This window comes from Roseburia sp. AM51-8, assembly GCF_003478275.1.
Taxonomy (GTDB): Bacteria; Bacillota; Clostridia; order Lachnospirales; family Lachnospiraceae; genus Pararoseburia; species Pararoseburia lenta.
In genome coordinates, this window is the sequence record NZ_QUEY01000003.1 from 1 (window position 1) to 57,671 (window position 57,671).

54 protein-coding genes, 1 tRNA gene and 2 pseudogenes (1 of these 57 running past the window's edge) are annotated in these 57,671 nt (G+C 45.3%); 11 read left to right on the plus strand and 46 right to left on the minus strand.

Annotated features, from left to right (window positions below):
• Positions 1-84: 84 nt before the first annotated feature.
• Together DW996_RS06945 and DW996_RS06950 are read right to left on the minus strand one after the other, a co-directional pair.
• On the minus strand, positions 85-399 hold the full coding sequence (locus DW996_RS06945; RefSeq protein ID WP_118327425.1) for a relaxasome subunit MobC: 315 nt from the start codon (positions 397-399) through the stop codon (positions 85-87).
• Between the two features lie 146 nt (positions 400-545).
• Complete coding sequence (locus DW996_RS06950; RefSeq protein ID WP_118327424.1) at positions 546-776, minus strand: helix-turn-helix domain-containing protein; 231 nt, start codon at positions 774-776, stop codon at positions 546-548.
• A gap of 173 nt (positions 777-949) precedes the next feature.
• Here DW996_RS06950 and DW996_RS06955 point away from each other — a divergent pair, with 173 nt between their 5' ends.
• The 3 genes from DW996_RS06955 to DW996_RS12995 all read left to right on the plus strand — a co-directional run bounded on the left by DW996_RS06955 (position 950) and on the right by DW996_RS12995 (position 3,723).
• Positions 950-1,579: a helix-turn-helix domain-containing protein gene (locus DW996_RS06955; protein ID WP_118535256.1), complete on the plus strand. Its 630-nt coding sequence runs from the start codon at positions 950-952 to the stop codon at positions 1,577-1,579.
• An 86-nt stretch (positions 1,580-1,665) separates the two neighbouring features.
• A complete protein-coding gene (locus DW996_RS06960; RefSeq protein ID WP_118326635.1) occupies positions 1,666-2,961 on the plus strand; it encodes a tyrosine-type recombinase/integrase in 1,296 nt (431 codons plus the stop codon).
• Between the two features lie 585 nt (positions 2,962-3,546).
• Positions 3,547-3,723 carry a hypothetical protein gene (locus DW996_RS12995; protein WP_158575247.1) on the plus strand — a complete coding sequence of 59 codons (177 nt, stop codon included), beginning with the start codon at positions 3,547-3,549 and terminating at the stop codon, positions 3,721-3,723.
• A gap of 120 nt (positions 3,724-3,843) precedes the next feature.
• Here the strand turns inward: DW996_RS12995 and DW996_RS06965 are convergent, their stop codons facing one another.
• The 12 genes from DW996_RS06965 to thyA all read right to left on the minus strand — a co-directional run bounded on the left by DW996_RS06965 (position 3,844) and on the right by thyA (position 16,594).
• Positions 3,844-4,689 carry an Mrp/NBP35 family ATP-binding protein gene (locus DW996_RS06965; RefSeq protein ID WP_118535257.1) on the minus strand — a complete coding sequence of 282 codons (846 nt, stop codon included), beginning with the start codon at positions 4,687-4,689 and terminating at the stop codon, positions 3,844-3,846.
• Positions 4,690-4,708: 19 nt separating this feature from the next.
• Positions 4,709-5,788, minus strand: coding sequence for an S-methyl-5-thioribose-1-phosphate isomerase (gene mtnA / locus DW996_RS06970; RefSeq protein ID WP_118535258.1), 1,080 nt, complete (start codon positions 5,786-5,788; stop codon positions 4,709-4,711).
• 184 nt (positions 5,789-5,972) lie between these two features.
• Entirely contained in the window at positions 5,973-7,016 is a 1,044-nt protein-coding gene (locus tag DW996_RS06975) for an electron transfer flavoprotein subunit alpha/FixB family protein (RefSeq protein WP_118281782.1), read from the minus strand.
• A gap of 24 nt (positions 7,017-7,040) precedes the next feature.
• Positions 7,041-7,823 (minus strand): electron transfer flavoprotein subunit beta/FixA family protein, encoded by a 783-nt coding sequence (locus DW996_RS06980; protein WP_118281781.1) that lies wholly within the window; start codon positions 7,821-7,823, stop codon positions 7,041-7,043.
• A 20-nt stretch (positions 7,824-7,843) separates the two neighbouring features.
• Positions 7,844-8,998, minus strand: a complete 1,155-nt coding sequence (locus DW996_RS06985) for an acyl-CoA dehydrogenase (protein ID WP_118281887.1) — start codon at positions 8,996-8,998, stop codon at positions 7,844-7,846.
• Between the two features lie 80 nt (positions 8,999-9,078).
• A complete protein-coding gene (locus tag DW996_RS06990) occupies positions 9,079-9,951 on the minus strand; it encodes a 3-hydroxyacyl-CoA dehydrogenase family protein (protein WP_118535259.1) in 873 nt (290 codons plus the stop codon).
• Between the two features lie 35 nt (positions 9,952-9,986).
• Positions 9,987-11,174 (minus strand): acetyl-CoA C-acetyltransferase, encoded by a 1,188-nt coding sequence (locus tag DW996_RS06995; RefSeq protein ID WP_118281779.1) that lies wholly within the window; start codon positions 11,172-11,174, stop codon positions 9,987-9,989.
• A gap of 492 nt (positions 11,175-11,666) precedes the next feature.
• Positions 11,667-12,968, minus strand: a complete 1,302-nt coding sequence (locus DW996_RS07005) for a cell wall hydrolase (RefSeq protein WP_158575249.1) — start codon at positions 12,966-12,968, stop codon at positions 11,667-11,669.
• Positions 12,969-12,982: 14 nt separating this feature from the next.
• Positions 12,983-13,498 carry an acetolactate synthase small subunit gene (gene ilvN / locus DW996_RS07010; RefSeq protein ID WP_118281885.1) on the minus strand — a complete coding sequence of 172 codons (516 nt, stop codon included), beginning with the start codon at positions 13,496-13,498 and terminating at the stop codon, positions 12,983-12,985.
• Between the two features lie 18 nt (positions 13,499-13,516).
• On the minus strand, positions 13,517-15,238 hold the full coding sequence (gene ilvB, locus DW996_RS07015; RefSeq protein WP_118535262.1) for a biosynthetic-type acetolactate synthase large subunit: 1,722 nt from the start codon (positions 15,236-15,238) through the stop codon (positions 13,517-13,519).
• A 7-nt stretch (positions 15,239-15,245) separates the two neighbouring features.
• Positions 15,246-15,734 (minus strand): dihydrofolate reductase, encoded by a 489-nt coding sequence (locus tag DW996_RS07020; protein ID WP_118281773.1) that lies wholly within the window; start codon positions 15,732-15,734, stop codon positions 15,246-15,248.
• 11 nt (positions 15,735-15,745) lie between these two features.
• Positions 15,746-16,594 (minus strand): thymidylate synthase, encoded by an 849-nt coding sequence (thyA, locus tag DW996_RS07025; protein WP_118281772.1) that lies wholly within the window; start codon positions 16,592-16,594, stop codon positions 15,746-15,748.
• Positions 16,595-16,769: 175 nt separating this feature from the next.
• On the opposite strand from thyA, the gene DW996_RS07030 reads away from it, so the two are divergent.
• The 5 genes from DW996_RS07030 to DW996_RS07050 all read left to right on the plus strand — a co-directional run bounded on the left by DW996_RS07030 (position 16,770) and on the right by DW996_RS07050 (position 20,426).
• Positions 16,770-17,012: a hypothetical protein gene (locus DW996_RS07030; protein ID WP_118281771.1), complete on the plus strand. Its 243-nt coding sequence runs from the start codon at positions 16,770-16,772 to the stop codon at positions 17,010-17,012.
• A 168-nt stretch (positions 17,013-17,180) separates the two neighbouring features.
• Positions 17,181-17,567: a GntR family transcriptional regulator gene (locus DW996_RS07035; RefSeq protein ID WP_118281770.1), complete on the plus strand. Its 387-nt coding sequence runs from the start codon at positions 17,181-17,183 to the stop codon at positions 17,565-17,567.
• Entirely contained in the window at positions 17,551-18,366 is an 816-nt protein-coding gene (locus DW996_RS07040; RefSeq protein ID WP_330428822.1) for an ABC transporter ATP-binding protein, read from the plus strand. The genes DW996_RS07035 and DW996_RS07040 overlap by 17 nt, the downstream gene beginning before the upstream one ends.
• 57 nt (positions 18,367-18,423) lie before the next feature.
• The gene (locus DW996_RS07045) at positions 18,424-19,773 is read left to right on the plus strand and encodes a hypothetical protein (protein WP_118535263.1); all 1,350 of its coding nucleotides are present in this window, start codon (positions 18,424-18,426) and stop codon (positions 19,771-19,773) included.
• Positions 19,731-20,426: a hypothetical protein gene (locus DW996_RS07050; protein ID WP_118535264.1), complete on the plus strand. Its 696-nt coding sequence runs from the start codon at positions 19,731-19,733 to the stop codon at positions 20,424-20,426. The genes DW996_RS07045 and DW996_RS07050 overlap by 43 nt, the downstream gene beginning before the upstream one ends.
• A gap of 132 nt (positions 20,427-20,558) precedes the next feature.
• On the opposite strand, the gene DW996_RS07055 is transcribed toward DW996_RS07050, so the two are convergent.
• Positions 20,559-20,631 (minus strand) — tRNA-Gly (locus DW996_RS07055).
• 137 nt (positions 20,632-20,768) lie between these two features.
• On the opposite strand from DW996_RS07055, the gene DW996_RS07060 reads away from it, so the two are divergent.
• Entirely contained in the window at positions 20,769-21,203 is a 435-nt protein-coding gene (locus DW996_RS07060; RefSeq protein WP_118281767.1) for an FMN-binding protein, read from the plus strand.
• Here the strand turns inward: DW996_RS07060 and DW996_RS07065 are convergent.
• The 12 genes from DW996_RS07065 to DW996_RS07120 all read right to left on the minus strand — a co-directional run bounded on the left by DW996_RS07065 (position 21,200) and on the right by DW996_RS07120 (position 37,289).
• Complete coding sequence (locus DW996_RS07065) at positions 21,200-21,742, minus strand: histidine phosphatase family protein (protein ID WP_118535265.1); 543 nt, start codon at positions 21,740-21,742, stop codon at positions 21,200-21,202. The genes DW996_RS07060 and DW996_RS07065 overlap by 4 nt on opposite strands.
• A 32-nt stretch (positions 21,743-21,774) precedes the next feature.
• Positions 21,775-23,592 carry a family 43 glycosylhydrolase gene (locus DW996_RS07070; RefSeq protein WP_118535266.1) on the minus strand — a complete coding sequence of 606 codons (1,818 nt, stop codon included), beginning with the start codon at positions 23,590-23,592 and terminating at the stop codon, positions 21,775-21,777.
• A complete protein-coding gene (locus tag DW996_RS07075) occupies positions 23,589-25,886 on the minus strand; it encodes a glycoside hydrolase family 3 N-terminal domain-containing protein (protein WP_243098702.1) in 2,298 nt (765 codons plus the stop codon). Before DW996_RS07075 ends, DW996_RS07070 begins: the two co-directional genes overlap by 4 nt.
• The gene (locus DW996_RS13305; RefSeq protein ID WP_243098742.1) at positions 25,781-26,026 is read right to left on the minus strand and encodes a hypothetical protein; all 246 of its coding nucleotides are present in this window, start codon (positions 26,024-26,026) and stop codon (positions 25,781-25,783) included. The genes DW996_RS07075 and DW996_RS13305 overlap by 106 nt, the downstream gene beginning before the upstream one ends.
• Positions 26,004-27,695, minus strand: a complete 1,692-nt coding sequence (locus DW996_RS07080; RefSeq protein ID WP_118535267.1) for a family 78 glycoside hydrolase catalytic domain — start codon at positions 27,693-27,695, stop codon at positions 26,004-26,006. The genes DW996_RS13305 and DW996_RS07080 overlap by 23 nt, the downstream gene beginning before the upstream one ends.
• Positions 27,696-27,716: 21 nt before the next feature.
• Positions 27,717-28,553, minus strand: a complete 837-nt coding sequence (locus DW996_RS07085; protein WP_118535268.1) for an alpha-L-rhamnosidase N-terminal domain-containing protein — start codon at positions 28,551-28,553, stop codon at positions 27,717-27,719.
• Between the two features lie 13 nt (positions 28,554-28,566).
• A complete protein-coding gene (locus DW996_RS07090; protein WP_118535269.1) occupies positions 28,567-29,481 on the minus strand; it encodes a carbohydrate ABC transporter permease in 915 nt (304 codons plus the stop codon).
• 13 nt (positions 29,482-29,494) lie between these two features.
• Positions 29,495-30,442: an ABC transporter permease gene (locus tag DW996_RS07095; RefSeq protein ID WP_118535270.1), complete on the minus strand. Its 948-nt coding sequence runs from the start codon at positions 30,440-30,442 to the stop codon at positions 29,495-29,497.
• 83 nt (positions 30,443-30,525) lie between these two features.
• Complete coding sequence (locus DW996_RS07100) at positions 30,526-32,838, minus strand: GH36-type glycosyl hydrolase domain-containing protein (protein ID WP_118535271.1); 2,313 nt, start codon at positions 32,836-32,838, stop codon at positions 30,526-30,528.
• Positions 32,839-32,851: 13 nt separating this feature from the next.
• The gene (locus DW996_RS07105) at positions 32,852-34,513 is read right to left on the minus strand and encodes a hypothetical protein (protein WP_158575251.1); all 1,662 of its coding nucleotides are present in this window, start codon (positions 34,511-34,513) and stop codon (positions 32,852-32,854) included.
• Between the two features lie 872 nt (positions 34,514-35,385).
• On the minus strand, positions 35,386-36,900 hold the full coding sequence (locus DW996_RS07115) for a hypothetical protein (RefSeq protein WP_118535274.1): 1,515 nt from the start codon (positions 36,898-36,900) through the stop codon (positions 35,386-35,388).
• Entirely contained in the window at positions 36,879-37,289 is a 411-nt protein-coding gene (locus DW996_RS07120) for a hypothetical protein (RefSeq protein ID WP_147403542.1), read from the minus strand. Before DW996_RS07120 ends, DW996_RS07115 begins: the two co-directional genes overlap by 22 nt.
• Positions 37,290-37,472: 183 nt before the next feature.
• On the opposite strand from DW996_RS07120, the gene DW996_RS07125 reads away from it, so the two are divergent.
• Entirely contained in the window at positions 37,473-38,657 is a 1,185-nt protein-coding gene (locus DW996_RS07125) for a helix-turn-helix domain-containing protein (protein WP_118535276.1), read from the plus strand.
• A gap of 20 nt (positions 38,658-38,677) precedes the next feature.
• Here the strand turns inward: DW996_RS07125 and DW996_RS13310 are convergent, their stop codons facing one another.
• The 3 genes from DW996_RS13310 to DW996_RS13320 are packed head-to-tail and all read right to left on the minus strand — an operon-like array spanning position 38,678 to position 40,316.
• Complete coding sequence (locus DW996_RS13310; RefSeq protein WP_243098703.1) at positions 38,678-39,451, minus strand: DUF5597 domain-containing protein; 774 nt, start codon at positions 39,449-39,451, stop codon at positions 38,678-38,680.
• An 8-nt stretch (positions 39,452-39,459) separates the two neighbouring features.
• On the minus strand, positions 39,460-39,975 hold the full coding sequence (locus DW996_RS13315) for a hypothetical protein (protein WP_243098704.1): 516 nt from the start codon (positions 39,973-39,975) through the stop codon (positions 39,460-39,462).
• The gene (locus DW996_RS13320; protein ID WP_243098705.1) at positions 39,945-40,316 is read right to left on the minus strand and encodes a beta-galactosidase; all 372 of its coding nucleotides are present in this window, start codon (positions 40,314-40,316) and stop codon (positions 39,945-39,947) included. The genes DW996_RS13315 and DW996_RS13320 overlap by 31 nt, the downstream gene beginning before the upstream one ends.
• A 161-nt stretch (positions 40,317-40,477) precedes the next feature.
• On the opposite strand from DW996_RS13320, the gene DW996_RS07135 reads away from it, so the two are divergent.
• Positions 40,478-41,509, plus strand: a complete 1,032-nt coding sequence (locus DW996_RS07135) for an AraC family transcriptional regulator (protein ID WP_158575253.1) — start codon at positions 40,478-40,480, stop codon at positions 41,507-41,509.
• 2 nt (positions 41,510-41,511) lie between these two features.
• Here DW996_RS07135 and DW996_RS13605 read toward each other — a convergent pair whose 3' ends face one another.
• From DW996_RS13605 to DW996_RS07205, 16 genes and pseudogenes are all read right to left on the minus strand, one after another.
• On the minus strand, positions 41,512-41,994 hold the full coding sequence (locus DW996_RS13605) for an MFS transporter (RefSeq protein WP_158575255.1): 483 nt from the start codon (positions 41,992-41,994) through the stop codon (positions 41,512-41,514).
• 14 nt (positions 41,995-42,008) lie between these two features.
• Positions 42,009-42,989: an MFS transporter gene (locus tag DW996_RS13610; RefSeq protein ID WP_158575257.1), complete on the minus strand. Its 981-nt coding sequence runs from the start codon at positions 42,987-42,989 to the stop codon at positions 42,009-42,011.
• Between the two features lie 92 nt (positions 42,990-43,081).
• A complete protein-coding gene (locus tag DW996_RS07150) occupies positions 43,082-43,714 on the minus strand; it encodes an endonuclease III domain-containing protein (RefSeq protein WP_118535280.1) in 633 nt (210 codons plus the stop codon).
• 11 nt (positions 43,715-43,725) lie between these two features.
• On the minus strand, positions 43,726-44,997 hold the full coding sequence (locus tag DW996_RS07155) for a bifunctional folylpolyglutamate synthase/dihydrofolate synthase (RefSeq protein WP_118535281.1): 1,272 nt from the start codon (positions 44,995-44,997) through the stop codon (positions 43,726-43,728).
• A 5-nt stretch (positions 44,998-45,002) separates the two neighbouring features.
• Complete coding sequence (locus tag DW996_RS07160) at positions 45,003-45,839, minus strand: DegV family protein (protein WP_118535282.1); 837 nt, start codon at positions 45,837-45,839, stop codon at positions 45,003-45,005.
• Between the two features lie 138 nt (positions 45,840-45,977).
• Positions 45,978-47,132 (minus strand): transglutaminase domain-containing protein, encoded by a 1,155-nt coding sequence (locus tag DW996_RS07165; protein ID WP_118535283.1) that lies wholly within the window; start codon positions 47,130-47,132, stop codon positions 45,978-45,980.
• Between the two features lie 33 nt (positions 47,133-47,165).
• A pseudogene (locus DW996_RS07170) lies at positions 47,166-48,610 on the minus strand (M18 family aminopeptidase).
• Between the two features lie 581 nt (positions 48,611-49,191).
• On the minus strand, positions 49,192-49,395 hold the full coding sequence (locus tag DW996_RS07175) for a cold-shock protein (RefSeq protein ID WP_118281749.1): 204 nt from the start codon (positions 49,393-49,395) through the stop codon (positions 49,192-49,194).
• Positions 49,396-49,489: 94 nt separating this feature from the next.
• On the minus strand, positions 49,490-49,996 hold the full coding sequence (locus DW996_RS07180) for a DUF5721 family protein (RefSeq protein ID WP_118535284.1): 507 nt from the start codon (positions 49,994-49,996) through the stop codon (positions 49,490-49,492).
• Positions 49,997-50,068: 72 nt separating this feature from the next.
• Entirely contained in the window at positions 50,069-51,775 is a 1,707-nt protein-coding gene (locus DW996_RS07185; protein WP_118281747.1) for a S8 family peptidase, read from the minus strand.
• Between the two features lie 13 nt (positions 51,776-51,788).
• Positions 51,789-54,515 (minus strand): hybrid sensor histidine kinase/response regulator, encoded by a 2,727-nt coding sequence (locus DW996_RS07190; protein ID WP_118535285.1) that lies wholly within the window; start codon positions 54,513-54,515, stop codon positions 51,789-51,791.
• Complete coding sequence (locus tag DW996_RS13325; RefSeq protein WP_243098706.1) at positions 54,516-54,908, minus strand: response regulator; 393 nt, start codon at positions 54,906-54,908, stop codon at positions 54,516-54,518.
• Positions 54,905-55,639: an HD-GYP domain-containing protein gene (locus DW996_RS13330; RefSeq protein ID WP_243098736.1), complete on the minus strand. Its 735-nt coding sequence runs from the start codon at positions 55,637-55,639 to the stop codon at positions 54,905-54,907. The genes DW996_RS13325 and DW996_RS13330 overlap by 4 nt, the downstream gene beginning before the upstream one ends.
• 148 nt (positions 55,640-55,787) lie before the next feature.
• Positions 55,788-55,958 (minus strand): hypothetical protein, encoded by a 171-nt coding sequence (locus DW996_RS13335; protein ID WP_243098707.1) that lies wholly within the window; start codon positions 55,956-55,958, stop codon positions 55,788-55,790.
• Positions 55,959-55,988: 30 nt separating this feature from the next.
• Positions 55,989-57,496: pseudogene (gene clpX / locus DW996_RS07200) on the minus strand (ATP-dependent Clp protease ATP-binding subunit ClpX).
• 93 nt (positions 57,497-57,589) lie between these two features.
• Positions 57,590-57,671, minus strand: partial view of an MgtC/SapB family protein gene (locus DW996_RS07205; RefSeq protein WP_118281743.1) — the end only. 608 nt of this gene lie beyond the right edge of the window; only the last 82 of its 690 coding nucleotides appear in the window; its start codon lies beyond the right edge, outside the window; it ends in the stop codon at positions 57,590-57,592.

Sequence of the window (57,671 nt, forward strand, 5' to 3'; positions counted from 1 at the left end):
TTATAAGGACGACCTCTGGTTGTCCATAAGTGCGCCCTTCATTCAAAGGCAATGAAGGGAATGGAAACCCCACTCCCTCCGCCATTACACTTCCTCCATGTCTGTAACTGGTTCTTTCTGCATCGCTTTTGAGAAAAACTTCCCGTTTGTTTCCTGCCTTTTTAAGAAGCCGATCAGTTTTGGTAAATCTTCCTCCTCAATCGGACAGCCAAGAACCGATTCCACCGCACCGCCAATCTGACAGAGCCTGTGGGTTCGTTTTTTACTTTCCTCGGCTTTCTTTCGTTTTTCCAGTTCCTTTCGCTGTGCAATGAGCTTTTTGGTAGCTTCGATGCTTTCCTGTTCCTTTTTCTCTAATGCAAGTATTCTTTCTTCATAAGTCTTTGTTGATTTCGCCATATCGTCTTCATCCTCTCTTTTTTCTGATAAACATTAGTTCCCGGTTGCATATCAGGAGAAGCACATGGTATAATCCTCTTGCGTGTAGGTATATCATGGCTTCGGTCTGATAGAACCTTTGGCGGTTTCGCAAGAAGCCGCCTTTTTTAAATTGTCACATTTCTTGTGACAGCTTTTACATTCCCTTTATCCCTCAGGTCACACCCCTCGTTGGCTTCCATGAACATTTCCAGAATGTCAGTTTTAATAAGGACTTTTCTTCCAACCTTTAATACCGGAAGTTTCTTCCATTCAACCAGCTTTCTCAAAGTGTTTCTGCCAATCCCTGTATAGTCGGCTGCTTCCTCGATGGATAATGCAATCTTTCTTTCCGTCATCTCGTCACCTCCTTGCAAATTGCATTATGCAATTTTATTGTGCTGTTAGTATAACGGTTTTATGTCGTGTTGTCAAGCATTATGAAATTTTAAAAATAATTATTATGTTGCATATTGCAATTATGTAAGGTACATGCTATAATTCATACATACCGAAAAAGGAGGCAATCAGCATGAAAGATAAAGAACCACGCAAGCTGATAGGCAGCAGGGCAAAACAGCGTCGTCTGGAATTAAATCTGACACAGCCTTATGTTGCAGAGAAGATGGGAGTTACAGCTTCCACCATCCTGCGTTATGAGAATGGTTCGATTGACAATACCAAAAAGATGGTGCTGGAAGGTCTTTCGGAAGCACTTCATGTATCTATTGAATGGCTCAGAGGGGAAACCGATGAATACGAAACCGATATTACGGATAAGAAAGAATTACAGATTCGTGATGCAATGGGCGATATTCTCAAACAGTTACCTCTCGACCTTAGTAAAAAGGAAGATGCTTTTTCCAAAGATTTACTGCTGTTGATGTTAAAGCAATATAACCTGTTTCTGGAATCATTCCAGTTTGCCTGCAAGAATTACAAGGGCAACACGAATGAAGCTGATATTGCAAAAGTAATGGGGTTTGAATCGAATGATGAATATAATGAAATTATGTTTCTCCGGGAGATCACCCATACTGTTAATGCCTTTAATGACATGGCAGATATTGTAAGGCTCTATTCCAAGAAACCAGAAATGGCAGAACAAAGGCTTGCAAATCTTTTATCAGAAGTTTTGTATGAGGATTCTGAATCGGTATAGTAAGATAATCGGAGTTATGATATACTTACACGCAAGAAGCATTTCATCAGTTCCGATTGTCCGATGTCGAAAGGAGACATACAATTATGGCAAAAGGATCTGTAAGAAAAAAAGGAAAGAAATGGTACTACCGCTTCTATGTAGAAGATGCAAGCGGCAATCTGGTTCAGAAAGAATACGCTGGAACAGAAAGTAAAAGTGAAACGGAAAAAATGCTCCGTCAGGCAATGGATGATTACGAAAGCAAGAAATTTGTCGCAAAGACAGATAATCTTACTGTAGGAGAACTTCTTGATATGTGGGCGGAAGAAGAACTGAAAGTCGGAACACTCAGCAATGGTACAGTGGAAAATTATCTTGGTGCAATCCGTTGTATCCAGAAACATCCGATTGCAGAACGCAAATTAAAAACCGTTACTGCTGAACATTTACAGACATTTCTCGATCTGCTTACATTCGGTGGGGAATTTCCAGATGGAAAAGTGAGAAAAGGATACAGTAAAGATTACATCCATTCCTTTTCAGCAGTATTACAGCAGGCTTTCCGGTTTGCAGTATTTCCAAAACAGTTGATTACTTTTAATCCTATGCAGTATATTAAGCTGAAAAAACAGGCAGAGGATGTGGATTTATTCTCAGATGATGAGGTAGAAGAAGGCATACAGCCTATTTCCCATGAAGATTATGAGAGACTGATAGAATACCTCAAAGTAAAGAATCCACCTGCAATCCTGCCAATCCAGATCGCATACTATGCGGGACTTCGTATCGGTGAAGTTTGCGGATTGACATGGCAGGACATCAATCTTGAAGAACAATGCCTGACCATTAAAAGAAGTATCCGCTATGATGGCACAAAACATAAAAACATCATCGGACCAACCAAGCGAAAGAAAGTAAGGATTGTTGATTTTGGCAATACTCTGACCGAAATACTGAAAACCGCCAGAAAAGAACAGCTTAAAAGCCGGATGCAGTATGGTGAACTTTACCACCGCAATTTCTACAAGGAAGTACAGGACAAAAACAGAGTGTATTATGAATATTATCATCTGGACGGAACCGAAGAAATCCCGGCAGATTACAAGGAAATCTCCTTTGTCTGCTTGAGACCAGACGGATGTCTGGAACTTCCAAGCACACTCAGCATTGCCTGCCGGTCAGTTGCGAAACGACTGGACGGATTTGAGAATTTCCATTTCCACCAGTTGCGACACACCTACACAAGCAACCTCCTCTCAAACGGAGCTGCCCCAAAAGATGTGCAGGAACTGTTAGGACACTCTGATGTCAGTACCACAATGAATGTCTACGCCCACTCTACAAGAAAGGCAAAGCGGAACTCCGCCAGACTTCTTGATAAAGTGGCAGGCAACGACTAAATAAAAAATTCCCTTATTTCCCTTGCTGATTCCGCATAAGGGCAAAAATAAGGGAAAATACATATCATTTCACTATTTAAGGGGCTGGAAAGCCCGTAAAATAAGGAAAGTTCAAGAAATCTCTCCACAAATTTCGATTTGTATAACAGCAGTCTAACACACGTTGTTTAAAAATACTACAGCCAAGCCAATGTCTGTAATTTGCCCTAAAATTTCATTTTATGGAATTTGGACTACTTGACTTTCTAATTACATACGCAATTCGTGAAATGTATAATTATACTGTTGATACATCAGACACACAAATGTAAATAGGGACTAGAAAAATAAGATTTCTCTTATCTACGATGATGTTGGCAATTTTCAACATCACATTCGTTTCTTTCTTCTCCATGTCCACCTCTCCTCAGCATGTTTTTCTACGATAGTTTCTATTGCCTATGCAATCTCCTGCAAGTTTCCCTGGATCTCCATCGGCTTGTAATGTGGAGCATCTGCGATACCCTTTACACTGCCGTCCTCGGCGATCTCAACCTTTCCACAGAACACCATCAGGCGGAGAACATTGTTGATCTGAGTACAAATATGTTCTTAAAATTTATTACCTTTATCGAAGACCAGCATTTTTCGCCCAACAATGTATCCAGCCATCTTTTTTCCACCCTCATGCCTATGCTGACGGAAGATATCCAGTCCAACTTAGAGGGCAGTCTGACTGTTTTTGAAGAAAAAACGGTGCACTTCCCGTGCACCGTTACGTGATTTATAATTATTGCGCTGGTGGAATCATCCAACTTTCCAAATCCTGGTTCCTACATCCGGAGACCATGAGCAAGGAAGATCTCTTTGCCCAGTATCATACTATGATCTCCTTATTCTTTGCTACAATTTCTCCAGAACTGTCTTTGCCTCTGTAAGATAGTCATTCTCTACTGCATAGATTTCACCTGCGTCTGCTGCCTTGGCAAATTTCTGATCCATTGGAAGTTTACCGAGAACGGAAATACCGAGTTCTTTTGCGACATCCTCAATATGACTATCGCCATAAATATGAATCTCTTCATCGCAGTTTGGACATTTTACATAACTGTAGTTTTCAACAACACCAAGTACCGGAACGTCCATCATTCCTGCCATGTTATAAGCTTTCTTTACGATCATCTGTACCAATTCCTGTGGAGATGTCACAATCACAATACCATCTACCGGAAGTGACTGGAATACCGTAAGTGGAACATCACCTGTTCCAGGTGGCATATCAACAAACAAATAATCCACATCGCCCCACTGTACATCTGTCCAGAACTGCTTTACTGCACCTGCAATAACAGGTCCTCTCCAGATTACCGGCTGTTCTTCATCCTCTAAAAGAAGATTAATAGACATAATCTTTGTTCCATCTTCTGCTTCAATTGGGAATGTACCATTATCATCACCAATGGCCGGGCCGTGTACACCAAACATCTTTGGAATTGATGGACCTGTGATATCTGCATCCAAAATTCCTACCTTATATCCAGCTTTTGCCATCATAGATGCCAGTGAAGATGTCACAAAAGATTTACCTACGCCACCTTTACCACTGACAATACCAATCACATGTTTAATACGTGCATTTGGGTTTGTTTCTACCTCAAATGGATTTTTTTTGTTTGCTGATGCACAGCCGGCACAACTTTCTTTTGAACAAGTAGATGCACTAGCGCATCCTTTCTTTTCTTCTGCCATAATACTAATTTCCTCCCTTTTATACGCGTTTTTGCTTATTATCCATAATTGCTTTTAAAGACTCTGTATACGGAGTTCGTGCAACCCCATATTCTGTCACAATGCCTGCAATCAATTCATGGTCTGTCACATCGAATGCCGGATTAAAGATTTTAACATTTTCCGGTGCCATGCGCTTTTCATACCACATTTCTGCAATTTCTTCCGGTTTACGTTCCTCAATGACAATATCATCTCCCGTGGCGGTTGCCATATCAATCGTAGATGTCGGTGCACAAATATATACCGGAACATTGTACTGCTTAGCCACAGCGGCAACAACAGATGTACCAATTTTATTTGCTGTGTCACCGTTGGCAGCGACACGATCACACCCTACAAATACAGCATTCACCCAGCCGTTTTTCATAACCATTGCTGACATATTATCACAAATCAGTGTTGTATCCACACCAGATTCCTGCAATTCAAATGCAGTCAATCGTGCCCCTTGTAAAAGAGGTCTTGTTTCATCGCAAAATACATGCAAATGATAATCATTTTCTTCTGCCAGATAAATCGGTGCAGTTGCCGTACCATAACGTACTGCAGCAAGTTTTCCTGCATTACAGTGTGTCAGGATGCCATCGCCCGGCGAAATCAGTTCCATACCATATTCACCAATCTTGTGACATACGGCAATGTCCTCGTCGCGAATGACCATTGCCTCCTGATGCAATGCGTCAACGATGGCAGGAATATCCTCATTTGCATGGGCTGTCACCACACCTTCCATACGCTTTAGTGCCCAGGATAGATTGACTGCTGTCGGTCTGGATGAATCAAGATATTCCTTGTCCCGACAAAATGCAGCATAAAATGCATCATAGTCATCCACCTCATAACGCGACGCTAAGACATACATACCAATGGCTGCCGCAACACCGATCGCCGGTGCCCCTCTGACCTGTAAAAGATAAATAGCATCCCAGATCTCCTTTGCCTTTGTCAGCGAAAGCATCTGGATCTGCCCCGGCAACTTGGTCTGATCAATGATCACGAGAGCCTTGTTTGCCTCATCCAATGAGACTGTATCGATTTCTGTAATTTTACCACCCATCTCATTTATCCCCCTATTATTATCAACACCTATATTGTACTGAATTTACCCGAAATATACAAATGTGTTCCTCGGAAAGTGCAAAGCCGGGTAAGTGTGCACGGGCACCTTCTCCGACGCAAAAACGAGCCGATCGCATGATCGACTCGTCTTTTGAAAATAAGAAATGATGGGAAAGCAATTATTATGCTAACTCAGCCTTTAAAGCCTCTGTCAGCGCTGGTACGATCTTCTTGAGATCACCGACAATACCATAGTCAGCAACATCAAAGATCGGTGCATCTGCATCCTTATTGATCGCAATAATGATGTCAGATTCTTCCATGCCGGCAACATGCTGGATTGCTCCGGAAATACCGATTGCGAAATATACATTCGGACGAACTGTCTTTCCTGTCTGTCCTACCTGATAATCCTGTGCCAACCAGCCATTTTCAACAACAGCACGTGAGCAGGATACCATACCACCAAGAACATCTGCCAGATCCTTTAACATCTGGAAGTTCTCAGCACTGCCAACACCACGTCCGCCGGATACTAAGATCTTGGCATCCATGATATTTTCAACGGTTCCAACTGCCTTTACGATATCCTGGATCTCAACATACTTGTTGTTCTTGGTAAATCCAGGGTTGTAATTGATAACTTCTGCCTTTGCACCCTTGATCGGCTCGATCTTCTGCATAACACCAGGACGAACGGTTGCCATCTGTGGACGATTGTCCGGGCAGGCGATCGTTGCGATCGTATTTCCACCAAATGCAGGTCTTGTCATAAGTAACTGACCATGCTTTTGTGTATCCTCTTTTCCTTCCGGAACAGAAAGTGGGAAGTCACCGATCTCAAGCATGGTACAGTCTGCGGTAAGACCTGTCTTTACTCTTGCTGAAACGGTAGGTCCCAGATCACGTCCGATGGCAGTTGCTCCAACCAACATGATCTCCGGCTTATACTCATTGATAACAGAAGCAAGTGCATGTGCATATGGTTCTGTTCTGTATGTTTCAAGTTCCGGATCATCTACAACGATTACCTTGTCTGCACCATACTCAGCCAAAGAATCAACGAGATTTCCTACATTGTGTCCCAAAAGAACTGCCGTTACATCTGTTCCAAGATCAGCAGCCAGTTCTTTTGCCTTTCCGATCAATTCAAAGGCAATGGAACTAATTTCATTATCTACCTGTTGTGCGTAAATAAATACGCCCTTATATTCTTCTAATGCCATTTTATTCACCGTTTTCCTTCCAAATTAGATTACATGTTTCTCTTTTAATTTGTCCATGATATAAGATACGGATTCAGATGGATCTAATGTAACTTTCTCACCTGCGCCCTTGCGTACCTTGTCAGATGCCTTAGCGATCTTGGTAGGTGATCCCTTTAATCCAAGGTCAGAATCATCAACATCCTTTAAGTCTGCACGTCCCCATACGGTAACTTCTTTGTCATAGGCATCGAAGATTCCGCCAGGAGTCATATATCTTGGTGTATTTAATTCAGAAAGGGCGGTTACCAGACATGGCATCTGTGCCTTTAAGATATGGTATCTGTCTTCATACTGACGCTTAACAATAACAGAGTCTCCTTCTACCTTGATATCTTCTGCATAGGAGATAACCGGGATTCCCAAGTGCTCTGCAATCTGTGGTCCAACCTGTGCAGTATCACCATCGATTGCCTGACGACCTGTGATGATAAGATCATAGTCAATGTTTCTCAGTGCACCGGCAATGGTTGTAGATGTAGCCCATGTATCGGCTCCACCAAGTACTCTGTCTGTAACAAGGATCGCATTGTCTGCTCCCATAGCCAATGCCTCACGAAGTACGTCATCTGCCTTTGGAAGACCCATGGTAAGAACGGTAACTTCTGCACCGATCTCGTCTTTGATTCGAAGTGCTGCCTCTAAGCCGGCTTTGTCATCCGGGTTCATAATGGCAAGCATTGCTGCTCTATCAAGTGTTCCGTCCGGGTTGAACTTTACGCCGCCCTTTGTATCAGGAACCTGTTTAATACATACTACGATTTTCATGTATTCATTTCCTCCTATTTCTATTTCAGTAATGCACCAGAGATAACCATACGCTGAACTTCTGAAGTTCCTTCATAGATCTCAGTGATCTTGGCATCTCTCATCATACGCTCTACATCATATTCACGGATATAACCATATCCACCAAAGAGTTGAACAACCTCGGTTGTAACAGCCATTGCTGTTTCAGCAGCAAAAAGTTTTGCCTTAGCAGCCTCTACAGAGTAAACCTTCTGGTTTGCCTTTGCCATAGCGGCTCTGTAAACCAAAAACTGTGCAGCCTCAACACGGGTAGCCATATCAGCCAGTTTGAACTGTGTATTCTGCTGCTGGGCGATAGAACGACCAAACTGCTTTCTTTCCTTTGTATAAGCGATCGCACGATCCAATGCGCCCTCTGCAATACCAAGAGCCTGTGCGGCGATACCGATACGTCCGCCATCCAGAGTATGCATAGCGATCGGGAAGCCCTTGCCTTCCGGTCCAAGTAATGCGTCCTTTGGAATTCTGCAATCTTCAAAGATCAATTCATATGTAGATGAACCGCGGATACCCATCTTCTTTTCCTTTGTTCCGAAGGAGAATCCAGGTGCTCCCTTTTCTACGATAAATGCAGAGAAGTTCTTTTTCTTTCTGCCTCTCTTGTCTTCTGTCACACTTGTGATAGCGATAACAATGTAAACGTCTGCGACTTTACCATTTGTGATAAAGCACTTAGATCCGTTTAATACCCACTCATCGCCATCAAGAACAGCCTTTGTCTGTGCCCCTTGTGCATCTGTACCGGCACCCGGCTCTGTAAGAGCAAATGCACCAAGTTTCTCACCGGTTGCCAAAGGCTTTACATATTTCTGCTTCTGTTCTTCGGTTCCGTATGTCATGATCGGGTCGATGCAAAGTGATGTATGTGCAGAAACGATAACACCTGTGGTTGCACATACCTTTGACAATTCCTCTACACACATAACATAGGTCAAAGGATCACATCCCTGTCCGCCGTATTCCTTTGGTACCGGGATTCCCATAAATCCACTCTTTGCCATCTTTGCAACAGTTTCAGCAGGGAACTGCTCTGTCTCGTCAACTTCCTGTGCAAGAGGCTTTACTTCTGTCTCAGCGAACTCTTTAAATAAAGTACGCGCCATTTCATGTTTCTTATCTAAACCGAAATCCATGATCTTCATTCCTCCGTCTTTCATAAATAATATTCGATGATGTGCCCCGCCTGCATGGACGGGGCTTTAAAATCCTAATCTTACTGTGCGTCTACCGGTGTCTTGGTACGGTCTGCATTGTAAACATAGAAGCCTTTACCACTCTTTACACCTAAGTTTCCACCACGAACCATCTTGCGGATGAGTGGGCATGCACGATACTTACTGTCGCCTGTTTCCTTATAAAGAACATCCATGATAGCAAGGCAGATATCCAAACCAACGAAATCTCCCAACTCCAAAGGGCCCATTGGATGATTTGCGCCAAGTTTCATAGCGGCATCAATACCTGCGATATCAGATACACCTTCCATCTTGATAAATGCTGCTTCGTTGATCATTGGGATCAGGATACGGTTTACAACGAATCCTGCTGCTTCATTTACCTGAACAGGAGTCTTGCCGATCTCCTCTGCGATCTTCTTGATGGCATCTACAGTCTCAGCCGGTGTGTTCACACCTGCGATAACCTCGATCAGTTTCATACGGTCTGCCGGGTTGAAGAAATGCATACCAACCATAGGACGAGTCAGACCATTGCCGATCTCTGTGATAGAAAGACTGGATGTGTTTGATGCAAAGATACATTCCGGCTTTGCGATCTTATCCAACTCTGCAAATGTTGTCTTCTTAACGTTCATATCTTCGAAAGCTGCCTCTACGATCAAATCGCAGTCTTTGCAAAGATCTTCCTTTAATCCAGGAGTGATCTTAGCAAGGATAGCATCTACGGCTTCCTGTGTTAATTTTCCTTTTTCTACCAGACGGGCATAGCCTTTTTCGATCTTAGCCTTTCCGCTTTCAGCCCATTCCTGCTTGATATCGCAAAGTGCGACTTCATATCCATCGACCTGGGCAAATGCCTTTGCAATGCCCTGTCCCATTGTTCCTGCTCCAATAACACCAACCTTCATGTTAGCACCTCCGTAAAATATACTTTTAAAAATTTTTATTCATATTTTTCAACGATTGTTGAGCAGCCCATGCCACCACCGATACAAAGTGTAGCAAGACCTCTCTTAGAATCTCTCTTTTGCATTTCATGTAATAGGGTAACAAGGATACGGCAGCCGGATGCTCCAACCGGATGTCCCAGTGCGATCGCACCACCGTTTACATTTACCTTGCTCATATCAAAGTTCAGATCTCTTGCAACTGCGATTGACTGTGCTGCAAATGCTTCGTTTGCTTCGATCAGATCCATATCATCAATGGTAAGTCCTGTCTTAGCAAGAACTTTCTTTGTAGAAGCAACAGGGCCAACACCCATGATCTCCGGCGCAACACCGCCAAGTGCTCCTGCAACCCACGTAGCCATTGGTGTAACACCAAGTTCTTTTGCTTTTTCCTCGCTCATAACAACGATTGCTGCTGCACCATCGTTGATACCGGAAGCATTACCTGCTGTAACAAGTCCGCCTTCCTTACCTGAGCAGCAACGCAACTTAGAAAGTGATTCCGGTGTTGTACCAGGTCTTGGACCTTCATCCTTAACGAAATCAACCATTTCCTTCTTAACCTTAACCGGTACAGGAACGATCTCGTCATCAAACTTGCCCTCTGCGATAGCCTTTTCACATTTCTGCTGGCTGTTTGCTGAGAATGCATCAAGTTCTTCTCTTGTAATGCCATATTTATCACAAACGTTCTCTGCTGTGATCATCATATGATAATGATTGAATGCATCTGTCAAAGCATCATTTACCATAGTATCAATGATCGTTGCATTGTTCATACGATATCCGAAACGAGCCTTTGTCATAGCGTAAGGAGCCATTGACATATTCTCCATACCACCTGCTACAACGATATCAGCCTCTCCTGCCATGATCATGGTTGCTGCATCATTTACACATTTCAGACCGGATCCGCAAACAACGTTGATCGTGATTGCCGGAACCTCGATCGGAAGTCCTGCCTTGATCGCTGCCTGACGTGCTACGTTCTGCCCCTGTGCAGCCTGGATAACACATCCCATCTTAACTTCGTCTACCATCTCTGGTTTTACACCTGCACGATTTAATGCTTCCTTAATAACAATAGCACCAAGATCTGCTGCTGGTGTGTTGCTGAGTGCTCCCCCCATTTTTCCGATTGCAGTACGACATGCACCTGCTAAAACGACTTTCTTTCCCATGTTCTTTCTCCTTTTTATTTCTTATTTGCTGCTTTTCTTTTTTTACCATTCGTTATTTTTTTAACAAGCGAAAGTAAAAAAAAGAAAACAGCGTTTCCGCATGAACTTATAGTAGCACAAAATTATTCTTCATGCAAGCCAACTTTTTTACACTTGCGGCTTGCAAAATAAAATTGTCAGAATATTCACAAGTTTTTCGCCACATACTTTTTTGACCTGTTTCTTATCTTTGTTAAAAAATTATCAATATATGGGGGTTTGGGAAATTGGGTAGTTATTTGTAATGGTGAAATCAGGGGTTGAATTGTGTTTGCGCAAGACATAATTTGCAGAATTTTCAGAATTTTTATCTTTAATTTTTTTATGTGATTATGGCAAAAAATAAAAAGAACCGCCGACAAGGATATGATACCTCCAAAGTAGACAGGTTAAATAACCAAAATCTGCTTTGGAGGTATCATATCCTTGTCGGCGGTTCTTTTCATCTAATATCTAATTTGCTCCCCAATTTCTAAAGAACGCATGATTTCCAATCATAGTATATCCCGTGATGCCGTAATAATCAGCCCACTTCTTGGTCATGAAAAAGAGCCAGTCGCCCGACCGGTAGCCATTCAAAACCTGTCTGGCGGCATTGGTGCAGGATTCATTCGGTCCACGCTCCAGGATCAGGGCTAGATGCCCGTCTCGTACCGGCTGGAACTGGTTGGTCTGATAAATGACCCCCGATAAGGTATTCGGGAACAGGGAACTCTTGACTCGGTTCATAATAACGGTTCCGACTGCCAACTGTCCTGCATAGGACTCGCCTCCGGCTTCTGCCTGGATGATCGCAGCCATCAGTTTCAAGTCAGCATCCGAATAAGAGATCGAGCCACCGGTATTTTCCGTAGGAATCTGCGGTGTATTGCCCGCAGCTCCTGCATTACCTGCATCGGATCCATCACTGCCGTCTCCACCTGTAGCTCCCCCTTGCTGCTGTTGTTGCTGTTGCTGCTGCAGGATCTGCTGTGCCAGGGCTGCCTGCGCTGCTGCTGCCTCTCCCTCTAATGCTGTCTCATTGTCCCGGAACTCTTGGATCTTGGCATTGTATTCTTCCACGGACATCTGTGCCGCTGACACCTCGCCCTTCTTGGCACTGTAGGCATTGCCGGCATCATTGACCAGATCGTCAAGTTCATCCTGCTTTGCAGAAAGCGTATCATTATAGGCAGAAAGTTCTGTCTTTTTATCACTAAGTGCTGCCGACTTTTCCTTGATGGTCTCCTGCAACTTTGCATAGGAGTTCATCATCTTTCGGTCATAGGAAGTGATAGAGGACACATACTCGGCTCTCTGCAAAAATTCTACCATGGAGCCACTCTCCAGAAGGGTGGTCAAAAGCGACTGGGATCCGTTCTCATACATGTATTGGATACGGGTCTTCATCCCCTCATACTGTTCAGCCTCTGCCGCCTCTGCCTCAGCCAGTTCCTTTTCCAACTGACTAATGCTGGCATTGGCAGATTCGATTGCATTTTGTGTATCCGTGATCTCCTGGTTGACGCTCTGCAAACGCTTGTTATATGAGTTATAGGTCGCGCCAAGATCATCTGCCTCGTCCTGAAGATCGTCAACAACTTTCTGTGCATCGTTCTTCTGGCTCTCTGCCTCGTCCTTTTTCTTTTTGTTTTCTAATTGTTCCTGTCTGATCTCCTCCAGAGACTTAGCGTAGACATTGCCTATGCCCCCTGCGCTCCACATCACGCAAAAACACAAGAAAAAAACCAGACACTTTTTCCAAAGTTTTTTCATATCAAACCTCATCTTTATCGGCAGGATGTAGAGATTGCCTCGATCGCAACCGCACCGCCCCGCACGATCTCAACCTTGCTCTTGAACTGCTTTTTCAAAAGTGTGATCAGATCGTCATTTCTGTGGTCTGTCAGCGTACATTCCAAAAGTACACTGTCCTCGCCGATGTCCGCCACTTTAACATTGCCATTGTTGACGTTGAAGACCTGCGCGATTCGAAAGACTTCTTCCTTGCCCTCATTGTCAAGCCCCTTGACCTTGGCATAAAGGATCTCTTTCATGTGCAAAGGCACATGCGTCAGATCGATCACCTTGATGACTTCCACCATGCAGTTTAACTGCTTTTTGATCTGTTCAAAGGTGATGTCATCACTGGTAACACAGATAGTCATGCGCGAGACATCTTCATGCTCGGTCGTGCCAACGGTAAGACTTTGTAAGTTATAGCACTTTGCAGAAAAAAGACCGGACACCTTCGCCAGAACGCCCACCTGATTTTCTACATAGAGTGCAATCCATCGATTTTTCATTCCCATATCTGACACCTCCTACTTCAAAATCATTTCGCTCATAGGATTACCGCTCTTTACCATAGGAAGAACAATCTCCTCTGTTGCAATCATAAACTCTATCACCGTAGGTGCATCTGTCCGCTCTTTTGCCTCAGCCAGCGCCGCTTTTGCCTCCTCCAAAGAAGTCACGCGCTGTCCATGCGCCCCATAACTCTCAGCCCATTTCACAAAATCCGGGACATATGGCGGGCACGCTTCATTCGGTCCCTTGCAACCGTCCGGACATCCGATCTGTCGGCGCAGACAGGTGATCTCATAACGCTTGCCATAGAACAACTGCTGCATCTGGCGCACCATGCCCAGATAATTATTATTCAAAATACAGATGGTCAGTGGCACTTTTTCGCAAATAGCGGTCGCCATTTCCTGCATGTTCATCTGCATGCCGCCGTCTCCCGTAATACAGACAACATCCTTGTCCGGTGCTCCGATCTTGGCGCCCACTGCTGCCGGGAAACCAAACCCCATCGTTCCGAGACCACCGGAAGTGATCATCTGCTTGCCTCTCGGCATGGTAATATACTGCGTTGCCCACATCTGGTGCTGTCCGACATCCGTCACGACAATTCCCTGGGGGAAAGTATCGTTGATGGCTTCCATGATCATCTGTGGCGAAAGTCCATGGTCTCGTCGCATTTCCAGCGGATTTTCTTCCTGCCACATGCCAATCTTCGCCAGCCACTTGTCCGTATTCTTGGCTTCTGCCCATTCCACCAGACGTTCCAGCGCGATCTTGGCATCCGAAACGACCGGCACATCCACAACGACATTTCGTGAAATAGAAGATGCATCAATATCCAGATGTACGATCTTTGCCTTTGGTGCAAATTCGTTCAGATCGCCCGTGATCCTGTCGTTGAACCTTGTGCCAACCGAGAAGAGAACATCGCATTCGCTGACCGCCATATTTGCGGCATATCTGCCATGCATACCGCTGTTCCCCACATATAAAGGATGGTCTGTTGGGATGGCTCCCTTGCCCATAACGGTCGTGACAACCGGTATATGCATCTTTTCCGCAAAGGTCGTCAAAAGTTCCTGTGCCCCTGAGATATTAACACCGCCGCCTGCTAAAAGCAAAGGCTGCTTGGCTGATTTTAAGATCTTGTATGCCTTTTTCAACTGCCCGATATGTACGGTCTCATTTGGCTTGTAGCCGCGGATATCCACATGATCCGGATATCCTGCCGGTCCGTTCTGGGTCTGGATATCCTTTGGGATATCGATCAATACCGGACCCGGCTTGCCGGAACTTGCGATCTGAAATGCCATCTTTATGATCCTTCCCAGATCCTTGCGGTCACGCACGGTCACACCATATTTTACAATGCTTCTCGTCATACCAACTATATCAACTTCCTGAAAGGCATCGTTTCCGATCAGGCTCTGCGGCACCTGACCGGTAAAGATGACAAGCGGAATACTGTCGTAATGTGCATCTGCGATACCGGTAATCGTATTGGTTGCCCCCGGTCCACTGGTCACCAGACATACACCGACGCGTCCTGTTGCTCTAGCGTATCCTTCTGCCTCATGGATCAGCGCCTGCTCATGGCGAGGCAAAACAACATGGATTGAATCCTGCTTGTACAACTCATCCACAATATCGGTTACCATTCCGCCCGGATAAGCAAAAATAGTATCTACGCCTTCTTCCTGTAATGCTTTTACAAATAGTTTTCTTCCCGTGATGTCCATATTATGATCAACCTCTCTTATATATCTGATAGGTGTAGATTACATCAAAGTAAGTCTGCTCCTCGCTCTCCTCAGTCATCGACCATGCCGGATCTTTTTCCAGATTTGGCAAATGTGCGTCGGCTTCATAGGCATAATCGATCTTTGTGATATAGGCTGTATCGCAAAGATCCAGCATCTGCCGGTAAATACTGTCTCCACCGATCACATAAATATCCTCGGAATTATATTTTTGCAATTCTTCCTGCAATTCGTCCATGGAATGTACGATCACAGCTCCTTTGACCTCATAATTTGGATTTGCCGTCAATACAATATTGATGCGGTCTTTGAGGGGTGCCTGATTTGGAAAACTCTCTAAAGTCTTTCGTCCCATGACAACGACATTTCCTGTTGTCATCTGACGGAAACGCTTCATATCCTGCGGGATACGGATCAAAAGTTCGTTGTTCTTGCCAATAGCCCAATTATTGTCTGCTGATGCGATGATGTTCATATATCTACTCCTTATACTGCAATCGGTATGTTCTTGATCTGTGGTCCGGTAACATAATCATCTAAACGGATGTCATCCTCGGTAAAGGCATAAAAATCCTTGATCTCCGGATTCAGCCAGAACTTTGGTGCCGGATGCTGCTCTCTGGTGATCAGTTCCTGCACGAGTGGAATATGTCTGTCGTAAATATGTGCATCTGCGATCACATGTACAAGTTCTCCCACTTCCATATCACACACCTGTGCCAACATATGCATAAGCACGGCATACTGACATACATTCCAGTTGTTGGCTGCCAAAACATCCTGTGAACGCTGGTTTAAAATTGCATTTAAAACCAATTTGTCTGTTCCCGGTCTTGTCGTCACGTTAAATGTCATCGAATATGCACAAGGATATAAATGCATCTCTGACAGATCCTGATGTACATAAATATTTGTCATGATACGACGTGAAAAAGGATTGTTTTTCAGATCATAAATCACGCGGTCTACCTGATCCATCATACCTTCTTTATACTTATGCTTTACCCCCATCTGATAACCATAAGCCTTGCCGATTGAGCCTGTCTCATCTGCCCATTCATCCCAGACACTACTCTTGAGGTCATGGATATTGTTGGACTTTTTCTGCCAGATCCAGAGCATCTCATTGGTACAACTTTTGATGGCTGTTCTGCGCAGGGTGATGGCAGGAAACTCCTTGGATAGGTCATAACGATTGACCACGCCAAACTTCTTGATCGTATAAGCGCTGGTGCCGTCCTCCCATTTCGGGCGCACCTTCTCTCCTTCGGTGCTAATTCCATTCGTAATGATATCATTACACATATCTACAAAAATCTGATCTGCTAGACTCACTTGTCATTTCCTCCCATCTTTATGTCAAATCATATATCATTTCAATCAATGTATAGCAATGCCATATTATTATTTATTGTAGCGAATTTATCCCAGGAGCGCAACAAAAGAAGTTGCCTTTTGTCGCAAAAAGGATTATATTTATAGAAGAAATTAATCGAAGGAGTAAGACAGAATGAGCCAGGAAAAAGTTGACTTACGCAAAGAACAGAAACACAACCGTAAGAAGATCCTCAAAAAGCAAAAGATGGAACACATCCTTCTTGCTGTAGGCGGTATTGTTGTGGCAGTCGCTATCGTTGTATGGGCAGGATTTTCTGCACACACAAAATACGAGGAGAAAAAGGCTGAAACCCCTACTTATTACAGTGTAGATACCTCAGATCTGACAGAGTATCTTTCTTCTTTGCAAGACTAGTTCATATACATACTGATACAAGACATACAGGCACTTCACAAATTCATGTTGTGAAGTGTTTTTTTATGCATTTTTCACAGGCTATTGACATATCCTAGCAAAGCGTGTTATAAGTGTACTAGTACAACTAATACAGTTTCAGAAATGGTAAAGGTGGTGATTCCTTTTATGATTCAACTAAACTATCGGGACTCCAAGCCCATCTACGAACAGATCAAGGATGGCTTAAAGCGTCTCGTGATCACCGGAGCGATTGCTACCGATGAAAAACTTCCCTCCGTGCGCGAACTTGCAAGCCAGTTGGCGATCAATCCCAACACCATCGCCAAGGCGTTCCGTGAATTGGAGCAGGAAGGTTACATCTACACGATCACAGGCCGTGGCAGTTTTGCCGCAGACAGAAAAGATATTTCAGCCGGGAGGAATGACGAATTGCTAAAAAAATTTGACGAGATCGTAAAAGAACTTCTCTTCTTAAGCGAAGACAAGGAGCAATTAAAAGAACGCATTGAAGTGCTGGCAAAAGGGGGTGGCAAAGATGATTCAGATCAATAATGTTTCCAAATCTTTCCATGGCACACAAGCCCTCGACCATTTGCAGATGCATGTACCTAAGGGTGCCATCTATGGTCTGGTCGGTCCCAACGGTGCCGGAAAGTCCACTATCATCCGTCATATCGTCGGTGCCTACCGCCCAGACGAAGGCGAGATCCTCATTGACGGTGAAAGCATCCGGGAAAATGCGTCTATCAAAGAAAAAATTGCCTACATCCCAGATGAGATCTTTTATTTTTCGCAAGCGACCACGCTTGATATGATGCATTACTACAAGGGCTTATATCCGAGTTTTGACGAGCAGTATTTTTATAAGATCTGCAAGTGTTTTCCTATGTTAAACCTCAAGAAACCTATCCGGTCTTTTTCCAAGGGTACCATCAAGCAGGTGGCATTTGTTCTGGCTCTGTCCATCCATCCTGCCCTGCTCGTTTTGGATGAACCGGTCGATGGCTTGGATCCGGTCATGCGCCGACAGATCTGGAGCCTGATCATGGGCGAAGTTGCTGATCGTGGAACGACCGTACTCGTCTCCTCACACAATCTGCGTGAGTTGGAAGACGTCTGCGATCACATCGGCATCCTAAGCCATGGCCATATCATATTGGAACGCTCTTTAGACAATTTACAGAGCAGTGTCACCAAAGTGCAGGTTGCCTTTGACGGCGATCTTCCACCAATCCCGGAGGGACTGCAGGTTTTACATTCCGTGACCAACGGGCGTGTTTCTACCCTGATCTTAAAAGGTCAGCCACGGGAGGCGCAGGAAAAATGGCAGCCTTGCATCCACTGCTTTTAGATGTTCTTCCTCTGAGCCTGGAAGAAATCTTTATCTATGAAATGGAAGGAGAACATTATGAAGTCAAAAACATCCTTTTTTAACAAGACCATATACAAGAAAAATCTGACTCGCTTTGTGGCTTTTCCGCTTCTTTACTTTGCATTTCTTTTTATCAGTATGTCCTGCAATATGCTCGTAAACCGCCTGAATATGCAAAAGTCCCCGGACGCCTATATCCAGACCCTAAAAACACATCAGGATTTGTATGAAGGGGTGATGAACGGAAATGTACCAATCTTTGTTGCTATTTACATGATCTTAGTGACCTTGGCTGTCTTTTCCTATTTATACCAAAGACGGTCCTGCAACATGATGCATGCTTTCCCGGTCAACCGTAAGATCATGTTTTCAACCGGTATTGCTTCTATTTTGACGCTTACTCTCCTGCCGCAACTGGCAGTAACCCTGATCAATACCATCCTCTATCTTGTCTTTGGTGCCGGAAGTCTGGTATGGATTCCATGGTATTGGATGCTTTGCATGATTGCTTATGATCTATGCTTTTTAGGCATAGCCCTGTTTACCGCCATGATCAGTGGACAGTTGATTACAAATTTCATCTTCTACTGGATCTTCAATTTTATGTTTATGGCGGCTGAGGTCGTGATCCGCGTGCTTTTATCCTTCCTTTGTTTCGGTGTTTATTCTTCGGATATTTTCCGGAACAAACTGCTCTGTATGACGCCGTCAGCCTATCTGCCGCATCATACCGGAATTTATATCAATGATGCCACCTACCGGATCTATCATATCCTGCCGGAGGCTCTGCCTACCCTGCTGGTCTATGCCTTAGTCGGCATTGGGCTTTCCGGACTCGCTTACCTGCTTTACCAGCATAAAGCCTTGGAAACCTGTGGTGATTTTATCGCAGTGCCATTTATGAAACCGGTATTTACACTGGGTATGACCTTTTTCGCCTCATTATTGGCAACCGTCGGCATCGTTTATGCCTTAACCAATCTCCTTCCCGAGAATGAGACGGTATTTTTTATCAGCATCACGATCCTATGTCTCGGCATCGGTGTGATCCTTTATTTCATAATACAGATGCTGATTGACCGAACCAGACATGTATGGAAAAGGCGGTACATGAAATACTGCTGCATTTACACCGGCGTCATTTTCGCCTTCCTGCTCTGCGTGCGTTTTGATGTATTTGGTATCGAAAGACAGGTTCCGACAGCATCCGATGTTTTTGAAGTAGACATGACGATGGGAGAGACCACCTATGCTCTTACAGATGCCGATGAGATTGCGGATTTCATTTCGATCCACAAAGAGATCATAAATGAAAAAGAAGAACTTTTAGATTATTCCAGACATTGCAGCGAGCCTTATGGATTTTTGGATATTTCCTACCATTAAAAGACGGCAGTTCACTGAGCCGTTCTTACCGTCTGCCGGATTATGCCGGCAAGTCCGAAGCATATCAGAATACCTGTCAAAAACTCCTGTCACTCTTTAACGACAAGGATGCCATCTTGACCCATGGTATTTCAAAAAACTATGCAGAACTTCAGGCAGAGGATGTGACTTTTTATCCTTTTGACGCCCCGGACGATGGATCTGAAGAAAAGACTTATACGAATGCCCAGTTGCAAAATCTCTATGAGGCATTTGTGCAGGATATTAAGGAAGGCAACTACAAGATCACAGATCTGGACGCCAGCGCACCATGCTACTCGGATTCCTTCGATCTTGTCCTAAGATCCCCGGAACCGATCCTGTTGGATCGCACCAAGTATTCCTTCTACTACACCGGTCGTTCTTCCTTAAGTTTATCTGCAAACTACGTTAGCGTCACCGGCGCCCTGTCTCCGGTATCCAAAATGGCGGTCGCTGAGGAGACCAAGGAAGCCGTTGCCGCATATGGAGATATGACCGCACATTTATATATCCAACCGACACCGGACTGCACCCATACCTTGCAGGCGATGATCGACATGGGCATGATCACAAACACCGATGATCTGACCCTATCCACAGCAGGGGAAGTCTATATGTTTACTGATGAGTAAAATATAAGTTACCATAATATAAGAAAAACCATCTTCGCGACCGCACTAAGCGGGGCGAGATGGTTTTTCTTTGTCTTAACAATCTCCTTATTACGCAAAAAAGGAACGAATCAAATTCGTTCCTCATATAAGAGCGACAGACGGGACTCGAACCCGCGACTTCCTCCTTGGCAAGGAGGTGCTCTACCAACTGAGCCACTGTCGCATTTACTATGTTGTGTCCTCTCCGTGACGACAAAAATTATTATATATAACCTTATATTGTTTGTCAACAAAAAAATTAGAATTTTTTTAATTTTTTTTCATATACTCTACTAGACACCGAAAACTGGGGGAATTATCGTGAGCAAGAAAACCAAAATCGTCGTATTTCATCTGAAAGAATTAATATATACTGCGGTATTTGCCGGTCTTGGCGTACTGCTTGTCATTCTCTTATGCTGGATGTTTTCCAGCCACGAGAAACCGGAGCCTGTGCAGGAAACCATCTACATGCCCGGCGTATATACTGCCGGATTTACCATGAACGACAGTGCCATCGAAGTCCAGGTCGTTGTCGATTCCAACCATATCAATGACATTTCCTTTGTCAATCTGGAGGAGTCCGTTGCAACCATGTACCCACTCATGCAGCCGGCGCTAAGTAACATCAGCCAGCAGATCTATGAGTCACAGTCTCTGGACAATATTACATACGAAGCCAACAACCAGTACACGACCGAGGTCCTTATGATGGCGATCGAGGATGCCCTCGACCATGCCAAAATAAAACCTTAGTCAAAATCAAATCTTGTCAGGCTGCAATTTTTCACGCCATATGAGGCATACTCCTCATTTGTCATATCGTGAAAATACGAACAGACCACGCGGGCAATGCCATTATGAGCAACGAGCATATAGGTCTTATCCGCCTCTTTGCCCAATTCATCCAAAAGATTGTAAATGCGCTGGGCTAACTGCAGCATAGACTCCCCGCCCTCGTGGCGGCATACAAACTGCTTTTTTGCCTCAAAGAAGTCCGCAGCATTTCTTGGCGAAGTTCCTTCCCATTTGCCGAAATTCTGTTCCACCAGACGCGGTTCCATGCGCATAGGCACACCTGTCATCTCCGAAATATGCCGCGCCGTCTCCGCAGCCCGGCTCAGCGGCGAATACAGGATCTCATCTGTGACAATCCCTGCTTTGGCGATCTTCTGCCCGGTCGCAATTGCCTGCGCATGCCCCAGGTCTGTCAAGGCTACATCCGTCTGCCCGCAGATACGGTCTGCAACATTCCATTCACTCTCTCCATGTCTCACAAAATAAATTGGATGCATTCTATGTCCTCCTGTGTATAACGTTTTTACTATCATACCATAGGAAGGCAAATTTCTTTTCCATGCGTAATGCCATTTTTGTTAAAAGCATCCACTCTTACATAATAGGACTGCCCCTCTACGAGTGCTCCCACTTTATATGCCTGACATACTCCCATAACCATACAACTATGATAAAGTTTTCCCGGTGCATGCCCCCATAAAATGTTATATCCACAAACGCTTTCATCTGAAACAGCAGATACTACCATATCTCTTGCATCGGTTTGTTCTACCTGAACCCTCGCCATCTCCGGTCGTTTACCATCCCCGTTTCCAAAGACTCGTATTCCTGAGACACTCGGCAAAACATGATAAGGCACATCTATGATCGTCAATTTGATAAAACGCAGATCTATGCCATCTTCAAATACCACATAATCATGCGGAAGGTCTGTCTGGGCTTGCCGCTTATCCGCCAAAACCGTCCAGTCCCTGCCATCCGCAGATCCCTCTAAGAGCCATCTTGTCGGATGTATATTGCAGTCTATATAACGTTCCATATCGGGTCCTGCCACCAGACTTCCCGGACAGTCTATCCTGTTTTCCATATCATCAGCAAAATTGATCTGCACCACATGCACATGATCACAGGTCTCCAGATCCAGACACAACCAAGGTTCTGCATCCAGCTCTTTTGCTTTCCACCATGTCTGCACATTTTCGTCCACAACCAATGCCGCCTCATGTCCCTTTTCACACCCGGAGGAAGTCACCTTCGCCCGGTAACTGAGCAGATACCACCTCGGATCTGCCCATGGATCCTTTTCTATATCTTCTATAATATAAGGCCAATCACCGTATCTTTGGTTGCAATAGAGATTTCCCACATCATCAAAGCCTGCCGGCCAAATGCCTACTCGTCTTTCAAATACATGATTCTTACTAATACGCATGGTTGCCGTATGCCACCACTGACCCCGGCGATCCTGCATGGTAGATCCATGTCCGGCTCCCGGCAGGAAGCCACCCGGCTTATACGAAAATGGATTATTCTCTGCTAAATGAAAAGGTCCCAACGGTACATCCGCCACATAGACCCCATCCGCATAAACATTGAATTCCGCTCCCGGACAAGCATATTGTAAATAATATTTTCCGGCATGCTTTGTCATCCATGCACCCTCGATATAAGGCATTCCGGCATAGGTTGCCCGTATCATCGCCTTGTTGGCTTCCGGGATCTTATCTGCATCTTCTCCGCATTGATCTAAAAATTCCTGAAATAGGGCATCAATCTCAGCCTGACTCTTTGGTTCTTCACAATGATCTTCCCCAAAGCGCTCATAACCAATATGATATGGGTCACCAAAGATCAAATCTTTTTTCTGGCCCATAGGTTCCATGGTCGCAGGATCCAACTCTATCCCCCAGATAGGTGTCGCATTTGCGCATCCCCAGTAAAAATAGAGTCTGCCATCATCATCCTGGAACAGGTTCGGATCCCAATAATCCATATAGCCCGGTATTTCTTCATACGGCCCATGGATCGGATCCTTGGTGCGATAAAAACTACACTTTACATCCCGGCTAGATGCCGTAAAATACAGATACTCACCTATGGCACGCACATCCGGTGCATAGTCATAAATTGGCATATTTTCTGGCAAAGAATAACTATCCCAATGCGCCATGTCCTCAGAGACCCACACCGAACCTGTCATAGAAGCAAACAGATAATATTTGCCTTGAAACATAACCATCGAAGGATCTGCCGCCTCCCGGTTGACTGTCATTTTATACCGATCCCGTGGATCCTTTTTAAACTGATAAGCATAGGGTACATTTACCGGATTACAATATACTCTCATTTGACCTCTACCTTTCCATAGAAACTTCTGTCTCTGCCATCAATCCATGCATTTTCTGTGATCCGGATGCTATCCTTCAGACGGATATCTTTGCTGGAGGCTCCGATCAAAAGATCAATATCACCCTTTTCTATCTTCCACTTCATATCCTTATCTAAAAATGCAAGTTGAGACGGCGAAATGTGACAGATAATCTCCTTTTCTTCATGCGGTTGCAAAGGAATACGCTCAAAGGCTGCCAATTCCATGACCGGTCTGGTACGGGATGCAAATCGATCTGATACATAAATCTGCACCACTTCATCACCTGCACAGTCTGACACATTTTTCAAGAAAAAACTACATACAATGTCGCCCATGGTATCTACTTCTCTATTTTCTATATGCAGATCCCGATAATAAAACTCTGCATAACTTAAGCCATGTCCAAACGGATAGCGCGGACTATGCGACATATCCACATAATTTGCAAAGCCGATACTGCCACTCTGTGACTCCGCAGACCCCCACGGATGATTGTAATAAATAGGGATCTGTCCGCTTTTATATGCTACCGATACCGGCAAACGTCCCGCCGGATCATTCTCACCAAACAAGGTCTGCACAATCGCCTCCGCACCACACTCAGCACCATTCCATGCCTCAAGGATAGCATGCAATTTTTCATCGGCTATATCAGAAGAAATCGGTCTACCAAAGATATGGACACCCACAAGCGGCTTGCCTATTTCCGCTGCCTGTTCAATAAATGCATCCTGACACTCCGGAAGATTGATATCTGTTGCATCCACACCTTCTCCCATAGATGCCAGAGAGCAGGTGCCGTATTTTCCTCCCAGAGTAAGAATTGCCAGATCTGCCTGCCCGATCATCTGCAATGCCTCATCAAATCCTGATTGATCCTGACCGGCAATATCATAGCCCTTGGCATATACGATCTCACAGGATGGTGCATACGCTTTCAAATATTCCAAAAGAGACGGACAGTCCGGTTTCTGGGTACGCAAAATAGCATCATACTCTTCCCCCTGATCCAACTGGATATCAGTCCCCGGAACCGTTGGAATAGTCTTACCGGTCGTATTTTCAATCCCGGCAACCCCTGCAATACTGTTCGCCACCGCATAAATAGATTCCATCATAGATATATGCGTATAACCGCCAAAGAACATACGCGCATTATCCGCATGGGGACCGATCACAGCAATCTTTTTTATCTTATCTTTATGTAAAGGTAAAATACCGTCGTTCTTGAGCAGTGTCATGGATTCCATTGCTGACTGTCTGGTCAGCTGCTTTCCTTTATCCGCCTTCCGATAAACATTTTCCAGTTTGTCATCCATAAGCGGGTAAGGATGTTCAAACAAACCCATGCGAAACTTGGCACAAAGGACACGATATACCGCCTGATCTAACACGCCAATATCCAATGCCTGATTTGCAAATCTTTCCTGTAATTCCTTGCCATAACCGGCAGGACTTGGCATTTCCACATCCATACCGGCAGCCAGTGCCATCTCCCCTGCATCTGCCATACTTTCACCAATACGCTGATAATTATGGCTATTTTCTATGCCACCATAATCACTGATGCACAGACCATCAAATCCCATCTGTTCCCGCAACAAGTCTGTCAAAAGTTTATGAGAAAGAGAAGCCGGCTCTCCATCAATGGAGCAATAGCAAGGCATGATTCCTCTTAATCCAGCTTCCTTGATCGCCGCCTGAAAAGGTTTTCCATATATTTCCTGTAAAAGTCTTTCGGGTGTATCACTATGGGTTCCATGGATTCCACCTTGCGAGTTATGAAATGCCAAAAAGTGCTTCGCCACACTTTCCGCCTGTCTGCCATCTACACTTGTTTCCTGAATTCCTTTGGTATAGGCTACCCCCATGGCACTTGCAAGAGCAGGATCCTCTCCATAACTTTCTCCCTGCCGACCCATGCGGGAATCCCTAGATATATCCAGAACCGGCGCCAGAATATGGGTAATACCACAAGCCAATTCCTGCTCGGCTACACAAGATCCTATTTGTTCTTCCAGATCCGGATCAAAAGATGCCCCTCTGGCAATACCGGACGGAAAACTGGTCGCCTCCTGGATAAAGGCTCCGCAAAGTCCCTCCATGTGAAAAATCGCAGGAATATGATGCGGGCTCTTTTCCATAACCAGCGTCTGCACATCTTTTACCCACTGCGCCGCGCCTTGTAAGGTCGGTATGCGCCGCATTTCCAAGGTACTGACCTCGCCGATACCATAAGGCACCCTCTCAGCGATCCATGCAAGATCCATGCTTTTTTATCGAATGGGAACACACAGTTGACCTGTGCCATCTTTTCTTCCAGCGACATATCCAAAAGCAGGTCTTTTGCCCTTTCTTCTACAGATCTCGTTTCATCCAAATAAATTTTATTCTTTCCATGTAAACTCATAATTTCCGTTCTCCACAATCTCAATTTCTTTATTTGCCAGTACCACCCGACAGCTTGTCCCCACCGGAACCTGCACTTGCAGATCATACAGATCATCCTCCCGCTTTTCCCAGCGCACACGGATGATCCCATAAGGACACCTGTGCCAGCATTCAGCAAAAGTAAGATCGCCGCCCACCAATGGTTGTACCCGGAACCGGCGATAGCCTGCCTCCTCGGCTTCCAGACCGCACACCCTGCGGTAGAGAAAATCTCCGACAGCGCCATATGCATAATGGTTCATGGATCCTTCTTTTATCTCACCGGATTCTGTAATAATGTCCCACTGCTCCCATGTCGTCGTGGCACCTTTTCGGATCTGATATAGCCATGACGGATTGGTGTCCTCCAGTAAAAGTTTGTATGCCTCTTTTACATAACCATGATCCGCAAGCGCAAACAATAAATAAGGTGTTGCCGTAAATCCTGTCTTCAGATGTCCACCATCCGCCTGGATACACTTCCACAGTTCTTCTACCATTGTCTGATTGACCTTCTCAGCCTTTGCCAAAGAAAAATATAAAGGCAAGACATAGCCCGTCTGAAAAGCCTCCGCGTCCGGCATTTGCCCCTTGCCCTGCATAAACTTATCTATATAAGTGTCTGCTACTTTCTCACCTAATCTCCAGTATTCATCCGCATCCCGGTCTTTTCCCAGAATCCGTGCAATTTTTTCCATATAATCACAGGCATGCGCATAATAGGCAGTTCCCGTCCATTTTCCTTTTGCAAGCCAGTCCGGCAGGCTGCCATAAGGTGCACACCAATCACCAAATTGAAATGGGAGGGAAAATACATAAGGTGTCTTGTTGGCAAGAAGCCCCATATTAGCCCACCTGCGGACATCCTTCATGTATTTTTTCATGACCGGATACATTTCTTCCAAAATCCGCACATTTCCACTATAGCGATACAATTCGTATGGAACGATAATACAGGCATCTCCCCAGCAACTGGTCGTCATGCTCGGTGTGATACCTTTTCTAACGGGAACAACAAAAGGAATGGATCCCGTTTTTCCCTGCTCTGCCTTCATGTCCTTCAGCCATTTCATCAAAAAGTGATCCATGGCAAAATTAAAACATGCGGTAGAAGCAAACAAAGCAATATCTCCTGTCCAGCCCTGCCGCTCATCGCGTTGCGGACAATCTGTCGGAATATCCACCAAGTTACTTTTTCCGCTCCATACGATATTGTTCTGTAATTGGTTCAGATCCTCATTGGAACAGGAAAAACCGCCATCTCCCAGAAGATCGGAATAAACCGCCTGTACCTCTATCTGCATCTGTTCCGGCCGGATGCCTTTGACAGCAATATAACGAAATCCCATATAGGTAAAACGCGGCGAATATGTCTGTTCTCCATCCTTGCAGTGATATTCTATGATCTGCTTGGCAGAACGAAGATTTTGCACATAAAGATCATCACCATCCAGAACTTCCGCATGACGGATGGTAATGACATCTCCTGCTTTTGCCTGCACCGTCATTCTTATGACTCCTGCTAAATTCTGTCCAAAGTCATATAAAAACTCTCCATCCCTGGTCTGTCCGATATACTTTCCTGCAAAGATCTCATGTCCCAAAACAGGCTCTCCATAGCGAACCTGAATAGTTGGTTTTTCTTTCAACTGTGTGTCTTCTGCCTTTTTTCATGCGTAGACAGCACGGCTTGGATCTGCCTCATAAATCTCACCATCATAGAAATCTGCAAAAAGGTATGTCCCGCTTTGCGCCACTTCAAAGGACGCATCGGTACCGACACATTCACTTGTTCCATCCATGTATTCCACAAAAACGTCAGCTAAAAAAGCCTGCCTGTCTGCCATCAAAAGGGATCTGCTCTTATTGGTATCCTGTATATAGGTAGACCGTCCCACTGCCCAGCCAGCGGCGACGATCGCCCGCAACTCATAAGTGCCCGGCTGGGTATTTTCCAATGGGTAGATACCATATTGTAAATGATGATCATAATCCGTAAATCCCGGTGCAAAGTATTCTGTATTGATCCGTTTTCCATCCCAATACAGATCATAGATTCCTATGGCTGTTGCCATAACTTTCAAGGATCTTACCGGCTTTTGCAAAATGATCTTTTTGCGAAATTCCAGAGGTCTCGGTGATAAGGGTGACGTATTAATGATCGATGGATCCGTGATCCAATTCCCCTTCCAAGGTAGCTCCATGCGACCTGTTTCAAAGGTCGCATGGGCTTCTGTATGGTTACCGTCTGTCGTTTTTACCTGCACACGGATCGTATATGTCTGCATCGGCAGGAGTTCTTCTCCCCCATAGATAACATAGGCGATTTCGTCTATTTCCTCCTGCCATCCATTTAAGGAAATACATGCCTTCTCTACACGAATCTTTTGTTCATCACTTTCCATGCAAAATCCAAGCACTGGCTTTGACTGATCCGTATAATAAATGGTATCTTTCCTTTCCAATAAAGAACGATAGTCGATCGTAATATCACTAATTTTAATCATATTTTCCTATCCTTTATTCTTTCACGGCTCCCATCAGAGATCCTTTTTGTAACTGTTTTTGTGCAAATGGCATTGCGATAAGTACCGGCAAAGTGGCAATGATGATCACACAGTAAGATACCAGATAACGGTTCCAATCCGGTGATGTTGCTGTAGTAAGTGTTGCATTATCTGCCACGATCTGCTTGATCCACAACTGTAAAGGCCACAAATTCTTATCACTTGGAACATAAAGCATTGCATTGAACCATGCATTCCAAGAAATGATCGCTGTGTTGATCATGGTTACCGTTACCAGTCCCATAGCCTGCGGAAGCAGAATACGGAACATGATGGTAAAATGTCCTGCCCCGTCCAACTCGGCTGCTTCGATCGTTGATTTTGGCACCTGTTTGAATGCATTCAGGGTCAAAATGATAAACATGGCATTGGTACAGTCCGGCAGGATCATAGACCATACGGTTCCGGTCATTCCCAGATTCCGGATGACCATATAGGTCGGTACCGTTCCACCATTAAACATAAGGGAAATAATGATAAAGAGCATCATAATCCCGGATGCCTTTGGCTTACGATAGATCACATAAGCTGCGATCACATTTAATACCAAACCGACCAGGACATTGCCCACCACATATAAAATGGTATAGGCATAACTCTTGATAATCGCCATATCATCATAAGATAAAGTCTTAATATATCCGTCCCAGTTTGGTTTTCCGTCCGCTGTTACCCATTTCCATAAGACTCCGTTGTGTGCCAGGAGTAAATTGCCATCGGACAAAGACGCCATCAGGGTATGCCACATCGGAATAATTGCCAATGCCACGCAAGCCAATAAGATAATCCCGATAATGACGTCTGCTACCCTCTCTCCAAGGTTCGGGTGTACGACCATTCCTTCTTTGTATTTCGGTTTTCTAGCCATCTCTCATTCCTCCTTAGAACAGCGACATTTTCGTTGCTTTTTCAGACATTTTGTTACCAAAGATCAGTAACAGGGTTCCGATAATAGACTGCAACAAACCGGATGCTGTTGATAAACTAAAGTCATTTCCTGAAGAAAATGCCATTCGATAGGTGTATGTACTCAGGCAATCTGAAAATTCATAAGTTGTCGGCATATACAAAAGCAATACCTTATCAAATCCTGTCATAAATACCAATCCAATCTGCATGGTAAACATCATAACAACCAGTGGCACAATACTTGGGATTGTGATATTCCATAAGCGCTGCCATCTGCTTGCTCCATCAATACAGGCTGCTTCATAGAGATTCTGGTCAATGCCATTGATGGCTGCTATGTAAACAATAGCTCCATAGCCTGCCCCCTGCCAAATGCCAAGGAAACAGTTAATGAACCAGAACACCGGTGAATTGACTGCCAGCCAGTTCTGGTTTGGAAGTCCAAACATAGTCAGGAACATGGTGATGGCCCCACCTTCTTTTAAAAACTCCTTTGCCAAAGTACACACAACGACCGGTGCAACAAAATATGGCATATATGTGAAGGTCTGTACCACACGGGATCTTCTTTTATTTCTGACCTGACTGATCAGAAGTCCCAGGATAACCGGAATGATAAATCCCAATGTCAGATTCAATAGTGCCATATAGACCGTGTTGCGAAAAGCATAACCAAATTGTGCCCCCGCAAACAGTTCCTTAAATTTATCCAGTCCGACCCACGGACTGCCGAATAAGCCTTTCGCGACTTTATAATCCTGAAACGCCATCAAAATCCCCACCATCGGAATATATTTGAAGATCAAGAGAAATGTAAATGGGATCAAGAAGATCAGATAAAGCACTCCATTTTTCTTCAGATCATATTTCCATGTGTTTTTCGGGTTATACGTCGCCGATTTAGATTTTGTTTTTGCCATAGAACCTTCCTCCTTGTTTCTGCTTATACTTTATCATAGGCATCATTCTATGTATTATGTTTTTCATTTTTTGATTGTAAATATCATTTTCCGCACAGGGTAACCTGTACATCATGCACCTTGTTGTCCTGCATATCCGGAAGGATATTGCCTGTAATCTCCTGGCCATCCATAAGAATATGTGCTACTCCCTGCTCCAGATGCATAGGATTATGGATGCAGATCCGATAATCTGCATCGCGGAAATGCCGCACTACCGTCGCCTCATTCCAATCTGACGGAAAACACGGTGCGATCCTTAAACCTTCGTAAGTTCTCTGTAAACCCATGATTCCTTCATAAATGCTGCGCAAAGCCCATGCCGATGTACCTGTCGTCCATGACCAGTAGGATTTTCCATAATATCCCGGGTGCGTAGCGTAGCAATTTGTAAACACATATGGTTCTGCCCCGGAATTGCTGGATGGGTTTTGCTCACTATCCGGCATGATCTTTTTCAAAGTACGGATTGCCTTATTGGCGCGTCCCAATTTACAATCCATAAAGATCTTAAAACTGGTCGCATGGCAATATACACCGCCATTTTCAAACAAGCCCGGAAGCATACCGGACATACGCCCTACATTTGGTGAATATTTTTCATAGGCTGGCATATTCAGTGGAAAGCCAAAATCTCCTTCCATGCCATCCACGGAAGCAACCACATCTGCCATACGCTCCGGCGGTACAATCTCTGCCAGCACCGCCCATGTCTGCGCGTTGAGATAAATCTTGCTCCCATCGCTATCCTTTGAACCAATATTTTCCACCTGACTGAGGGCACGCATATACCATTTGCCATCCCACGCATAGGTGTTGATCGCCTGTGCCAATTTTTCATATTCCTGTCGCAAAAAGACGGCATATTCCTCATTGCCGATATAATGCATCAAGGCTTCCATCTCCAGCAGTGCCATACAGAACTGTTCCGACAGCATCACGCTTTCTGCCTCCGGATCGGTCGTGATATTTAAGGCATCGTTCCAATCTGCAAAATAGATCTTGACCAGACCGTGCTTTCCTTTATCACGGATCAGACAGGATACCGCTGCGCGCAGATGCTCCATGACCGTTGCCTGACCGCCATCCTGCCAAGAGATCTTTTGTTCCAGGAGAGAAAGATCCCCCGTTTCCTTGAGCAGTTCGCACACTGCCCATATGATCCAGAACGGCTGATCCGAATAGCGGGTATCATCATATGGATACCATGTCAAGACAGCATGACCATTCTGAAACTGATGGCGTAAACATTCTAAGATCTCTTCTTTTGCCTTTTCCTGCCGGTAATTCAAAAGTCCTACCGCAATCTGCAAATTGTCTCGAACTCCTTTCTTACCGACAATGCAGCAATCCACCTGCTTTTTGATCCACTCTTTCATGATATGGTTCACTTTTGCATCCGGGGTTTCCAGTATAAGGGAACTGTACTTATCCACATTATAGGCGATCGCCTTTTGCAGACTGTCCTCCACAGCCTTTTTCTCTTTATACTGTCTGCCCACAGAAATGGCTTCTTCTACGGATTCGCTCACTCCCATGACCATATAAATTTCTTTACTTTCACCCGGCGCAAGGACGATCTTATGTTGCAGGACTGCCCCTAGGACAAATAAGGCCGCCTCGGAATTACTGCAATCCAGTCCCTTCACAACAATGTCTGGACGTTGAAAGAGTGCATATGCCGACGCATCTAACTTAGTGATCGTTCCTACGCCGCCGCAAAACTTTGAAAGATCTCCGTCAAAAGCAAAGATCGATTCCGACGAGGCAAGGAATGCGTTATACCGCTTATGCGGAGCAAAAGGATGATCGGAAGAACAGTAAATCCCATTCAGATCCCTATCAAAATGTGTTTCCATGCATCGATAATTTTCATAATATCTGGGATAGGAAAAGCCTTCCAGTTCAAAACTGGTTGCCTCAAAAACACTCAATTTTCTTGTCCGCTGGCTCTCATTTTTTATGCGTATCCGCCAAACCTCGTGATAAGCATCCTTCGGCACATACAGGCACCAGAAAGATGTGATCTGATCCACCTGAGAAGACAACTCTGTATATCCCAGATGATGCGTGCATTTGAAATTTTCCACTTCTTCATTGAGCGGTGCCGCACCTATATTCCAACTCTGCATAGACTCATCATCACGGATATAAACATAGCGTGCATCATTATTATTCAGCATACACATATCCGCTTTCTCATTCAGGTAATAACTTCGTCCATGCCCATTCTGGGAAATCTGCGCACAGTAGCCTTTCTCACTCCAAAGATAATTAAACCAATAGCGTGGCAGTTTGGGCTGATAGATCACGCAGGCTTTTTCATCTTCCGAAAATTCATATAATTTATCTTCCATATATTACCTCTTTCTAATCCATCCACAGATGATAAAATACACTGGCTACATTTCCCGGCAGGTCAAAGACAACCTGACCATTTTTCGCAGCTTTCTCCACAGAAGAGATCACATTGCCCTCAGTATCTAAAAACTCCAGGACTGCCTTATTCTGTGCCTTTATGATCATGCTTCCCTCTAAGGTCTCCGCATATAACTTTCCGTTCATTGTGATACAAGTCATCGTGATACCCGGTGCATACTCCGGTCCGTCTGAGATCACGTTATCATCATTGCCACATCGTCCAAACGCAGAAATCACAAATTCATTGGCATCTGCCAGCTTCATTTTGTCCCTTTCCTCTTGATATAGCGGCATGACGGAGAGTGAGATTCGGTCATTGCATGCCTTGACCAGAATACGATCATCCAGCACAACGTTTTCTTCTGGCGCACCACTAAAGTATGCGGCATACGGTGTATGTACCTCAAATCTTGCATGTGCCGGATCGAAACAGATCTCTCCTGTTGCCGAAATCAATTTTCCATCCACCAGACCTGTATCCTCCGGGATTAGTTTCCAACACTTCATTGCCTGATCCAGTTTCTCTGCAAACTCTGTATAATCTCCCATACCTGCCATCTGACGGATATCTCTAATGACAAGATTTTTTTCGTCCAGATAAATCTTGGCATCCTCTTCCATGCAGCCTTTACTAGCCTTAGGAAGTCGCTGGTCATCCGGGAATCTTCGAAAAGCATCCCTATCCTTTGACCATGCAAACTGCACAGCATGCTTTGCTTCAGATAAATCTGCAGTATTAAAGTAGCCCGCATTGATCGCAAGATCCGCATCTCCCCGATATTTATGCCCATTTTCCACAAATGCCGCACGCAGACCGGTAATATATGGTGCGATCAGATTGACCATGGCGTACCAATTTGGCAATGTCTCCAAATCCTCCATGGAAAAGACCTGCTCTACTTTGACATTGCTTTTGGCTACCAATCCCTTCAAAAACACATTTGCCATGAACCCCCACTGGCACATAACTGCCGGGTCATTATAGCAATCAAAGACATCATGGATCTCATCATCCGGTTGGTTGTCCTTGTCCGATGTATGATGATTATAGAGGATCAGACCATCCCAATCATTCAAACAAGCGTAGGCGATCATCTGCACAAAAGAAGTCGACCGGAACGGATGTAATCCATAATCATTCCATTCCGTAATCATAAATGGTTTCCCTTCGACACAGGACACAGATCCCAGTGATAAAAGCGTTGTTGCCATCTGTCCAATATATTTTTGTACCGTGAGCGGATTCACTGATACACTTTCCGAGGGCCGCCCCGTCATAAATGTCCTTCCATAGACCGGCAGGATCGGGTGATTAAAATACGTATTATTCTCCATGAAATCACCGTCAATATGTCCATAGACATCCGCGGCACCCGCGATCAGATTGCTGGCAGCAATCGGTACTTTGACTCCCAGAGAGAGCAGATAATTTTTATATTCCCGGTAAAAACGTCGATTGGACCAAAGTCCAAATTCCATATAATCTGCATAACGCGCCGGGCTGACATCGCCTGCCCAGTCATCCCATGCATTGTTGGTTGGCTGGTAAAAAGATCCCCGCACCATCTTAACCGTATTCTTTGCCGGATCCTCATCCTCGCGCAGGCACATACTCCATCACTGGTCCATGCTCTTGCCAGTTTTTCCCGGTTGTCATACTTCATCAATAGGAAATAATTAAAGCGCCTTTGTACCTCTTCCATATAAGGCAATAACTGTGGATTCTGGTCTACTTCATCAATACCTTTGATCGCCGAATCCTCATTATTCATCTGCACGACAGCTACCGCCGGATCATCCTTATAGGCAAGCCCTGTATAAGGATTGACGTGGCAAAGAAACTTCTTTGCATAGTCTCTTTGCAGATCGATCAGACGCTGGTTAAACATAGGAAAACACTTGATACAAGGAACCATATCTCCCGGATATTCCAGTCCGTCTCCAGCTAGAAATTGGCGGGCAATCAGAAGATCAAAATGCAGATAAATGCCTTTTTCCTTTAATTTAGCTGCCAGATAATCAAAACGATCCAGACCTTCCGGGTTAAACTCTATGCTGGACCCCTCACTATATTTTAGGAGAGGTGCCTCTTTACAACTGCTCCAGGTGCACTCCTCCTGACCGATCGGTGCATCTGCTGCATGCATGCGGATGATATTTACTCCCATGCTTGCAAAGTGGTCTGCCAATTTTTCTGCCAGTTCGTGACTCGGTGTGTTGGATCTCGCTGCAATGTTAAACCCCAAAAAACGTGCTCGTGTACCATCTTCAAAATAGAAATGGTCATCTTTTATCTGCAAAAATCCATGTTTGCCCGCAGGCGCATCCAGTAAATGTGAAAAATCCAAGACTCCCTTGTTGACTTGTGTCTTAGAAAGTTTGATATGCTGCTTCATGTTTTTCTCCTTTTTCCTGAAATTTTGGTATAAAAAGACCGCCATACCGGTATGACGGTCTTAAATATCCTATAAGGCAATATCTTTTTATTTTGCTTTGTCAATCTGTTTCTGCAAGAGTTCGCAAACGCTGGATGGATCATTTGCTTCCATACCTGCTACATATTCATCCCATGTCTTTTCTCCACGGATTACCTGCGGCAGATTCTGGCTCATATAATCTCTAACTGTAGTCTGCATTGTACTCCATGTCTGTGAATCATCCGAATTTAATAAGGATGCATAATCAGATGCACTTCCGGTATCTTCATACTTGGTCCATAATTCATATGCATGCTTTAACACTGCGGATTCGTCTTGCTCTATGGTATAGTCATCTGTATTACCATTCAGCTGCAATCCTACACACATTCTGGTTGCAGTCACAGCACCACCTACAGCATCGTCAAGTGGGATCAGTTGGGTATAAAGCGGCTTTCCATCATCCCCTGTTGTCAATTCATAACTGCCCTTGTATCCATATTCTTCATATAAGTTTGGATCCAACTTGGTTTCGCTGATCTGCTCTTCTGTCAGTCCCAGGTTTGTAAGCAAAGCGCCTTCCATTGTGTAAGTCCAATCAAAGAAGGTAAACAGTGTTGCTAAATCCTTATCCTCACATTTGTTGGTAACACCAAGTGCTGCTGCCTTTCTGCTGTCATGATACATGCAGTCAGGATCTTTAAATTTCTGTGCATCGCTACCGTAAGTATCATTGATTGGAAGTGGTGCAGCCATTGCATAGGCATCTTCCTTATCTGACTCATCCATGCAGGTATCACGGATCACAGAACCTAAAGCGGTTCCTGTGTAAGCAGACCAAAGACCTACCTTACCCTGACTAACGCCTGTGGTATTGATCATATAGAAGATATCTGTTCTGGTATAGAACTGCTTATCCAACCATCCCTGATCGTACCAATTCTGCATACATTCTGTGTATGTCTTAAAGTTTTCAGAAGTTCCGTCATACTCTACCGTTCCATCATTGATGTAATAGTAGCCGTTACCACCACCAAAAGAAGAAACCAGATCGCCTAAGGTACTATTTCCCATATAAGAAATAGAAATGTCATAAGCATCATCCCAGCCTCTTTCTGCGATTGCCTTGTCAAATGCTTCAAACATCCACTCCCAGTCGCTGATGGTCAGAGGATCTGATGTACCACTTGGGAAGATAACATTATCTTCATAGGTATTGTCCGGATCATCTCCATCGCTTGCGCTAAAGGAAGTCACTTCATTTTTCTTCCATCCGGTCAGATTGTTCTGTTTCTTTGCCTCAGAAAGAGGTGTTACTTCCGGATGACCATTTTTCTTTACTGTATCGCTATCCCAATCCCATACATAATCGGTCGGTGTAGCATACTTTACGATCCAGTCACGACGATACATATAGCCCTGCCAAGGATCTCTAACGGAATCGCCCAACATACAGATCTGATAATAATGTGTCTTGCCTTCATCATCTGTTGATGTGCAAAGCATCTTGAGTTCCGGGTTCTGCTCCAGATATGCAACATAATTTGGCATATATTTTTCTACATATTCTGTGATATCCATAAGGATTCCGTCATCTGCCAAGCTTCTGCATTTTCAGATGAAACCGTAAGATCCAAAAGATCAGGATAATCACCTGTGGAGAGCAGTGTATTAAAGTTATCTGATTCTGATCCGGCAACCGGCACCTGAAAATCAAAATCCAGGCTCTCACCATCGCCAATACCACCATTTTCCGTATCCCATGTCTGCGCCTCTATGTACTGTACTGCTGCGGAATCGTTGTAATCCGTATAATACTTGCCCGCGCCATCTGTCTGAAAGATCCACATTGAGAAATGATCCGGATCATTCGATTTGCTACTCGATTTACCACATCCGGTAAAAACCCCTGCTACCATGGTTGCAGCAAGTGCTACCGATAGCATTCTCTTCCAAGTTATTTTCTTCATAAAAACCTCCTAAAATTGTAGATTCCATTTTCGCGCGCTTGTCATCTTTTTGATGATACAAGAATATCATAGGATTTTTATTCAATATTGCGCTTTTCATTTTGTTATTATGATTTTCATTATTGATTTTTCTTTTTTTTTCATTTAAACTGACTTTAAAATCATGATCGGAGGATATATTTTATGGATTATCTTAATTTTTGTAAAAGTTATTTTTCTGCCACAAGTATTCCTGTCAATCTTTTAGACAATGTGAACATACTTTATTCTTCCGTACGGACAGTAACCAATATTCCTCAATATAATGACTATTATGTCCCGGATGATCTTCCAAACTTCCCCTGTTTTAGTCACTATGATCCTTCGATCGAGTATGGCATTGTCCGCGTCCAAGACACTTCCATACACATCGTGATTGGTCCCGTGTTCGAGACTGAGATCACACCTGAGATCCTAAATGCCTACCTTCGTGAAAATAAAATCCCATTCTCTGAAAGAGATAAGATCCAGGATTTTTTATGCTCTATCCCGCGTATGAACCAATTACAATTAGCCAAGCACTTAATTTTTCTTCATCAGGCAATCAATAATGAAACCTGTGAATTATCACACTTTTTTCCGGATTATACCCCGTCAGCAGATGACATGGCGACCAATACCAGATCCAATATCGGAGACGAAGCCAAAGAATATTTCAATACCTATTCCAACGAACTGCGACTTTATGAAATTATTAAAATGGGAAATGAGGAGGAATTAGAAAGTTATTTAAATCAGATTCCATTGAGTATTCTGGCAAAGCCTATGGCAACATCGGCGCTGCGCCAGGCAAAAAATATGTTCATTAGCACCATCACCAATATCGTTATGATCGGAGCCATTCCCGGCGGTGTTTCAACAGAAGTTGCATTTGAATTGATGGGACAATATGTGCAGGAATGTGAAAAACTCCAATCTATCCACGAGATTGAGACTCTACGCTACAATATGCTGGTTAAATTCTGCCAACTTTCCGGCAAGAGCCACATCCCACTTGGGGTATCCAGTGATGTATTCAATAGCATGAATTTTATTCGCAGCCATACAAACGAACCGATCACCGTAACAGATGTTGCAGATAATATCGAACGCAGCACTTCCTATGTTACAAATTGTTTCCGTAAAGAACTGGGTATTTCTCCGGGTGCCTACATTTCACGTTGTAAATTGGAAGAAGCCAAGAGCCTTTTAATGTATACCAACATGTCTTTGACGGAGATCAGCAATTATCTCTGCTACTCCAGTCAAAGTTATTTTCAAAATGCCTTTAAGAAAAAATTTCAGTTGACCCCATTGCAGTATCGAAAAAAAATGCAACGGATCAACTGAAATCCTCTGTTTTTCATATTTTATTTATAAGCAAATACCTTCAATTTCACCAGAGTATAGTCATTGTAGCAGAAACGGGATGCCTCATCGCCATTCAAACGACGACCGGCTTTCCACTGTCCATCTACAAATTTGCCTTCTTCCAGTGCGATGATGTCATAGTTTGGTTTTTCCGGGTTTGCAGAAAATGGCGTGATCATGCAGCCATTCGCCAGGATATAATAGGTATCTTCCTCTGCCTTCAATATCAAGCACACACCGTCTTTTCTTGTCACAAGCGGTATGTTCATCATGACCTTGAAGCCAAAGCCGCCAAACATCATGGTGTCATTTTCCGGATCACTATTTGCCATCATTCCGGCAAAGCCCTTAGACGGATCGCTCGGCGTCATATCCATTTTTTCGGAGATCACTGCCTGCAAATTGTTTGTGCCATAAGCCCCTGTCAGAAGCGGCATCATGTCATTTAAGGTTGATGCACACCAACGATAGTCCTCGACATTCTGTGGCGTCTGTAAGAGCGGATCGGATACGTCCACCCCAAACAGATAGGCAGAAATATCATTGAAAGGCTGCCCCATATCCTCAAAGCCAAACGGCGCAAAACAGGTTGCGTGATAATGGCCGATCGTATAGATCAGACGCGGTGCGCAATGTGAATGTGTCGCTGTCTCCGGGATAAAGAGCGGATTGTCCATCTTGGTGTAGGTATCACAGATCTCGGTAAAGTATGGCACATAGATATCCGGAGAGATCACATCGATCGACGGTGCTGCGTAGCGCCATACCTCCATGACCTTGGCTACCGGTCCACCGGTCGGATATTTTCCGGCTTCTTCGCCTTATCCAGCCAGCAGTTTGCAGAAAACGGCAGGTCATATACTGCCTTGCCTGCGGCAGCCACTTTCTCCACATAAGATGCCACATAGTATGCAGTAAAGATCTCTCCAGCACATGCTCCAAAGACCTGCTCCCAGTTTCCGGCATGAGCGCCATTTTCCACGGCTTCCCTGACACCGGCCTCCATGCTGTCTGTATGAGCCTTCATATAAGAAACAAATTCTGCCGGAACATCCTCTGCATATTTCGCATCAGCAAAATCGGAATGTTCCCGGTCAGATCCTTGCATACCGGTCTCGTTTTCTACCTGCACACCGATCACGGTACCCACGTTTTCATCGACTTCCTTGATATGTGCCATAAGATGAGCAAAAGCATTCGCATCAGCCTTCACTGTCTCCTCACCAAAAGCGGAAAGCGTCGTATATTCCATGCCATAAAATGCCATCAGTCTGGTCTTATTCTTACCCTTTTCCATCTGGCTCTCGGGAATCGCACCATATCCTTTTTCACCCATTCCGGCGCATACATACACTGGGCATTCTTCCATGTACCAAACCAAAGGAAGATCAGATGCATTTTTCTTTCTCTCGCCTGGTTGATAAGTGTATCAACTAATGTGAAATCAAATTGTCCTTCCACCGGTTCTGTCAGTTCCCATGTCACAGGGAGCAGTAAGGTATTTAAGCCTTCCTCTTCTGCCTTATCCCATACGCCCTGCATATAGGCGGCATCGGATGAACTGGAGTTGTGTGACTCTCCGGCGATTGCGATAAAAGGTTTTCCATCTACGGTAAATACGGTTCTTTTACTTGTCATAATCCTATCTATCCTTTCTATTTTACTTTGTTTATGATGACTCCTATCCTAACCTCATTTTCCATCGATTGTAATTTCCAATGACGCACACTCTGTCGCTTTTCACTTACCAAATCCGACATGGTATTTTCTTTTTTTCTCCGGCATGTTATACTTTCCCCATGAATATTACAGAATTACTCTCAAAAATAGTTGAAAAAAGCACGGTAGATCAGCCTGTCGTCAATTCTTACGCCGAGCATCAGGCATTTTTAGATACGACTTACCATTTCCAAAATTCTCCGCGCCGCCTGACCTACGACCTGGTCACCTTGACCGGCTGGCACACCAGTCCCCGGTCTAAGCAGGAGTTTTTCTATGCCACGATCTCTGCACCGGACGCTTACACTTTTTTGATTCCTTTTGAAAACGGTATGCGCTGTGACCTCCATGCACATACACATATTGAACTCATCTACATTGTCGAGGGGTCTTTGCGCATCCATATCGAAGATCAGGATGTCAGCCTTTCACAGGGAGAAATGCTTTTGATCTCTGCCGGTGTCATGCACGGAGAATATCTTCTCGCCAGAGACTGCACCATCCTGTGTCTGGATGTGGACGATTCTTTCTTTGATCAATATATTGGCGCCGACCGCCGCACCGACTATATGCAGGCACTCCGAAAACTTCTCAACCAAAAAAGAAGCGAATATCTCTATATCCGCTTCTCTCCTTTTGATCAGACACCTCTGACCTATCATGCTTTTTATACCATATTGGAAGAACTGATCGCCTGCCGCCCCGGCAAAAAACATATCATCATCGGCTATGTCGAGCGCATCATTGACCTTTTAACACAGGAATTTCGTATGCAGGTCATGACCGAAGATACCAAGGCATGGCACAATGCCCTGCTTTCTGATATCAAGCAGTACATCAATACCCATCTTGCCACTGTGTCAGTATCTGCCGTTGCCAATGCCTTTCACTATAGCCCGGACTATCTGAACCGTCTTTTTCGCGGGGCAGAAGATATTACCCTCTCTGCCTACATACAGGAGATCCGGCTTGCCAAAGCCATGCAGTTTTTACACACGACAGACCGCTCCATTGCCTCCATTGCCGAGGCTGTCGGCTACCATAATCAGGGCTTCTTTTACCGAAAGTTCAAGGAACGCTACGGTCTGCTGCCGGGGGATATACGAAGGTGATCCTACTCCGTCTTTCCCAACTCCTTGCAGATACGGTCATATTCTTCCTCATCCAACTTGTAATGCTTCTTATAGAGGAAATAAGAAAGTAGCATCAAAATGCCCGGCACGATGGACATAAAAATCAAAAGCCCCATAGCCTGCTGATTGGTCACATGAGAAAGCACTGCGTCGATCTGGGACAACTTGCTTGCCTCTGTGATCAGGTTCTGATTGCACTGCTGCTCTAATTCTGAAATCTGGTTGGTATAATCGGTAACCCCCAGCAAAATATATGCGGATGATGTGACCGCTACAATGATGGCTCCACCCAGTTTGGTGATAAAAGGACGCAGGGATGTAATGATGCCTTCATCACGCGAACCAAATTTGAGTTCGTTGTACTCGACCGTATTCATAATAGAGATCATCATGATCAGATAGTAGCAATACTGTCCGAAATTACAGAGCATATAGCCGATCATAAGCACCACAAACTTGCCCATGCCCTTGCCCGGCATCAGCCGGAGGCAAAGATCATGACATAACCGATGGTTGCGATCACAGCCATATAGCCCATGAGTTTCTTACGATGGATATGACGTGAAATGGTCGGATAAAAGATCATCAAAAATGCCGTAACCGACATACCGACGGTCGTAAACAAAGAATAAAGTCCACCTTCATATCCATAGATAGAATAAATATAAGTTGAACCGATACCGCCCACGATCAATCCATTGCCGATCTGCTGGATCAAAAAGATGACTGCTACCCAGATCAACTGATCGTTCCGAAAGATCGTATGTACCAGTTTCCTGAAACTGAACTTCTCTTTTGCCTTATTCTCCTGCGCCGTATCGCGGTGCTCCTTAGTACCAAAAATGGTGATACAAAGAAAAAGCGGTGCTAAGATACCGATCACCAGCGCAATCCTACCGTATGCGTAAGCAGCGTTACCGCCAATGGTATTCTTGCCTGTCGTAAAAAGCGGTATCAGGATCGTTGCCGCCGTACCACCAATACCGGCAAAAAGCGTAGCTCTCGAGGCAAACTGGTTTCTCGCATCTGCATCGGAGGACAGCGCCGGAACCATGCCCCAATAAGAAATATCGTTCATGGTATAGGTAATACTAAAGGCAAAATACATGACACCAAAAAATACCACGAACTTCCAGCCCTGCAACTGCACATTAAACATCAGATAAATAACCACCGAGGTCGATAAAATGCCTGCCAAAAGCCATGGCTTGAACTTACCATATTTACTTCTGGTGCACTCGATGATATTGCCCATGATCGGATCATTAAAGGCATCAAAGACACGCGCTCCGATCATAATACCGGTGATGGCGGTCAACTGCGCTGCCGTCAGCGAATGGGTAAACAAGACAAAGGTCAAAAGATAACTGTTAATCAGTGCGTAAACCGCATCACGTCCCATCGTTCCCAGCGGATAAGTGATCAAATTCCGCTTTCTGAGTTTTTCTTCATTCTCCATAAAAAGTACCCCTTTCCTACTCTCCATATTATATGTGTATATTCTACAACGAATAGAAAAGATACGCAATTCTTATGTGCAGTTTTCATAATTTATATCCTCTTCTTGCAAATATCCGCCAGACAGCATTTATCACAATAAGGTGCAGTCCGCGCGGTACACACGGCACGTCCGTGATCGACAAGACGATGGCAAAGCTCACTGCCCTCCTCCGGTGGCACGATCTTCCAAAGTTCCATCTCCACTTTTTTCGGATCCTTGATGCCGTCCACCAGTCCGATCCGGTTGCCGAGTCGGATACAGTGGGTATCCGTCACGATCGCCGGCTTGCCAAAGACATCCCCCATGATGAGGTTGGCACTTTTTCGCCCCACGCCGGGCAAGGAAAGCAGGGCATCAAAATCATCCGGCACATGGCAGTCATACTGATCGCGCAGCATCTTCATGCAGGCACTGATGTCCCGCGCCTTACTTTTGCCCAGTCCACACGGATGAACATATTTTTCGATTTCTTCCGGGGTCGCCTCCGCCAGCGCCTCTACCGACGGATAAGCCGCAAAAAGATCCTGCACTACAACATTGACTCTGGCATCCGTACACTGGGCAGCCAGACGCACGCTGACGAGCAGTTTCCACGCATCATCATAATCCAGGGTACAATGGGACTCCGGGTATTCTTCCTTTAATCTTTCTATGACAAGTTTTGCTAATTCTTTTTTTCGCATCCTTTTCTCCTCTACTCATACTCCGGCAGATGTATGCTTCCGCCTTCAAACATTGCCTTGACCTCTCCTATAAAATAAAGAGATCCAAAAATAATAATACGTTCTCCTTTTTCTTCTCCTAAAGCAATCGCCTTTTGGATCCCATCCAAAAGATCTCCACTTACCACAGCAGACATTCCATCTTCCAAAAGATCCTGACACAACTCGTCCGCCTGTAAACTGCGACTGGTATCAACCGTAGCACACAAAAAGGTGTCCGCCAGCGGATACATGGTCCGCATCATGGCTCTGTAGTCCTTATCTGCCATAACTCCTACCAAAAAGACAAATTTTTCATCCGGAAACATATTTTTTAGTGAGTTGAATAACGCTTCAACTCCCTGTGGATTATGAGCTCCATCTACCAAAACATACGGTTTTTCGGACAAAACCTCCATTCGTCCTGGCCACTTAGCTTCCGCTAACCCTTGTCGAATGATTTCCTCTTTTTTCGACAAAAAGTTATCCCCGAGATATCCACAATGGTTATTGAATAATGTTTCCACTACCCCCACAGCCAATGTGGCGTTAGCCCTCTGAAATACGCCGTTTAGCGGTATTTCGTAGGTTGAGATTTTTGTCAACAAGTTATCCACATTTGTAATGGGGACATCCAAAATCTCTGCCTGTTTTTTTATCACATCCGCTGCTTTTTCATCCATAATTCCAAGAACTGCATGGGTACCTTTTTTCAAAATCCCGGCTTTTTCCGCTGCAATTTCTTCTATGGTATTTCCAAGAATTGCCGTATGATCATATCCAATATTTGTAAACGCACAAACCTCAGGAACAACTGATAATCCCGCAGTCGAATCTTTCGCCCCACCGAGTCCCGTTTCTAAAACAACGAAGTCACAATTCTTCTCTTTAAAATATAGCACTGCCATTCCCAGGCACAAATCAAACATTGTTGTTTCCTGTCTCATCGGAAGTTCTAACACACGTTCTCCTAATCGTATGACATCTTCTTTTCTGATTTCTTCTCCGTCAACAACGATACGTTCTGTAAAGCGGATCAGATGTGGTGATGTAAATCTTCCTACAACAAAACCGGCAGCATGTAATATACTACTTACAAATGCTGCCGTTGATCCTTTTCCATTGGTTCCGGCAATATGAATGATTTTCATGCCCGTTTCCGGATGTTCTAAACGTTCCATCATTTCCGCGGTCACATCTCTTCCATATGCCTTTCCAAATCTTCTTTTTGATTGTATGATTTCGATAATTTCTTCGTATTGCATGTGCGCTATACCACCATGATAATGCCTCCATCATTGGCATACATACTGCTGACACCTGCCGTATCAACAATAAAAATCTTCTTAAAAGAGGCTACCTTTTCTATTTTTTCTTTTAATTGTAGCGCACGCTCCTTACAGTTACAATGAGAAATTGCAAGAATACGATTTTCACAGTTCTGTGTCACTTCCATCATGGACTGGACCATACGATCCAATGCCTTATTCATGCCTCTTGCCTGCGCCAACTGTTGAATGGAGCCTTCCTCGGTCGATCCCATGATCGGCTTGATGTTGAGGGTGCTGGCAAGTTTTGCCTTCAGATTGCTGAGACGCCCTGCTTTGCGCAGGGTCTCTAAGGTCTCCAGTACAAAGAAAGTGTGCTGGTTTTCGATGTAATTACCGACATTTTCAACCACTGTCTCAAAATCCATACCGGCTTCTTCACAGGATGCAATATAGAGTCCGATCAAAGATTCCCCGACAGAAGCAGACTTGGAATCGATCACACAGATCTTCTTATCCTCATGGTCTTCTAAGAAAAGATCCTTTGCCAGACAGGCACTGTTGTAGGATCCGCTCAACTGTGATGACAGGGTGATCACATAAATATGGTCTGCATCACAATCCATCGCCTGCATATAGGCATCCGGGGAAGGACAGGCTGACTTTGGGCTCTCCTCACTGGCAGCGACCTTTTTCAAAAAATCTGCCTGATCAAAGGTCATATCATCAACGATCTCTGCATCATCGACCTGTAATGTCAGCGGAACATTGGCAAAATGTCCGTTCTCTTTCATTTCTTCTGATAATTCTCCACAAGAATCAATGATTATTTTATACATAAAAACGCCTCCCAACCTGTTTGTGGTTTTGTTTTATTTCTCACGTGGTTTTCATCACCACATCATAATAATATATAAAACCACTTTTGTAAATACTTTTTGCGCATTTTCCAGCAAAAGTGGCTTTTTCCTACTCTTTTACAAGACAAAAGTCAAAATATAGAGCGATTGATTTTCAAAATAGGTCAGTTCCTGCTGCCCCTCCAGATATGTAAAGATTCTATCCTGCCCGATCAGATCGTCTTTTACTTGCAGGTAATCCTGCAAATTTGACATACGAAGGGAGATTTCTGTCGCACCTCGTCGATATTTTTCCCTGATCCGGCTGCCAATAGCAGACAAATCTGCTGTCTCAAAATACAGACCTTCCTGATAAAAGTAATTGTCCGTCACGGATTCACAGGCAGGCAGGTCAAAGGGCATATCCGCCGTATGGGTCGCCGCCAGATCCTGCGTACTGGCGCCCAGATAGCCGTAATCGATCTTCTTGGCACCCTGCAATTCTCCCAGAAAATGGGTGTTGCCCCAAGTGGTATCAATATAATAGTATTCTCCGTCCAGATTGACCAGATTCCATGCATGGTTATCGCCACCTGCCAGACCGGTCACCACGATAGACGACACGCCCAGTTGCCACAAAAGATATTGCGTCGCATCCGCATAGCCCTGACAAACCGTCTTCTTACCTATAAATACGCTGATGATATTCTGATTATTCTGGCTATCGGCATCATAATCCACCTGACTGATCAGTGTTTCATAGACATACTTGACTTTTTCATAATCGGAGGCATCGCTGTCGATCCCAGCCAGCCAAAGGTCTGCAACATCATCGATCTGCGCTTGCAAGTCCTCCCGCTCCTGCTGGGTATAGGTATAGGTCGGCATAAATTCCATGCCGATCACCTGATCAAAACTGGAATAGGTGTTGTACTGGTAACCGGATGTCCAGAAAAGCCCGCCGTAATCTGCCATCACACAGCGATATGCCTTGTCTAAGACATCCTGATCCTTGGTGGATACCGTCACGCAATCGGTATGATGCTGGATGCAATCTAAGATCTGATCGTAGACTGTCTGCTCCTCTGCCGACAACTGCTGGTAGGCAAAGCGGTCTGCCGAAATGGTCTCAACCTCTTTTGCCTCGCCCACAACGACCTTTTCCAGCCGCCCATTGACGGTCTCCTGTAAAAAATCCACCGGACCGCAGGCAGTCAGAAGTAAAAGGCAAAGACTGCATACAAGCCCCAGACAGGCATATATTCTATTATGTCCTTTTGTATTTTTTCTCATTCTAATTTCCAAAGGTTAAAAAATCGTTAAAGTTCAGGCTTCTCCATAAAAAGATACGATCAGATCTTTCAGGTTGCCGTAATCTGCCTGCCCCATCAATTCTCTTGCGGAATGCATGGCAAGCATAGGTACACCCACATCGATCGTGCGCATCGGTAAAAGTGCAGAGGAAATGGCTCCCAAAGTACCGCCGCCCACAATGTCAGATCGATTCGTATATTTCTGGTAAGCGATCCCATTTGCCCGTGCGATCTGTTCTACAATGCCAATGGCTTCGCAGTCCGTAGCATAAGATTGAGAAGCAGCCTCCTTGATGGCAAAACCATCTCCCATGATCGGCTGTGATGTGATGTCTGCTTTTTCCACATGATTTGGATGCAGGGCATGCGCCACATCCGCAGAGACCATCAGTCCCTGATAAATGGCATCTTTTGCAGTCCGAGCCGTCCATCCCATAGATTCATAGATCTTTTCGATGACATCGGTGAGAATGGCAGATCCTGCGCCCTGCTTGGTCCGGCTGCCGATCTCCTCGTGGTCGTAACAAATGCCGATATTTAAATGCTTGTCACAAGTTGCCTGACACATAGCCTCCATGATCGCAGCACAGGAACTGATATTATCAATACGCGGCGATGAGATCATATCCTCTCGCAGACCGATCTGAGCCGGTTCTTCCCAGACATAGATAGACAGTTCAAAGTCCAGAATATCCTCCACCGGCACTTGCAGTTCTTTTGCCAGAAATGTCATAAAGGCATCCTCATCCTCGCCCATGCCAAGCAATGGCAGCATATCGGCCTGGCGGTTGAGTTCTATGCCCTTATTGATCTCACGGTTCATATGGATGGCAAGGTTTGGGATGGTTGCCAATGGTCTTTTACTGTCGTACAGGCGCATCTGCGGATGTAGGCACTTATCTGACCGCAGTGCCACGCGTCCGGCGATCCCCAGCGGACGATCCAGCCATGTGTTCAGAATGCTCCGCCGTAGACTTCCACATTCAGTTTATGATATTTCTTGGTCTTGACATCCGGGCTGGTCTTGATCCGCATACAAGGATAATCCGTATGTGCCGCAGCAATGCGGAGTGCGATATTATCCTGACTTGCCAGCATCTCATCCTTTTTTGGCACGGTAAATGCCAGGATCGTTGTGCCATGATGATTGATATAATACTTTTTGCTTTCTTCCAGATGCCATGCTTCTTCCATGGCAAGCGGTGCAAAGCCTGCCGCCTCTAAGTCTGCTGCGCACTGCTGCACCAGATGAAACGGCGTGATCCCCGCCTTCAAATATTTCACTAAGATCTCATTCTTCATTCTACTTCCTCCATATATAGCATATCGCCTTTTCTTACTGTCATACGTCCTATCTACGCAGGACGGGCAACACTCTTTGTATAGGAAACAATCTAGGGCAAGTATGACCGGGGGGCACTCCCTATATGTAAAACATTGGAACATAATTCTTTGCATCTCTTAAAGAGGCAATTTGTTTGCACGGAACTGTCTCTTGCACAACTTCGACAGTCGGCTGGATGTGTCCGTCTGTGACAGATATTCAAGGGCGCCGCGGCAAAGAGATGCTAAGAACTTGGACTGATGACGGAGAGGAGTGTGGTGATCGGCGCAAACGAACATCCGTGTGCGGTTGCGCCTCTCGGGTACATCCCTGTACCCTCGCCACCTAGATGGTAACAAGTTCTAAGCATCTCTAAGTCGCTTTGCATTCATATCTGTCACAGACGGACATCATCCCAGCCGATTGTCTAACTTTGCAAAGACAGTTCTAATCTGAAAAACAAATGCCTCTTTTTAGAGATGCAGAATTGTGTGACGTTTTATATATAGGGAGTGCCCCCCGGTCATACTTGCCCTAGATTGTTTCCCCTGCCACTGATGTTCCCATCCTGCTCAGCCGCCGCAAAGCAAAAGGCGACATGCTATGCACGCCGCCTTTCCTTAATCATGCTGTATCCCAATTTCCTGCTCAATTTAAATCAAGATGTATAAACTAAAAAGGTACATTGAAAACGGTCTGATTAATACTTCGTAGATTAGCCTACTACTGTTACGTTTACTGCCTGTGGTCCCTTAGCACCATCTGTAACATCAAATTCTACAGCAGCGCCTTCTTCTAAAGACTTGAAGCCCTCCATGTTAAGGCCTGTGTAGTGTACGAAAACATCATTGCCTTCTTCGTCAGAGATGAATCCGTAACCCTTCTGGTTGTTGAACCACTTTACTGTACCCTTGCTCATTACAAGTACCTCCAAAAAAATTATCTATATTGGAAACCAATATGTGATTAGAGTAGCACACAAGCGCCGAAAAGTAAAGGCATTTCGGTCTTTCTTACACGGCTTTTTCCACTGCGATCGAAAGTCTCCCAAAAAAGGCCAATACCCATGTTTTCCATGCTTCTTCCATGCTTCGATCCAGAGAAAATCCCTGCATGGTGCAACCTGCCGTCACCAGTAATTCTTCCCCGACATAGCGTAAATTCAGGGTCAGATTGGCTACCTCGGACGGCTGGATGGAAAGACTCTGTCCCTCTATGATCTCGCGTAAAAGTTTTTGCGAACATAGAAAGGTAAAATGAAAAGATGCCGGTTTGCGCTTGCCCTTGATCATATCAAAGCACAATTTGCGCACATAGCCATAAGGCACACAGCGCTCCCCGGAAAGTCCTTCCTCCAAAAGTTCCTCCTCGGTTAGATAGCCCTTGGTCAGATGTCCGTCCAGAGAATAAGTCATCCTGGTCGTGATCGTCGCATCTGACAACAAGAAACGATCAAAGGCTTCCGACGCCAAAAGGTCATTCATGCAATTTTTTACATCTAATACTTTAAGTGCTAACATTCTCTCTCCTTGGTATCTGTGATAGGTCACTGCCTCTATTTTAACAGAACTCCTGCTTCCCGCCTATCCTTATTATATACGCCGGAAAGATTCATACAGATCCAGCGCCCCATAGCCCCACTGCCTGTTGGGATAAAGGTCACCGGGGATCGCCCTTGCCCCCCGGATCAAAAAAATTTTAACTTGTGTCGTATTGACCAGAGTATCCTGCCGTCTGTCGCACCATTGCAGATAAAGTGCCGCGGCCCCTGATGCGATCGCCACAGCCCCGCTGGTACCGGTCTGCCTTTCATACCGGGCTTCCGCCGGGAAATTACCCCTGCCTGCTACTGCTCCTTCGACCGCATAGCCCGGTGCCGCCAGATCCGGTTTGATCCGCCGGTCTATAGTATAGCCACGCCCGCTTTCCAAAAGAATAGCATTTTCCACGGCATTGTAGCCTGCAATGGTCAGAACGCGGTTGGCATTCGCCGGATTCATAATGGTCGTATCCGGGTTGGATGCCAGAAAGTAGATGCGCCCACATGTCAGCGCCTGCCCCGGCAGATACATATGAAATTCTCCCGGCTGTCCGTTTTCGCTGTAGACCCGGATCCGCCATATGCCCTGCGCCGGTTTTGTAAAACGATAATAGATCAGTTGGTTGCCTGCCGTGGCTTCCGGGAAACTGTAGTCCACTTCCACCGTCGTTCCATCCAGAGGAAAATCATAGATCTGACTACCCGCCGTCTGGATCCCGACCGCCGGATGTACCTCCCCGGAAGGCGAAACGATCGCCACCTCATAGCGGGCAGGTGCCAGACACCACTGTTCCATGACAAAACCGCAGACATCTTCTTCCACCACAACTTCCACCTGCCGGTAGGCCTTTTTCCCCAGTCCTTCTTCTATGTCCTCCGCCGTAAAGACTCCCTGAAAATGCTTTCTTGCCGCCGCAAGATTTCCGGTCGCCGTCACTACACATCTGCGGTAGGCAACCGCCAGATCATTCAGATAAAGTGCCAGGGAATTGTTGCCGCTGTGGCTGCTGAGCCCGCAGCCCAAAGACATACAGATCACGAGCGCCTGCCCCCGCATCCTTGCCAGTTCATCCAAAAACTGTATGCCGAACATGATGTCATTTTCCGCATAGCAGGTCGCATCCTCCGGGATAAAATAATACTGGCGCAGATAAGGTTTTGCCTCTTTTAAATGCACCATGGCGATGTCCGCCGCCGGTGCCGCCCCACTGTGATCTCCTACGTCACTGCCTGCAGCCACGCTCGCCACATAAGTTCCGTGCCCGGTCGCATCACGATTGCCATAGACAGAAAGGCTATCTTTTCCATACACTCTGCCGTAATAAGGCTGTGGCAGGTCATCCGCCGTTCTGGCCGTGCCTTCGTTTTCTTCCACATAATTCTGATCCCAGACCGCGACGATTCGGCTTTCCCCAGCGGCATCCAAAAATGCCGGATGGGTCGTATCGATCCCAGAATCCAAAAAGCCGATCAAAACGCCTTTTCCATCCAAGCCCAGCGCCGGGTTTTCCCGCACCTGCAGGATCCCTGCTGCATCCAGGGCTTCCATGGACAGAGGCTGGTAGCAGTTTGGTATGGCATTATAGTGGTAATTTGCCACCCGAAAGTCGGGATAGCGATCGCGCGAGACAAAAAGAATGGTGTAATTGTTCCCCACATCCAGACCACAGATGCCATCCGAAAGCGGAGGCAAATATGCCGTGTTGCGCACGATCAGATCGTAATAATCATTTCCATAGATCATATCATAACAATTCATATGATATCTTATGCTATGATCTGCTTTCTATATCCAATTCCTGCAAAAATTCTTCCAGATAAGTCTCGCCTTCCTCATAGGCAAAATCCATAAAATACGCATGGGTCTGCTCATAGGCAGCCTGCTCGCTTTCCGGCAGGGCGATCTGCCCTAAGGTCTCCAAGCCCCGCTCGATCGATCCGGTATCATAGGAAGCAAAAGCCTCCTTGATCTCCTGCCAAAGATACTGCCTTTTGTCGCGAGACATGACCTTTTTCTGCTCCGACTCTTTTTCCGTCTTTGCCAGAGCATCCTGCATATAGGAAAGTTCTGCCCGCACTTCCTCTAAGGCATCATCCATACAGGAAAGGAGTTCCTCGATGTGGCGATCGATGTATTTCTGATTGCCTACGATCGCCGCCATTTCTAAAACTTCCGCATATTCGCTGAGATATTCCTTCTTGATCTGTCGGCTGGCACTCTTGACACCATGCACCTTGGCACGGAAAAGTTCCCGGTCCTCCTTAGCATAGACTGGTAGTTCCTCCCGCAGTTCTTCCATCTCATCCAGATAGGTCTGCAAAGCCCGCGCATAGATCTCGATATGATGTGCCTGCCCTGCGTTGTCCCGCAAGACGACCGGCGTCTGCTTTTCTTTGGGCAGCAATTCCTCCAGCGTGTTTTTGAAGCGGAACATATCGATCGGCTTGCCCAGGAAGGCATCAAATCCCTTGTCCTTAACAGCCCGTATAATATCTTCCTGATCGCTCGCCGTCAAAAGCACCAATGGCACTTGACTGTATTTGCGGATCTCGGCTCCCGCTTCCAGCCCATTGACTTCCGGCATAAGATAATCCAAAAAGATCAGATCATAGTCCTCATGTCTGGCAGCCTCAACTACTTCCATACCGTTCGCCACGATGTCCAGTTGTACTTTCCAAGGGGCTATCATATGGCGGAAGATCTGCTGATTGATGACCATATCATCTGCCAATAAGACCCGCGCCGTCGGATAGACATAATCCGGGCAGACATCATCCTTGTAGTTGACTATTCTATCAACTAAAGTAAAGTGATTGATCTCACCCGGCTGGATTTTGCCTTCATCCGCCTTTCTATGGCAGAAGGTCACCTCTACCCTTGTACCCCTTCCCTGCTGGCTCTCCACCTTGCAATCGCCCTGCATGAGTTTGCATAATTCCTTGACAATAGTCATGCCAAGTCCTGTTCCCTCCTGTCCGTCCACGGTATAGGTACGATAGGACTCAAACATATGCGCCATCTGTTCTTCCGTCATGCCCGCTCCGGTATCCTCGATCAGGCAGCAGAAACGCACCCGGTCATCTTCCAGATCCTGACAGGACAGGGTCAGGTCGATCTGACCGGATTTGGTAAATTTGACCGCATTGGAGATCACATTTTGCAGGATCTCCCGCACATGTTCCTCATCCCCAATGACTGTCTGCGGGATCGGCGTTGCAAACCGCGCCCGACAGCCGACATCATGCCCATGCAAGTTGTATAAGAGCATCTGCATGAGTTCCGTGATCAGGTGTTCCATGGAATAAGCGTGTTCTTCCAATTCCAAACGTCCCACTTCCATCTTTGAATACAAAAGGATCTGATCGATCTTTTCTAAAAGATCATTGCCTGCACCTCGCACATAAGAGATCATGGCACGGTTTCTGGCAGAAATGGCATGGCTGGTCATGAGGATGTCACTGGCTCCTATAATGGCATGCACCGGTGTCCGCAGGTCGTGGCTCATGGTCGCAAGCATGTGGCTTTTCATCTGTGCTTGCCACTGTGCCGCCTTGCTCTCCTCGGTCAACTGCTCCAGACGCGCCCGCTCTGCCGTCACATCTGCAACCGACAACTGATAGCCTAAAAGCCGCTTGCCCTGACAGACGATACGCTCTTTACATTCATAAGTCTTGTCCCGATAGACATAATCGCCCACACCGCCGTCCTGCACAAAGATCATATCCTTATGTTTCCAGAAGAAGTCATGGATATCCTCAAAATTGCAAAACTCCTTGCCATCCAGGAAAATATCCATCGCCATACCATTGGCATCGATCAATTCCAGGTTTTTATCCAGCAAAAACTGCGCCACACTGGAATTTGCAAAAGCATTCTGCTGCATGACCACGCTGGTCGCCACCAGACGATTGGCAAAGATCAGATATAAGATGATAAGACAACTTGCCAGACATACCACCAAGAGCAGGGAATGTCCCCGTGTTGATTTGACCTGCCAGGTACTGCCCACCACAGACGGCAGACAAATGGCGATAAACATAAGGGCATTCGTGATGCTGTCGCGTTTGGAAAAATGCTGTGTCTCATATGAATATAAGGCTCCCGCCGATACAAAAAGCGCGTTAGAGATCGTAAAGAAACGAAATGCCACCACATAGGTATCCGGCTGGTCGAAATGTAAAAATATCAGGATAAGTAAAACGATCAGATAAAGAAATAAGCCCACATGGATAGCGTGAGGCAATTTGATATGCAGATAATCGACCGCATAATAAGAGATAACGGTCGTCAGCGTCAGTATCAGTAGATTTTCCAACTGGGCAAAAAGACCTACGGCTCCCGTCAGCATCAAAACGATCCGATAAAAATCAAAGACGGCGATTACGCCTAAAAAGAGAGGCAAAAGACGATGTTCTCTGGAATACACATGATGCGCGATATAGGCAAATACCGTGACCAGTGTCACCAGCAAACATACCACTTGAAATCCAAATACCATCTAATTTGCCTCCCATCGGTTTATGATACGCTCGATCTCGGAACGTATGTAAACCGGCTTGTATGGTCTGACGACATAGCCCGCCACATTTAAGTCCTTGCATGCCATGATCGTCTTGGTGTCACAGAGTGCAGATACAAACATGATCGGCACACTCTCCTTTGTCATATCCATGACCCGCTTTGCCGCCTCGATGCCATCCATCTGCGGCATGTCGATATCCAACAGGATCAGATCCGGGTATGGATTCTTCTCTAAATATTTGATCAGTTGTGCGCCCGACTTCAAAAGCGTCACCTTGTAATCATCCTTTAAAATGTCATAGATCATCTGTAAATTGGTCTTCATATCATCCACTGCGATGATATGAACCTCCCGCTGATGCTTGATCATTTCCTTCCGCTCGGCCTCAGAAGAAGTAGAAACTTCCTGCTTGCCCTTTGGCGGTAAGATGGCGATCGACATATTGGCACGGTCAGACAGATCCAGTGTCGTGCCATCCAAAGCCGCACGATCGGTCGCAGATTGTGGGCATCCGCATTCTCCTTGATCACACCGACCCTGCCATCGGACAATTCCACCTCGGTGCCCTTTGGATAAAGAGGGATGGAACGCAGCATGACCTCAACAACCTCCCGGTCAAAAAGGATCCCGCAACCGCCCATGAGATACTCTGCCGCTTCACACGGCGCATAAGGCTCTTTGTAAGGACGCTTGGAAACCAGCGCATCATAGACATCTGCCGCATGTAAGATCTTGGTAAAAAGAGTCTGCTCCTCACCCATGACACCATTAGGATAGCCTGTCCCATCGACATTTTCATGGTGAAAGAGAACCGCCACCTTGATCTGTGCAGAAAGGTCAAAACGATCCTTGATGAGTTCATAGGAAATGACCGGATGCTCCTGCATGCGCTTGTATTCTTTCTGGGTCAGACGCCCCGGCTTGTTGAGGATCTCCCCGGGGATGGCAAGTTTGCCCAGATCATGCAAAAGGGCTGCCGTGACCAGTTGTGCCATCTCTTTTTCATTCATGTGCATTTCCATGCCGATCACACCGCACAAAACACCTACATTCACGGAATGTGCATAGGTATAATCGTCATAGGAACGCAGATCCAGCATATCCAAAGAAATCCTTCCCTTGGAAGGATCTCTTCGACCAACTTTTCTGCCACGACCTTGCAGCCGTCAATATCTCTTTTTTCGATGCAATCCATGCCCTCCGCACGCAGTTGCGGCGAAATGGCATCCTCCACCTCAATGTCCTGTGTCAGTTCATCCTCGATGTAGATATACCCGCATAGCCGTATTCGATCAGTTTTTCGATGTAATTGTCCGTCAGCAGGATATGACTGCCAACCAGCGTTCGCCCATTACTATCATATAGGCTGGTCGCCAGCTGCATCCCTGCTTTTGCTTCCGTCAGTGCGATGTATCTCATGTATATCTACTCCCTCAATACCGTAAAAAATTATCCTTCGATCAGATTGGCTTCTGCTCCGCGCATAACAATCTTTGGTCCGCCCTTTTTCGTCACATAGTCCTCTGTGATAATGACTTTCCCGATGTTGTCATCCTTAGGGATCTCATACATGATATCCAGCATAAACTCCTCTATGATGGCACGCAGGCTCTTGCGCCAAGTTCTCTCTGCTTTGCCTGTTTTGCAATGGCATGCAGTGCCTCATCCGTAAACTCCAACTTGACCTCATCCAGTTCCAGTAACTTCTGATACTGCTTGATGATGGCATTCTTTGGCTCTTTCAGAATACGGACTAACATATCCTCATCCAGTGCCTCCAGTGAAAAGAGGATCGGCAGACGTCCCAGAAATTCCGGTATCATGCCAAAATTCTTGAGGTCTTCGACTGTCGCCTTCATCAGGATATTTTCTTCCTTGTCGTACTTATCCTTGAGATCTGCCATAAATCCCATGGAAGATGCCTTGTTGAGTCTCTCCTTGATGATAGAATCCAGATCCGGGAAGGCCCCGCCGCAGATAAATAAGATATTCTTGGTATCTACGATGGTCATCGGCACCATGGCATTCTTGCTGCTGGCTCCGACCGGAACCTCAACCTCGGCTCCCTCTAAGAGTTTGAGCATGCCCTGCTGTACGGATTCCCCGCTGACATCACGCTGATTGGTATTTTTCTTCTTTGCCAGTTTGTCGATTTCATCAATAAAGATGATACCGCGCTCTGCCTTTTCCACATCATTGTCTGCTGCCGCCAAAAGTTTGGAAACAACGCTTTCGATATCATCACCGATATAACCTGCCTCGGTCAGAGAAGTCGCATCTGTAATGGCAAGCGGCACATCCAGGAGGCGCGCAAGTATCTTTACCAGATAGGTCTTACCACTACCGGTCGGTCCGATCATGAGCATATTGGACTTTTCGATCTCGATCTCATCCATGGTCCCGGTTGCCACACGCTTGTAGTGATTGTAAACGGCAACGGACATGACCTTTTTGGCGTATTCCTGTCCGACCACATACTCATCCAGTTCTGCCTTGATCTTGTGTGGTGGCGGAATATTCTTGATATCCAGCACAGGTGCTTCCTGCTTGTCTTCTTTCTTTTTCTTCTTTTTCAGACGCTGTGAGTTTGGCATGTTCGGCATGAAATCAGAAAGATCCGAAAGATTTACCATGCTGATATTTGGCATCTTGGAAAAATCAATGTTGTTTAAACTTGCATTGTCCCCACTGCCAAAGCCAAAACCTTCCATGGAATCAAAGGTCTTTTGCATACAGTCGTTGCAGATACAGATGTTATTTGGAATGTGGATCATCTTGCCGGCAACAGACTCCGGTCTGCGGCAGATATAGCAGATATCCTCATAATCATCCTTTTTGTCGTTATTCGGATCTGCGACGCTCGGGTCTACCGTAGTATCACCTGTCACTTCTACGACATCCGCATCCTTGTCTTCTTCATCTATTACTTCTCGAAAATCATTATCGTGTTCTGACATATTTTTTCCTACTTTCTGTTTTTACTTATATTAGAGAATTATAAAACAAAAAAGGGGGAAACTCAACCGAGTTTCCCCATATTTGCATCTCTGTTATCGAATTTCTTCTATGTAATGGATCGAATCGTTCTGATTGAGTCCATTGATGAAGTCTGCATGCGAACATCGCTTGTTC

Bases quoted from the DNA above. Each gene is read 5' to 3' on its own strand.
- DW996_RS07045 (WP_118535263.1), top strand. From the start codon at position 18,424: ATGAAGTCAAAAACATCCTTTTTTAACAAGACCATATACAAGAAAAAT.
- DW996_RS07090 (WP_118535269.1), bottom strand. From the start codon at position 29,481: ATGGCTAGAAAACCGAAATACAAAGAAGGAATGGTCGTACACCCGAAC.
- DW996_RS07075 (WP_243098702.1), bottom strand. From the start codon at position 25,886: ATGGATCTTGCATGGATCGCTGAGAGGGTGCCTTATGGTATCGGCGAG.
- DW996_RS07180 (WP_118535284.1), bottom strand. From the start codon at position 49,996: ATGTTAGCACTTAAAGTATTAGATGTAAAAAATTGCATGAATGACCTT.
- DW996_RS06995 (WP_118281779.1), bottom strand. From the start codon at position 11,174: ATGGGAAAGAAAGTCGTTTTAGCAGGTGCATGTCGTACTGCAATCGGA.
- DW996_RS13305 (WP_243098742.1), bottom strand. From the start codon at position 26,026: ATGAGTTTACATGGAAAGAATAAAATTTATTTGGATGAAACGAGATCT.
- DW996_RS07120 (WP_147403542.1), bottom strand. From the start codon at position 37,289: ATGAAGAAAATAACTTGGAAGAGAATGCTATCGGTAGCACTTGCTGCA.
- DW996_RS07020 (WP_118281773.1), bottom strand. From the start codon at position 15,734: ATGAACATCATCGCATCAGCAGACAATAATTGGGCTATTGGCAAGAAC.
- DW996_RS07095 (WP_118535270.1), bottom strand. From the start codon at position 30,442: ATGGCAAAAACAAAATCTAAATCGGCGACGTATAACCCGAAAAACACA.
- DW996_RS13315 (WP_243098704.1), bottom strand. From the start codon at position 39,975: ATGGAAAAGGGTAAGAATAAGACCAGACTGATGGCATTTTATGGCATG.
- DW996_RS06965 (WP_118535257.1), bottom strand. From the start codon at position 4,689: ATGGCAGAAGAAAAGAAAGGATGCGCTAGTGCATCTACTTGTTCAAAA.
- DW996_RS07135 (WP_158575253.1), top strand. From the start codon at position 40,478: ATGAATATTACAGAATTACTCTCAAAAATAGTTGAAAAAAGCACGGTA.
- ilvN (WP_118281885.1), bottom strand. From the start codon at position 13,498: ATGAAAAATCGATGGATTGCACTCTATGTAGAAAATCAGGTGGGCGTT.
- DW996_RS13320 (WP_243098705.1), bottom strand. From the start codon at position 40,316: ATGACAAGTAAAAGAACCGTATTTACCGTAGATGGAAAACCTTTTATC.
- DW996_RS06985 (WP_118281887.1), bottom strand. From the start codon at position 8,998: ATGGATTTCGGTTTAGATAAGAAACATGAAATGGCGCGTACTTTATTT.
- DW996_RS07190 (WP_118535285.1), bottom strand. From the start codon at position 54,515: ATGGTATTTGGATTTCAAGTGGTATGTTTGCTGGTGACACTGGTCACG.
- DW996_RS06990 (WP_118535259.1), bottom strand. From the start codon at position 9,951: ATGAAGGTTGGTGTTATTGGAGCAGGAACAATGGGACAGGGCATTGCA.
- DW996_RS07185 (WP_118281747.1), bottom strand. From the start codon at position 51,775: ATGAATTGTTATGATATGATCTATGGAAATGATTATTACGATCTGATC.
- DW996_RS13325 (WP_243098706.1), bottom strand. From the start codon at position 54,908: ATGATCAAGCATCAGCGGGAGGTTCATATCATCGCAGTGGATGATATG.
- DW996_RS07125 (WP_118535276.1), top strand. From the start codon at position 37,473: ATGGATTATCTTAATTTTTGTAAAAGTTATTTTTCTGCCACAAGTATT.
- DW996_RS13605 (WP_158575255.1), bottom strand. From the start codon at position 41,994: ATGGGCAAGTTTGTGGTGCTTATGATCGGCTATATGCTCTGTAATTTC.
- mtnA (WP_118535258.1), bottom strand. From the start codon at position 5,788: ATGGGTGGTAAAATTACAGAAATCGATACAGTCTCATTGGATGAGGCA.
- DW996_RS07035 (WP_118281770.1), top strand. From the start codon at position 17,181: ATGATTCAACTAAACTATCGGGACTCCAAGCCCATCTACGAACAGATC.
- DW996_RS06950 (WP_118327424.1), bottom strand. From the start codon at position 776: ATGACGGAAAGAAAGATTGCATTATCCATCGAGGAAGCAGCCGACTAT.
- DW996_RS07085 (WP_118535268.1), bottom strand. From the start codon at position 28,553: ATGATTAAAATTAGTGATATTACGATCGACTATCGTTCTTTATTGGAA.
- DW996_RS07030 (WP_118281771.1), top strand. From the start codon at position 16,770: ATGAGCCAGGAAAAAGTTGACTTACGCAAAGAACAGAAACACAACCGT.
- DW996_RS07115 (WP_118535274.1), bottom strand. From the start codon at position 36,900: ATGGATATCACAGAATATGTAGAAAAATATATGCCAAATTATGTTGCA.
- DW996_RS07155 (WP_118535281.1), bottom strand. From the start codon at position 44,997: ATGCAATACGAAGAAATTATCGAAATCATACAATCAAAAAGAAGATTT.
- DW996_RS07100 (WP_118535271.1), bottom strand. From the start codon at position 32,838: ATGGAAGATAAATTATATGAATTTTCGGAAGATGAAAAAGCCTGCGTG.
- DW996_RS07175 (WP_118281749.1), bottom strand. From the start codon at position 49,395: ATGAGCAAGGGTACAGTAAAGTGGTTCAACAACCAGAAGGGTTACGGA.
- DW996_RS07070 (WP_118535266.1), bottom strand. From the start codon at position 23,592: ATGAGAGTATATTGTAATCCGGTAAATGTACCCTATGCTTATCAGTTT.
- DW996_RS07105 (WP_158575251.1), bottom strand. From the start codon at position 34,513: ATGTGCCTGCGCGAGGATGAGGATCCGGCAAAGAATACGGTTAAGATG.
- DW996_RS13610 (WP_158575257.1), bottom strand. From the start codon at position 42,989: ATGGAGAATGAAGAAAAACTCAGAAAGCGGAATTTGATCACTTATCCG.
- DW996_RS07065 (WP_118535265.1), bottom strand. From the start codon at position 21,742: ATGCATCCAATTTATTTTGTGAGACATGGAGAGAGTGAATGGAATGTT.
- DW996_RS07150 (WP_118535280.1), bottom strand. From the start codon at position 43,714: ATGCGAAAAAAAGAATTAGCAAAACTTGTCATAGAAAGATTAAAGGAA.
- DW996_RS13330 (WP_243098736.1), bottom strand. From the start codon at position 55,639: ATGCTGGATCTGCGTTCCTATGACGATTATACCTATGCACATTCCGTG.
- DW996_RS06980 (WP_118281781.1), bottom strand. From the start codon at position 7,823: ATGAAAATCGTAGTATGTATTAAACAGGTTCCTGATACAAAGGGCGGC.
- DW996_RS12995 (WP_158575247.1), top strand. From the start codon at position 3,547: ATGTTCTTAAAATTTATTACCTTTATCGAAGACCAGCATTTTTCGCCC.
- DW996_RS13335 (WP_243098707.1), bottom strand. From the start codon at position 55,958: ATGAGATACATCGCACTGACGGAAGCAAAAGCAGGGATGCAGCTGGCG.
- DW996_RS07165 (WP_118535283.1), bottom strand. From the start codon at position 47,132: ATGAGAAAAAATACAAAAGGACATAATAGAATATATGCCTGTCTGGGG.
- DW996_RS07040 (WP_330428822.1), top strand. From the start codon at position 17,551: ATGATTCAGATCAATAATGTTTCCAAATCTTTCCATGGCACACAAGCC.
- DW996_RS07160 (WP_118535282.1), bottom strand. From the start codon at position 45,839: ATGTATAAAATAATCATTGATTCTTGTGGAGAATTATCAGAAGAAATG.
- DW996_RS06955 (WP_118535256.1), top strand. From the start codon at position 950: ATGAAAGATAAAGAACCACGCAAGCTGATAGGCAGCAGGGCAAAACAG.
- DW996_RS13310 (WP_243098703.1), bottom strand. From the start codon at position 39,451: ATGGAGGTATGGCGCTACGCAGCACCGTCGATCGATGTGATCTCTCCG.
- DW996_RS06975 (WP_118281782.1), bottom strand. From the start codon at position 7,016: ATGGCATTAGAAGAATATAAGGGCGTATTTATTTACGCACAACAGGTA.
- DW996_RS06960 (WP_118326635.1), top strand. From the start codon at position 1,666: ATGGCAAAAGGATCTGTAAGAAAAAAAGGAAAGAAATGGTACTACCGC.
- DW996_RS07005 (WP_158575249.1), bottom strand. From the start codon at position 12,968: ATGAAAAAACTTTGGAAAAAGTGTCTGGTTTTTTTCTTGTGTTTTTGC.
- ilvB (WP_118535262.1), bottom strand. From the start codon at position 15,238: ATGGACATCACGGGAAGAAAACTATTTGTAAAAGCATTACAGGAAGAA.
- DW996_RS06945 (WP_118327425.1), bottom strand. From the start codon at position 399: ATGGCGAAATCAACAAAGACTTATGAAGAAAGAATACTTGCATTAGAG.